This window comes from Lysobacter sp. CA196, from assembly GCF_052078695.1.
Classification (GTDB): Bacteria; Pseudomonadota; Gammaproteobacteria; order Xanthomonadales; family Xanthomonadaceae; genus Lysobacter.
The window spans coordinates 1-57671 of record NZ_JBQJIN010000034.1; the positions used below are offsets into that span (position 1 = coordinate 1).

General features: G+C 64.9%; 48 protein-coding genes and 1 pseudogene (1 of these 49 running past the window's edge). 28 read left to right on the plus strand and 21 right to left on the minus strand.

Annotation, left to right across the window (positions count from 1 at the left end):
- Window positions 1–62 precede the first annotated feature (62 nt).
- Window positions 63–839 carry an HvfC/BufC family peptide modification chaperone gene (locus ACTOWK_RS20855; protein ID WP_441332006.1) on the plus strand — a complete coding sequence of 259 codons (777 nt, stop codon included), beginning with the start codon at window positions 63–65 and terminating at the stop codon, window positions 837–839.
- Window positions 840–1230: 391 nt separating this feature from the next.
- Here ACTOWK_RS20855 and ACTOWK_RS20860 read toward each other — a convergent pair whose 3' ends face one another.
- From ACTOWK_RS20860 to ACTOWK_RS20870, 3 genes are all read right to left on the minus strand, one after another.
- Entirely contained in the window at window positions 1231–1812 is a 582-nt protein-coding gene (locus tag ACTOWK_RS20860) for a hypothetical protein (protein ID WP_441332007.1), read from the minus strand.
- Between the two features lie 299 nt (window positions 1813–2111).
- On the minus strand, window positions 2112–3974 hold the full coding sequence (locus tag ACTOWK_RS20865; RefSeq protein ID WP_441332008.1) for a S8 family peptidase: 1863 nt from the start codon (window positions 3972–3974) through the stop codon (window positions 2112–2114).
- Between the two features lie 327 nt (window positions 3975–4301).
- Window positions 4302–4664 (minus strand): HvfC/BufC family peptide modification chaperone, encoded by a 363-nt coding sequence (locus ACTOWK_RS20870; RefSeq protein WP_441332009.1) that lies wholly within the window; start codon window positions 4662–4664, stop codon window positions 4302–4304.
- A gap of 1140 nt (window positions 4665–5804) precedes the next feature.
- On the opposite strand from ACTOWK_RS20870, the gene ACTOWK_RS20875 reads away from it, so the two are divergent.
- Complete coding sequence (locus tag ACTOWK_RS20875; RefSeq protein WP_441332010.1) at window positions 5805–8366, plus strand: collagenase; 2562 nt, start codon at window positions 5805–5807, stop codon at window positions 8364–8366.
- Between the two features lie 503 nt (window positions 8367–8869).
- Here ACTOWK_RS20875 and ACTOWK_RS20880 read toward each other — a convergent pair.
- Together ACTOWK_RS20880 and ACTOWK_RS20885 are read right to left on the minus strand one after the other, a co-directional pair.
- Entirely contained in the window at window positions 8870–13612 is a 4743-nt protein-coding gene (locus tag ACTOWK_RS20880) for an ATP-binding protein (RefSeq protein WP_441332011.1), read from the minus strand.
- A 681-nt stretch (window positions 13613–14293) separates the two neighbouring features.
- Window positions 14294–16420, minus strand: coding sequence for a M13 family metallopeptidase (locus ACTOWK_RS20885; RefSeq protein ID WP_441332012.1), 2127 nt, complete (start codon window positions 16418–16420; stop codon window positions 14294–14296).
- Window positions 16421–16692: 272 nt separating this feature from the next.
- Here ACTOWK_RS20885 and ACTOWK_RS20890 point away from each other — a divergent pair, with 272 nt between their 5' ends.
- Entirely contained in the window at window positions 16693–17145 is a 453-nt protein-coding gene (locus ACTOWK_RS20890; protein WP_441332013.1) for a hypothetical protein, read from the plus strand.
- A gap of 121 nt (window positions 17146–17266) precedes the next feature.
- Here ACTOWK_RS20890 and ACTOWK_RS20895 read toward each other — a convergent pair whose 3' ends face one another.
- From ACTOWK_RS20895 to ACTOWK_RS20910, 4 genes and pseudogenes are all read right to left on the minus strand, one after another.
- A complete protein-coding gene (locus ACTOWK_RS20895) occupies window positions 17267–17647 on the minus strand; it encodes a chitin binding peritrophin-A domain-containing protein (protein ID WP_441332014.1) in 381 nt (126 codons plus the stop codon).
- Between the two features lie 321 nt (window positions 17648–17968).
- Window positions 17969–18283, minus strand: a complete 315-nt coding sequence (locus ACTOWK_RS20900; RefSeq protein ID WP_441332015.1) for a hypothetical protein — start codon at window positions 18281–18283, stop codon at window positions 17969–17971.
- Between the two features lie 216 nt (window positions 18284–18499).
- Window positions 18500–18910, minus strand: a complete 411-nt coding sequence (locus ACTOWK_RS20905) for an SRPBCC family protein (protein WP_441332016.1) — start codon at window positions 18908–18910, stop codon at window positions 18500–18502.
- Between the two features lie 435 nt (window positions 18911–19345).
- Window positions 19346–19924, minus strand: a pseudogene (locus ACTOWK_RS20910) (class I SAM-dependent methyltransferase); the annotation flags it as partial.
- Between the two features lie 246 nt (window positions 19925–20170).
- Here ACTOWK_RS20910 and ACTOWK_RS20915 point away from each other — a divergent pair.
- On the plus strand, window positions 20171–20536 hold the full coding sequence (locus tag ACTOWK_RS20915) for a hypothetical protein (protein WP_441332017.1): 366 nt from the start codon (window positions 20171–20173) through the stop codon (window positions 20534–20536).
- Window positions 20537–20674: 138 nt separating this feature from the next.
- Here ACTOWK_RS20915 and ACTOWK_RS20920 read toward each other — a convergent pair whose 3' ends face one another.
- The 4 genes from ACTOWK_RS20920 to ACTOWK_RS20935 form a co-directional block, all read right to left on the minus strand.
- The gene (locus tag ACTOWK_RS20920; protein ID WP_441332018.1) at window positions 20675–21676 is read right to left on the minus strand and encodes an NADP-dependent oxidoreductase; all 1002 of its coding nucleotides are present in this window, start codon (window positions 21674–21676) and stop codon (window positions 20675–20677) included.
- Between the two features lie 70 nt (window positions 21677–21746).
- Window positions 21747–22445: an SDR family oxidoreductase gene (locus ACTOWK_RS20925; protein WP_441332019.1), complete on the minus strand. Its 699-nt coding sequence runs from the start codon at window positions 22443–22445 to the stop codon at window positions 21747–21749.
- 135 nt (window positions 22446–22580) lie between these two features.
- Window positions 22581–23162: a TetR/AcrR family transcriptional regulator gene (locus ACTOWK_RS20930; RefSeq protein WP_441332020.1), complete on the minus strand. Its 582-nt coding sequence runs from the start codon at window positions 23160–23162 to the stop codon at window positions 22581–22583.
- 265 nt (window positions 23163–23427) lie between these two features.
- A complete protein-coding gene (locus ACTOWK_RS20935; RefSeq protein WP_441332021.1) occupies window positions 23428–23946 on the minus strand; it encodes a hypothetical protein in 519 nt (172 codons plus the stop codon).
- A gap of 405 nt (window positions 23947–24351) precedes the next feature.
- Here ACTOWK_RS20935 and ACTOWK_RS20940 point away from each other — a divergent pair, with 405 nt between their 5' ends.
- Complete coding sequence (locus tag ACTOWK_RS20940) at window positions 24352–24564, plus strand: DUF6289 family protein (protein WP_057916470.1); 213 nt, start codon at window positions 24352–24354, stop codon at window positions 24562–24564.
- A gap of 381 nt (window positions 24565–24945) precedes the next feature.
- On the opposite strand, the gene ACTOWK_RS20945 is transcribed toward ACTOWK_RS20940, so the two are convergent.
- On the minus strand, window positions 24946–25209 hold the full coding sequence (locus ACTOWK_RS20945) for a hypothetical protein (protein WP_441332022.1): 264 nt from the start codon (window positions 25207–25209) through the stop codon (window positions 24946–24948).
- A 1037-nt stretch (window positions 25210–26246) separates the two neighbouring features.
- Between ACTOWK_RS20945 and ACTOWK_RS20950 the strand changes: the two genes are divergently transcribed.
- Complete coding sequence (locus ACTOWK_RS20950) at window positions 26247–30083, plus strand: beta strand repeat-containing protein (protein WP_441332023.1); 3837 nt, start codon at window positions 26247–26249, stop codon at window positions 30081–30083.
- A gap of 127 nt (window positions 30084–30210) precedes the next feature.
- On the opposite strand, the gene ACTOWK_RS20955 is transcribed toward ACTOWK_RS20950, so the two are convergent.
- The gene (locus ACTOWK_RS20955; RefSeq protein ID WP_441332024.1) at window positions 30211–30552 is read right to left on the minus strand and encodes a hypothetical protein; all 342 of its coding nucleotides are present in this window, start codon (window positions 30550–30552) and stop codon (window positions 30211–30213) included.
- Window positions 30553–30737: 185 nt separating this feature from the next.
- Between ACTOWK_RS20955 and ACTOWK_RS20960 the strand changes: the two genes are divergently transcribed.
- From ACTOWK_RS20960 to ACTOWK_RS20975, 4 genes are all read left to right on the plus strand, one after another.
- Window positions 30738–31502 (plus strand): hypothetical protein, encoded by a 765-nt coding sequence (locus tag ACTOWK_RS20960; protein ID WP_441332025.1) that lies wholly within the window; start codon window positions 30738–30740, stop codon window positions 31500–31502.
- A gap of 240 nt (window positions 31503–31742) precedes the next feature.
- Entirely contained in the window at window positions 31743–32675 is a 933-nt protein-coding gene (locus tag ACTOWK_RS20965; RefSeq protein WP_441332026.1) for a hypothetical protein, read from the plus strand.
- Window positions 32672–33757 (plus strand): hypothetical protein, encoded by a 1086-nt coding sequence (locus ACTOWK_RS20970; RefSeq protein WP_441332027.1) that lies wholly within the window; start codon window positions 32672–32674, stop codon window positions 33755–33757. The genes ACTOWK_RS20965 and ACTOWK_RS20970 overlap by 4 nt, the downstream gene beginning before the upstream one ends.
- A 544-nt stretch (window positions 33758–34301) precedes the next feature.
- A complete protein-coding gene (locus ACTOWK_RS20975; protein ID WP_441332028.1) occupies window positions 34302–35579 on the plus strand; it encodes a clostripain-related cysteine peptidase in 1278 nt (425 codons plus the stop codon).
- A gap of 135 nt (window positions 35580–35714) precedes the next feature.
- On the opposite strand, the gene ACTOWK_RS20980 is transcribed toward ACTOWK_RS20975, so the two are convergent.
- Both ACTOWK_RS20980 and ACTOWK_RS20985 read right to left on the minus strand, forming a co-directional pair.
- A complete protein-coding gene (locus tag ACTOWK_RS20980; RefSeq protein ID WP_441332029.1) occupies window positions 35715–36512 on the minus strand; it encodes a LytR/AlgR family response regulator transcription factor in 798 nt (265 codons plus the stop codon).
- 1 nt (window position 36513) lies between these two features.
- Window positions 36514–37596, minus strand: a complete 1083-nt coding sequence (locus tag ACTOWK_RS20985) for a sensor histidine kinase (protein ID WP_441332030.1) — start codon at window positions 37594–37596, stop codon at window positions 36514–36516.
- A 178-nt stretch (window positions 37597–37774) separates the two neighbouring features.
- Here ACTOWK_RS20985 and ACTOWK_RS20990 point away from each other — a divergent pair, with 178 nt between their 5' ends.
- A complete protein-coding gene (locus tag ACTOWK_RS20990; RefSeq protein WP_441332031.1) occupies window positions 37775–38239 on the plus strand; it encodes a nuclear transport factor 2 family protein in 465 nt (154 codons plus the stop codon).
- 46 nt (window positions 38240–38285) lie between these two features.
- Window positions 38286–39362 carry a hypothetical protein gene (locus ACTOWK_RS20995; RefSeq protein ID WP_441332032.1) on the plus strand — a complete coding sequence of 359 codons (1077 nt, stop codon included), beginning with the start codon at window positions 38286–38288 and terminating at the stop codon, window positions 39360–39362.
- Window positions 39363–39391: 29 nt separating this feature from the next.
- On the opposite strand, the gene ACTOWK_RS21000 is transcribed toward ACTOWK_RS20995, so the two are convergent.
- Complete coding sequence (locus ACTOWK_RS21000) at window positions 39392–39871, minus strand: VOC family protein (protein ID WP_441332050.1); 480 nt, start codon at window positions 39869–39871, stop codon at window positions 39392–39394.
- Between the two features lie 376 nt (window positions 39872–40247).
- On the opposite strand from ACTOWK_RS21000, the gene ACTOWK_RS21005 reads away from it, so the two are divergent.
- From ACTOWK_RS21005 to ACTOWK_RS21015, 3 genes are all read left to right on the plus strand, one after another.
- Window positions 40248–40556, plus strand: a complete 309-nt coding sequence (locus tag ACTOWK_RS21005; protein WP_441332033.1) for a hypothetical protein — start codon at window positions 40248–40250, stop codon at window positions 40554–40556.
- Between the two features lie 45 nt (window positions 40557–40601).
- Window positions 40602–40898 carry a hypothetical protein gene (locus ACTOWK_RS21010; protein WP_441332034.1) on the plus strand — a complete coding sequence of 99 codons (297 nt, stop codon included), beginning with the start codon at window positions 40602–40604 and terminating at the stop codon, window positions 40896–40898.
- 173 nt (window positions 40899–41071) lie between these two features.
- Window positions 41072–41461: a VOC family protein gene (locus ACTOWK_RS21015; RefSeq protein WP_441332035.1), complete on the plus strand. Its 390-nt coding sequence runs from the start codon at window positions 41072–41074 to the stop codon at window positions 41459–41461.
- A gap of 171 nt (window positions 41462–41632) precedes the next feature.
- On the opposite strand, the gene ACTOWK_RS21020 is transcribed toward ACTOWK_RS21015, so the two are convergent.
- Together ACTOWK_RS21020 and ACTOWK_RS21025 are read right to left on the minus strand one after the other, a co-directional pair.
- Window positions 41633–42499: an NmrA family NAD(P)-binding protein gene (locus ACTOWK_RS21020; protein WP_441332036.1), complete on the minus strand. Its 867-nt coding sequence runs from the start codon at window positions 42497–42499 to the stop codon at window positions 41633–41635.
- Window positions 42500–42637: 138 nt separating this feature from the next.
- On the minus strand, window positions 42638–43024 hold the full coding sequence (locus tag ACTOWK_RS21025; RefSeq protein ID WP_441332051.1) for a nuclear transport factor 2 family protein: 387 nt from the start codon (window positions 43022–43024) through the stop codon (window positions 42638–42640).
- Between the two features lie 410 nt (window positions 43025–43434).
- On the opposite strand from ACTOWK_RS21025, the gene ACTOWK_RS21030 reads away from it, so the two are divergent.
- From ACTOWK_RS21030 to ACTOWK_RS21040, 3 genes are all read left to right on the plus strand, one after another.
- The gene (locus ACTOWK_RS21030; RefSeq protein ID WP_441332037.1) at window positions 43435–43953 is read left to right on the plus strand and encodes a lipocalin-like domain-containing protein; all 519 of its coding nucleotides are present in this window, start codon (window positions 43435–43437) and stop codon (window positions 43951–43953) included.
- A 477-nt stretch (window positions 43954–44430) separates the two neighbouring features.
- On the plus strand, window positions 44431–45081 hold the full coding sequence (locus ACTOWK_RS21035; protein WP_441332038.1) for an outer membrane beta-barrel protein: 651 nt from the start codon (window positions 44431–44433) through the stop codon (window positions 45079–45081).
- Between the two features lie 122 nt (window positions 45082–45203).
- Window positions 45204–45617 (plus strand): acyl-CoA thioesterase, encoded by a 414-nt coding sequence (locus ACTOWK_RS21040; RefSeq protein WP_441332039.1) that lies wholly within the window; start codon window positions 45204–45206, stop codon window positions 45615–45617.
- 29 nt (window positions 45618–45646) lie between these two features.
- Here ACTOWK_RS21040 and ACTOWK_RS21045 read toward each other — a convergent pair whose 3' ends face one another.
- Window positions 45647–46324, minus strand: a complete 678-nt coding sequence (locus tag ACTOWK_RS21045; RefSeq protein ID WP_441332040.1) for a class I SAM-dependent methyltransferase — start codon at window positions 46322–46324, stop codon at window positions 45647–45649.
- A 431-nt stretch (window positions 46325–46755) separates the two neighbouring features.
- On the opposite strand from ACTOWK_RS21045, the gene ACTOWK_RS21050 reads away from it, so the two are divergent.
- The 10 genes from ACTOWK_RS21050 to ACTOWK_RS21095 form a co-directional block, all read left to right on the plus strand.
- Window positions 46756–47148 (plus strand): hypothetical protein, encoded by a 393-nt coding sequence (locus ACTOWK_RS21050; protein ID WP_441332041.1) that lies wholly within the window; start codon window positions 46756–46758, stop codon window positions 47146–47148.
- A gap of 616 nt (window positions 47149–47764) precedes the next feature.
- The gene (locus tag ACTOWK_RS21055; protein ID WP_441332042.1) at window positions 47765–49927 is read left to right on the plus strand and encodes a TonB-dependent siderophore receptor; all 2163 of its coding nucleotides are present in this window, start codon (window positions 47765–47767) and stop codon (window positions 49925–49927) included.
- A 79-nt stretch (window positions 49928–50006) separates the two neighbouring features.
- Window positions 50007–50291: a hypothetical protein gene (locus ACTOWK_RS21060; protein ID WP_441332043.1), complete on the plus strand. Its 285-nt coding sequence runs from the start codon at window positions 50007–50009 to the stop codon at window positions 50289–50291.
- Window positions 50288–50602: a hypothetical protein gene (locus ACTOWK_RS21065; RefSeq protein ID WP_441332044.1), complete on the plus strand. Its 315-nt coding sequence runs from the start codon at window positions 50288–50290 to the stop codon at window positions 50600–50602. Before ACTOWK_RS21060 ends, ACTOWK_RS21065 begins: the two co-directional genes overlap by 4 nt.
- An 11-nt stretch (window positions 50603–50613) precedes the next feature.
- Entirely contained in the window at window positions 50614–52194 is a 1581-nt protein-coding gene (locus ACTOWK_RS21070; protein ID WP_441332045.1) for a PepSY-associated TM helix domain-containing protein, read from the plus strand.
- Window positions 52195–52318: 124 nt separating this feature from the next.
- Entirely contained in the window at window positions 52319–53320 is a 1002-nt protein-coding gene (locus ACTOWK_RS21075; RefSeq protein ID WP_441332052.1) for an alpha/beta hydrolase, read from the plus strand.
- A gap of 131 nt (window positions 53321–53451) precedes the next feature.
- Window positions 53452–54192 carry a DUF3348 domain-containing protein gene (locus ACTOWK_RS21080; RefSeq protein WP_441332053.1) on the plus strand — a complete coding sequence of 247 codons (741 nt, stop codon included), beginning with the start codon at window positions 53452–53454 and terminating at the stop codon, window positions 54190–54192.
- Window position 54193: 1 nt separating this feature from the next.
- Window positions 54194–56575, plus strand: coding sequence for a DUF802 domain-containing protein (locus ACTOWK_RS21085; RefSeq protein WP_441332046.1), 2382 nt, complete (start codon window positions 54194–54196; stop codon window positions 56573–56575).
- Window positions 56572–57204, plus strand: a complete 633-nt coding sequence (locus ACTOWK_RS21090) for an OmpA family protein (protein WP_441332047.1) — start codon at window positions 56572–56574, stop codon at window positions 57202–57204. Before ACTOWK_RS21085 ends, ACTOWK_RS21090 begins: the two co-directional genes overlap by 4 nt.
- A gap of 6 nt (window positions 57205–57210) precedes the next feature.
- A protein-coding gene (locus ACTOWK_RS21095) for a DUF2894 domain-containing protein (protein WP_441332048.1) crosses the window boundary here: on the plus strand, window positions 57211–57671 show its 5' portion. The gene runs 208 nt beyond the window's last position; 461 of the gene's 669 nt are visible here — the first part of the coding sequence; the start codon lies at window positions 57211–57213; its stop codon lies beyond the right edge, outside the window.

A 57671-nucleotide genomic window follows, 5' to 3' on the forward strand; every position in this document is an offset into this window, starting at 1 on the left:
CTGGCCGAGCTCGATCTCGCACGTGAGGCCTACGGCCGCGCCGAACGCCGTGAGCGGGCCGCATGAACGCGCTGGTGCAGCTGCAGAAACGATTTCTGGCGCAGATGCAGGGGCGAGGCCCAGACGCCACGCTGGGCGACGTCGCCGACGGACGCATGCCGCGAGAGATCGGGCTGGGTATTTATCGGCATGCCTATAGCGCACGTCTGGCTGAGGCGCTCGATAACGATCACCCCGTGCTCGGCACGTATCTTGGCGACGAGCTATGGCAGCGTATGTGTCTGGGGTACATAGATGCGCATCCATCGCGCTACCGATCGTTGCGCGATTTCGGTGCTTTGCTGCCGGCCTATTTGGTTCGGAGCGAGCCGTTCGCCGGGCATGCGGAACTGGCCGAGCTGGCGGTATTCGAACGAGTGTTGCTCGACAGTTTCGATGCGGCCGATGCAGAGCGCGCCGATTGGAACGGTCTGATGGCGCGCGAGCCGGAGGATTGGCCTGACTTGTCGCTGGATATGCATCCCAGCCTGCGCGTGCACCGGGTCGCCCGCAACAGCGTGGAGATCTGGCGCGCGATCAAGGACGGAAAGGCGCCGCCGGCGGCAGGTGAAGCGAGTTGCACAACGTGGGGCGTGTGGCGTAATGACGACCGGGTGAGCTTGTTCCGCTCATTAGACGCCGAGGAACACGCCGTGGTGTGCCACTTCATTGACGGCGGCGATTTTGCCGGAATGTGCGAACGCCTTGCCCAATGGCATCAGGAAGAAGCGGTTCCGACGACAGCGCTAGGTTATCTGCGTAGCTGGTGCGTCGACGGCTGGATCTCTGCCTGGCGCTGAACAGGTAGGCTGTCGCGCGTGCGGGGCGCATGGAAGGCCGCTGCGTTGATTTGTGTGGCCCAATGGATTGGATCAATCCATTTTACGGGGAATGCATCATGTCAAAATCCGCAGTCGATTACTCGCCGCGGACGCCACCGTCAACGATGGTTTCTGCTGGAAGTTAAAAATTCAGCGATTGGCTCGCATCCATTACGATCTCTATGGGTTGTTTGAGTCGCAACGGGATGAAGGCTACTTGATAAATTAGAGAGGCATCTCTTGCCACGGGCTTACGTGCATGAGATCTCTTTCTCTGATCGGTCTGATACCCGATTTTTGCCTATGGCAATGGCGGCCCAGGCCTGCGGTTTGGGTGGAACCGCCGTTCAGATCCTAGGTTTTGGTGGTATCAGTCCCGAGGCCTTCGAGCGCGTGTCAATTTGAGGCTGGCGAGCGTCTTAATTTCTTGGGCAGTCCAGTCGGCGGCAGTGCCGGAAAGCTGACGGAATACAAGGCTCGATTTCTTAGTCTGACGATCCGCTCCTGTGGACCGCCGATGACGAATCCGCGATGCCATCGCCCCTCGGTAGGTTGGTCCGCAAGGGAAAGGCGGGAAACGGAACGGAGGGATGATGTGGCTCGATCGCCGCCAGCTCAATCGAACCCGCCGGACCGGGACGCATCCGCATCGACCGGTGCGGAACCGTTCCATGAGATCTCGACAGATCGCATGACGGCTAGCGCCCGGCCCGGCCGCGCCGCGTTCGTCGTAGGCGACTCGGCACTCGGAAGGCTTGCCAGGCTGCGTTTCGACGAACCTGACATGGATGCGGTCGTGGACGAACACGGCGTTGGTTCCCAGAAATTCGTGCGGGGTGCTGAGCGCTACCGCCGCGAAGTAGCCTCCGCAGTCCTCGGCCATGAGGACCACGGTGTTCGGACGATGGTCGCCGTTGAGGTCGATCCGGAGTTCGTGGCCGATGTAACGCATGACGCTGGCCGAAGCGGCGCCGACACGGTGGTCTGCTCGCTGATCCCATTGGCCAACCGAATCGGCCGGCCGTCGACGGTGGGGGTCGAGTTCCTGGGGTTTCCCCCAGCGCCGCATGCCGATGTGGGGCGGCAGCACGGGTACCGCAGCGAGAGTGGCGGGCCGCTCCAACCCGTAAGCGGCCAAGACAGCGAGCAGCAGCGGGGCTGCGGTGAACGTACCGAATCCAATGCCTTGCCATCGGTCGTCGCGAGCGGCCACCCCCCGCGAGGGGGTGGCCTTGGAGCGAGGGCGGCCCCTTACAGCGGCTGCAGCGCCGGCCGTTCACGCGGGAACGCGTTGCACCAGTGGTTCCGATCCGTGGGCATGGGACCCCAGGCGGCAACGTAAGCCGGGCTGCCGCAAACCATTGTACGGCCCGCGGCGGTGGCGCTCCCTACCACCTGAAGCAGGTACTCCCGATCCGTGCGCGGCAGCTGATAGCAGTCCGCTGGCCTGCCCTGAGTGGTAATGCAGGTGGCCCGGCCGGCGCCATCGACGGATAACAGCGTGTTGCGGTAGAGGTACCACTGCTGCTGCTGCGGCGGCGCTACCGCATTGACGACGGCCTCGGCATTGACGATGCCCGAGCCGATGCGATTGGCCGGGACGACCGCGAAGGGCGTTGCGTTGCCCGTAATCAGGGCTTCGATCTGCGCGGGAGTCCGGGGGTTATTACCCGCGACCGATTGGGCCAGGGCCACCACGCCGGCCACGTGCGGCGCCGCCATCGAGGTCCCGTTATAGGAGGCATAACTTGCGGCCCCGGGTACGGTTAGGCCGTTGTTGAGCGTCGAATAGATGTCGACACCAGGGGCTGCAATATCCACGCCCGCGCCGAAATTGGAGAACCCGGCGGCGCCTCCGGCCTCGCCCGTGGCACCGACGGTGATGACGTTCGCACAGCTTGCGGGTTGAATGCCGGCGACATCCACCGAATCGTTGCCGGCTGCTACGACAACCGTAGTGCCGCGTCCGACCGCGCCGTCGATCGCGTCCTGGTAGACGCGAGAGCAAGCGCCGAAGCCGCGCAAGCTCATGTTGATCACTTCGGCCGGATTCTGATTGGCCGGCACGCCGGGAACATCGCCGCCCGAAGCCCAGACGATCGCATCGGCGATATCCGCGGTGGTGCCGCCGCAGCGGGCCAGTACGCGAACCGGAACGACCCTGGCATTGAACGCGGTTCCCGCAACGCCGGCCGCATTATTGGTCGTGGCCGCGACGGTGCCGGCCACGTGCGTGCCATGCCAGTCGGAGTTGCTGATGCGGCAGAGGTTCGCGTCGTCGTTCCAATTGCCTTGGTCGGCGGGATCCGCGTCGCGCCCGTTGCCGTCGCGCGCGTCCGCGGCATCGCTGACGAAGTCGTAGCCGGGAAGAACGTTGCCGTTTAGGTCCGGATGATTGGTAATGCCGGTGTCCAGAACCGCGACCACGGCGCCTTGTCCCGTCGCCCGGTCCCATGCGCGTTCGGCGCGTATGCCGTTCGCACCCGAGAATCCCCATTGGCGGCCATAGTCGGTGTCGTTCGGGACCAGCGTGGGATACGCGCGGGCGTTGACCTGCACGTACTCCACATCGGGGTTGGAGGCCAGCTCGCGCATGAGCGTTTCGGCTTGGAGCCGGTCGAGCTTGTTGGACGCTTTCAGCACGTCGGCCCCGATCGCCAGCCGGCGGCTGTGGCTTAGCGCCGGCGAAGCAGCACCGGTCGCGTTCTTGCCCGCCTGGGCGAGCGAGCTTTTGACCTTGCCGACGTCCGTCCGTTCCGGACTGCCGGCTCGATACTTGACGATGAAACTGTCGTAGCGTTCTCCGTTTTCCAGGCCCGAGGTAACTACCTGCCCTGCCAAGGTCGAGCAGGGCGCGCTGAGCAGCGCGACGGCAATGAGGGAGGACAGACGGGTGCGATCGAACTTGCTTAATCCAAGCATTTTCATCTCCTGAGTTGGGTAGTGTGTGCAGCAAGACGACGATGCTCCTGTCTCGGAGCGCAACGGAATTGGCAAAACTCTTAGCGCGCCGGTCAAATTCATCGACCGTTTACGAATGCGATGGATTCGTTCGCGCACGCCGGCGCGAAGATGCCGGTGCGATTGGCGAAATGATTTCATCGCGGCGTTCAATGCAGCAGTCCTGGCCGACGCGAAAGAGTCGCTCTAGGAAGTATTGCGATGGCGCAGCGCCGGCGGCGTTCCGATTGCTCGCATATCCAAGAAAAATCCCGCCATGGATTAAGTTAGACAAAGCGGAACACTCATCTTCATCAAGCGAAAGAAACATGCCGGCCCAATCTTCGCCGCGCCATGCCGCCCATTCATGGCCTTGGGGTTCGCTGGCTCGAGGCGTGACCTTCCCGTCTTCGGCCGCAATAGAAATCTCCACGCTGTCATGCGCGAAACGATGCGTGCTGCACGTTAGGATGGATGCCTGGCGACAGGTTCGGCCATTCGTCAGCATCGCGCGCGACCAGGTTGATCCACTAAGCACGCGCCGCATTGGAAGCTTCGAGACTGTCGATGCAGAAAACGTTCGAACTCGGCCAGCTCGTCATAAGACGAAAATGGCTCGACTTGAGCCAGATAGGTCGGCAACGATGTCCCGAAGTTGGGTAATGAGCAATATCCCGATGGGTGCGCATCGATATGGCTGGCGCGCATTCGCGGCCATAGCTCATCGCCAAGATATGCGCCGAGTACAGCATGGTCGTCGTTCAGCACTTCAGTCAGTCGCGCGACGTAAGCGTGGCGATACATGCGAAGCCGTGCCTTTCGCGATATGCGTCCGTCGACGACATCGTCCGGTTCGCCAGGCAAAGTGAATCATCGCATCTGTGATGTAAATCGCGTCTGCAGCTGTGCGAGTTCGTTCATGCGACGAGCTTGCGGCGTTCAGCGTGACCATGCGCGTATCGCGCAAAATCGAGCTCAGCAAGAAGTTCCGTCAGCGACGGGCAGTGATTTTCGCGCTCGATCCCATCACCCGCAGTAGCCCGCACATTGTCGCAATGCAAAACGTAGTTCGATGATCGTTGATAAAGCGGTACTTCATTAGGGTTCCTTGGCGAAGTGCCGGGCCGCCTATTTAGGGTGTAGCGCTGCTATCCCACGCGACGTAGTTGCGTACCTGGCCGCAAGATATCGCTCTTGGTGTCGACGAATTCGCTCGTCTGGTTTTCGGATCTATCCGGCGCGGCCGCTTTGATTAATTTGTAAAGACTGTGCCGATACGCCCGTACGGTACCGACGAATTTGCAACAGCATTGCTGTCGGGCTCGTCAGTGCAGTGGCAACGCAAGTGAAGACATTGTGCCGGCAAGATCTTGGAGAAGTCGCTTGGCTCTCTTCTGGTTCAGTCAATGCAATGTGACTGCATATCGGCGCGGTTAGGCGATCGTTATCGTGGCTATAACGATGCCTTTGGATGGAATTTTTTCTAAGTTAAATAATGTGAATACTCTTAAATCTAAGACTATTCTTAAATCCGAGGCTATATTCAGTGAATTTAGGTGGAAGTAAGAGTATTCCCCGTTTTTTTCCCGGTGCTTACGTGCCTAAATATTTCCAGGCCACAGGTTGCCTCTGTTTGTATGGGTGCTAGGGCAATTTCGGCGGGGGCATCGGTTCGACGGCGAGTCCGTTCGATGAACTTCCAGTGGCCGCAAGCGGGCAGCGAATGATCGCTGCTTCTTATTGACGTACCGGCCGCGCTTGCTGTGCCCGATCGGCATGGATGGCAACGCGCTACGCAAGGGCTAATAAAGGGAGTCTGCACTGACCAGGACCAAGTGCATCACTCTTCATCTGATGACCCGCTTTTTCCTAGGCGGACGGCAAATCAGAAATTCTCGACTGATCAAAGGCTTACTCTGAATCAAGGCCGGTTTACCAGGAAGGAGGTTTAAGCCTTTGATCCGCTTGGGTGATGCACTTGTACCTTGAGAGTGCAGTCCTATAATGTTGCAGAATTCAAGGAAAAAGGTCGGTTTCGCCGTAGTAGGAGCGGCGCTGCTCAGCTTCGTTCTGGTCGGTGTGTCCAGCGAAGGCGACGGAGCTGTCGCGTCGGATACCCGCAACGGAGCAGTCGATCCTGCCGCCGATACTTGGTTGGCGAAGCTGTTCGGCGCTGGAAAGCCGGTTCGTTCCTCGACACAAGGTGCGAATTACGCACTCATCAACTCCGGCGGCGCACCGTTGCAGGAGCGCGATGTGTATGCGGCGGCCGGACAGAGCGGCGAATATACTCGCGCGGGGTACTCGCATCATTCCGCGGGCACGCGCTCCTCACGTCCCGGTCCTGCGGCCTCGATGAGCGAATCGATGTTCGGCGGCGCCCATGTTCAGGGGCTGCCGCTGGAAGCGGCCATGGTGCCGCCAAGCCGCGATCCGCAAGCTTATCGGGTCAAGATTGGCGAGGAACAAAAAGCGATGGAGGAGTTCGATCGCAAACGTCCGTCCCAGAGAGCGCAGGCGAAGCGCGCAAGCGAGGAGAACGGCAAGCTGCTGGGTGCCGCCGGGAGCGAAGGCGCCAGCCCACAGCAAGGGGCGGCCGGACATACAGGCTGTGCATTCGCCGATGCGGTCGGCGCAGATCTGCTGGAGAAGCTGAAACATGCAGATACGGCCTGCGTGGACTCGCAGTTCAACCTGTCAAGGGACGACGCGCTGCGGACCTTCACCAACGAGAAGATGGTAACCGTCGCCGACGAAATCGCCCGACTCGCCCAGACCTACGATGGCGACAACGACCAAGACATCCTGCAGCTGATCATCTTTGTCAAAGCTGGATACTACAACCAGTTCAAGTATCGGGATCAAGGCCTCGGGGCGTTCAATGCGGCCGTCGTGCAGTCCGTGCGTGCTGGGCTCGATGCGTTCTTTAACAACAATGTGACCTTGGCCCTGGAGAACAATGTCCACGGCGAAATCCTCGCGGAAGCCGTGATCCTGATCGACTCGGCCCGAGAGAACACCCGGTTCGTCCCCAAGATCCGTAGCCTGCTCGGAAACTACGACGCTGGGTACGACAACCTGTACTTCATGGAGCGGGCGATCAATAACTGCTTCCACGTTCTGTTCAATCAAGGTGTCGAGCTGCCCGGCTTTACCAGTCAGGTCGCTTCCACTCTGGCCGATACGCTCTCGGGCTTAATCCGCAGCAATATCGGCAAGCTCGGGGGCGGGAAGGAGTATCTGGTGCTCAACGCTGCGCGCGAGCTATCCCGCCAGATGCGGTATCCGGGTAGCATCAAGACCTACGCAAGCACCAAGGTCGACGAGCTGACGGACCTGACGGCATTCAACAACGCGACCGCGCCGCTGCGTACCATCTTCGGCCAGTACGTCGAAAGCTACGATCGCGATAACTGCCAAAGGTACGGCCTGTGCAACTACAAGGACGATCTGCGTGAGGCCGTTCTGCCGGTGCAACACGCTTGCAGCCCGACCATCAGCATTCGCGCGCAGAGCATTTCGGGCGACGAACTCCGCAAGGCCTGCGATTCCGTCGCCGGCGAGCAGGCCTACTTCCACCGAGCCCTTGCCACCGGCAGCCAAGCGGTCGGGGACGACAACAACGCCTCGCTGGAAATGGTGATCTTCGATAGTTCCTCCGACTACGGGAGATACTCCAACGCGATCTACGGCAACAGTTCCAACAACGGCGGCATCTATCTCGAGGGCAATCCCGCGGTAGTGGGCAATCAGCCCCGCTTCATCGCCTACGAGGCCGAGTGGGTCCGTCCGACCTTCCAGATCTGGAATCTGGAACACGAGTTCGTGCACTACCTGGACGGCCGCTACAACCTGTACGGCGACTTCATGGCGGGCTTCAGCCAAGGCACGGTTTGGTGGACGGAAGGGCTGGCGGAGTACATCTCCTGGTCCTACCTGAATCAGGACAATGCCCGGGCTCGCGAGGAAGCCGCGCGTAAGCCGTGGACACTGAGCCAGTTGTTCCAGACCGAGTACGGCGACCAGTCGCGGGTCTATCAAGGCGGGTACTTGGCCGTACGCTACATGTTCGAGAAGCGCGCAAGCGATGTGAACACGATCCTGTCTTACCTGCGGCCTGGTCGATACGCCGATTACAAGCAACGCATCGCCGCGATCGGTACGAGCTACGATGGGGACTTCAGCAACTGGTTGACCTGTGTTGCCGACGGTACTGCCTGCCAGCCGGTTCCGGAGTGCACTGCGGCAGACACTCGTCAGATGGACAGGAATTGCGCACGCAGCAACATCTCGCAGACACGCGGTAACCACGCTCACTTCTACATCCTGGTTCCTCCCGGAACTCCCAGCATTCGGGTCACCGCGACTGGCGGCAATGGCAACGCCGACCTGTTCGCCAATACCCAGGGACGCTGGGCCTACAAGTCCGATCACAACTACTGGTCGATGAATGCAGGCAACGAAGAATCGATCGTGATGAACAACCCGCCGGGTGGGCAGTACGTCTACATCACCCTCTATGGTGAACAGGACTTCAGCGGTGTGCGTTTGACTGCCACTTATTGATTGCAGTAGCGTGGAATAAGGGGCGGGCTGTCGCCCGCCCCTTTTTTTCGATATTGAGATAAGCGTGCGTCGGCATCGATCAATATGTCCGCGCGCTGTCGTCTTTGGCGGTCGCTGAGCGCTGAGTGCGTCCAGTCTCTCAGCTCTCTTCGAGCGATGCGTCGACACATAGCAAACAGAATGGTCCCGCAGCCGCTGTACGTTCGCGACCATCATTCCGCCCCTTGGACTTCCACGCTTAGTATGTCGCCTCGGAAGCGGGTGGCCAGCGGCTTACGCTTCTGACTTGGCGAGCGCCTTCGACAGGTTTTGGCGCCGCGACGATCCGATTCTCGATGAATTTATTCTTGGGCCTTGGAAGTTCCCTGAAGCTGGTGTACTGGAACCATCCAGCGATGGCCCGAATCGGCTCATGCAGGGGGCATGGTCAAAGGCTGGAAGTGGTGGGGTACTTCGCACGAGTGCAGAGCAGATGCGCGAGGAGACCCGATGCCAGGCCAGGGCTACTGGGCCCCTGCGTGATTGCGATACGCCTGCACGCGCTCCAGACTGCGCTGCATTTCGAGCAGCGCGTAGTCGGCCCGGGCGTGGAACTCGGCGGCGGTGCCCGAATGCCGTTCCAGCGCTTCGAGAGCGGAAGCCGCCGTATCTTCGCCGAGTTGCCGGTATCCCGACTTCAGCTTGTGCGCGAGTTTGCGCAGGGTATCGAAATCGTCGATTTCTCGAGCACGGTGCCAATGCTCGAGATCCGCCAGGGTGCTGTCGGCGAAGACGCCGAGGAGGCGCTGCAATTTCGCCTCGTCGTTGCCGACCAGTTGTGCGAGTGCGGCAAAGTCCGCTGCGGCCGTGCTCGGCCGGGGTGTTTCGTCCGTCGATACGAGTGGCAGGACTTTGGGTAGCATACGTTCGAGTATCCGTTTCAGGTCCGGCATCTGCAGAGGCTTGGCGAGGTAGGCATTCATGCCCAAGGCCAGGCAGCGCTCGCCTTCACCCAGCAGGGCGTTCGCGGTGATCGCAACGATGTTCAACGGCGGACGTCCGCAAGCCGCCTCGGTGCGGCGGATGCGTTCGGTCAGGTCATAGCCGTCCAGGCGCGGCATGTGGCAGTCGGTCAGCAATAGCCGATACCGGTCCGGCTGGGCCTGCAGAAGTTCCCAGGCCTGTTCCCCGTCGGTTGCGACGTCGCAGCCGTAGCCGAGGCGCTGCAGCTGGCGGGTGATCACGTCGCGGTTGGTGGCATTGTCTTCGGCGAGGAGGATCTGCGCCTCGGCATGGCGTCCGACGGGTGGCGTCATGTCCGCGCTGGGCTCGGCCGCGACGGCAGGCACGACCGGGCTGGCCAGGCCCAACGCCACCTGCATGCCGCGCAACAACGCGCCGCTGGTCAGGGGGCTGCCGGCCACTACCGTAATCCCGGGCTCGTCGATGGGCGTCTTTCGTTGGAAATCGGCCCGCACCACGATGAGCGGGAGGCTCGCTGCCGAGGACGGCCGGCGCAGCGGGCGCAACAGGGCGTCGAGGTCTTCGACGTAGCCCTTGTCGAGCAGGATCAGGCGGCGTTGGGCGGTTCCGTCGCCGGTGTTCTCGGCCGGATCGATCCGCTCGAGCAGCGCGTCGAGCGAACCGAAGACCTCGACCCGAACGCCGATATCGGCACACAGCTCTCGCAGCAGCGCGGCGCGCTCGGCGGATTCGCAGAGTGCGAGCGCATGCACCTCCGGCAACGTCTGCTCTTTTTCTTCGGCGAAAAGAATCGATTCCATCGGAATGATGACGCTGAAGCGGCTGCCCGATGCGACCGCGCTGTCGCATTCGATCCTGCCGCCCATCAGCGTCGCCAGGTGCTGCACGATCGTCAGGCCCAGGCCGGTGCCGCCGAAGTGCCGAGTCGTGCTCGCATCGGCTTGCTGGAAGGGCTGGAACAAGCTGTCCAGCGTGCGGCGGTCCATGCCGATACCGGTGTCGATGATGTCGAAGCGGATCAGGTGGCGCCCATCGTTTTCGATGTCGGCGTGCGAGGCGCTCACATACACCCGCACGCCGCCCTTCTCGGTGAACTTCACTGCGTTGCCGATCAGGTTGGTGAGGATCTGGCGGACGCGGACCCGATCGCCGAGCACTCGGCGCGGCACGTCCGCAGCGACGAACACGTCGAGATCGGTGCCTTTCTGGGCGGCCTGGCCACGCAGAGATTCGGCCACCGATTCGGTGAGCCGGCGCAGCGACAGCGGGGTGTAGTCGAGCTTGAGCTTGTCGGCTTCGATCTTCGAGAAGTCGAGGATGTCGTTGATGATGGTCAGCAGTACATAGGCCGAATCCTTGCATACTCCAAGCAACTGTTGCTGCTCCGGGTTCAGCGGAGTTTCGAACAGCAGCTCCACCATGCCGATCACGCCGTTGATGGGCGTACGGATCTCGTGGCTCATCATTGCGAGGAATCGGCCCTTCGCCTCGGTCGCGAGTTGGGCGTCGTGCTTGGACTGCTCCAGCTCGAACAGTTCGCGCTTTCGTTGGGTCGCGTCGCGGTTCACGCCGATCACATACGCGGACTTTCCGGTGCGCCGGTACGGAACGGCATGGCCTTCTATCCAGCGCCATTGATCGTCGTTATCGGCATTGGCCAGACGGAATTCGAAAGCGACCGGGGCGTCGTCGCGCAATGCGCCGGCGATGACCTCGCGGACGTGGTTCAAATCGTCCGGGTGTATGCGCGAAAGCACGCTCTCGGCCGGTTGGGCGCCGGCCGGGACGCCCAGGATCCTCGATGCGTGCACATCCAATTCGGTGTCGTCCGTGGTTACGTCCCAGGCCCAGGTGCCGAAACCGGCGGCATGCAGCGCGACGGACAGGCGGGCATTGCTTTCCTTGAGCTGCTCGCGCAAGGCCCGGTGCCGCCATGCGATGAACGCGCGCCCGATGCCGATCAGCAGCGCGATGGCTGCGATCGAATAGAGCAGGTAGGCCCATCCCGTGCGCCAAAGCGGCGGCGTGATCTCGATCGGCAGCGAGAGTTCGGGGCGGCCCCAGCGTCCATCGCGCTGCAACTGGCGGATCTGCAATCGATACAGGCCCGGAGGCAGTCGGTGAAAGCTGATCCTCAGGTCGCTAGGCATGTCGTGCCAGCCGTCTTCGAGGCCGTCGAGGCGATAGGACAGGCGACGCGCATCGCCCAGCACCGCGATGCGGAAGGCGACGTGGCTGTCGCTGTACTTGGCCTTGATCCGCGACAGACCCTTGCCTTGAAGGTTGATGGTGGCGCGGCCGCCCACCTCGTAACTGCTGAGCACGAGCGGCACCGGGGCGGCCAGGCGGATCGTCTGCGGGTCGATCCGCCACAGGCCCGTCCAGGTGCCCAGGTACAGGCTTCCGTCCAGACTGCGCAGCATCGCCTTGGGATAGATGTCGCTGTCGGGAATGCCGTCCGCGGGCAGGTAGCTCTGAAAGCGATCGGTCTTCGGATCCCAGCGCGCGATGCCGCGATACGTGCCGACCCATAGCCCGCCTTGAGCGTCGTTGGTGACCGCAGAGGCGGTGATGTCGGGTAGCCCTTCGGCAAGGCCGTAACGTTTGAAGGTCGCGTGGCCGTCGCGGTCGGCGGTCAGCCGATTCAGGCCCGCGCGAGTGGCGACCCACAGCCGGCCGTCTTTATCGGTGTAGGTCTGCACCACATCGTTGTCGGACAGCGTGGTGGAATCGTCGGGTTGGTGCTCGTAGCGGCGTATCCGACCCGTTTCGGGTTGGAAGTTGACCAGGCCGTTGACGGTGCCGAGCCAGAGCGACCCGTTCGGCCCGCCCGAAACGTCGTTGACGATGTAGAACCGGTCGCCTCCGACGCTGCGCAGCTCTTGCGCTTCGCGATCGAGCAGCGCGAGGCCGCGCAGATGCGACACCCAGACGCGTTTGCGGTCATCGATAAAGATGCCGCTGATGAACAGGTGTCGGTTCTCCCTGCCCTTGAGAAAATACCGGCTGGTGGATCCATCGGGGCGCCAATGCAGCAATCCTTCGCGAAGGCTGCTGATCCACAAACCGCCTTCCTTGTCGCTGATGATGGCGCGCGACCGTTCGGGCAACGTGGTCGAAGCCGTCAGCGGCCGTTGCTCGCCCGTTTGCCGGTCGACTTCGACGATGCCGCCCGGGCACAGCCCCATGACCAATCTGCGCCGGTCGATCTCGCCCAACGAGCAGATTTTCAGGCCGCCCTTGATGCGGTAATGAGCGGGGGGCGTCTGGATCAGGCGCAGGCGCGCCAGTCCGGCGCCACCCATGGCCACCCACAGGTTGTTGCTCCGATCCAGGGTGATTCCGGTGATCGAGCCCGGGCGCAGGCTGCGCAGATCGTTGGGATCGTGGCGCGCGACCGACAGCGTGCCGCGCTCGGGATCGTACCGATACAGTCCGCTGTCATAGCCGCCGAACCACAGCGCGCCGTCGTTCGCGCGGACCAGACCGGTGGTAAGGGACATCGGTACCGGCATCTGCACGAACTGTGCGGAGCCCGATGCCCACCGGAAGCGCCAGATGCCCCGGTCGACCGCGACCCACAGGCCGTCCGCGTCGGCGGTCATCGCATTGATCGGGCCCTGGAATTGTTTCGGGAGCGCGAGCGACTGCACGATCTTCGAAGGGGCCGCCGTGTCGATCGCGATCGCGCGTTCGGGGTAGACCACGAACACTCGCGATCGGTCGGGACTGAGCGCCATGGCCAGGCCGGGCGGTCCGACGCGCATGGCGTCGCCGCTCCTCTCCACGCGCACCACCCCGTCCGGGTTGAGGTACCAGAATCGGCCTTGCGCGTCGGTCTCCAGCCATTCGATGTCGTTGAGCCGGGCGCCCCGCACGGCGAGCTTGGTCAGCTTGCCGGTGCTCGCATCGAGAATCTGCAGCGTGGTGTTGGGCGCGACGATCCAGACCGCATCGCTGGAGGGCGCCAACAGGTAGTTGAAGCGACTTTCGAGGGTGTCCGGACGGGTGGGGTCGCGATCGAGGTCGAAGAAGGTGTGGCCGTCGAAGCGATGGATGCCGCGATCGCCGCCGAGCCAGATGAAGCCATGCGGATCGCTGCGTATGTCGAACAGCTGGGTGCTCTGAAGACCATGGGTGCGGTCGAAGTACTCGAATTCCGGTTCGCCGGCCGACACCATCTTGACCGGAGGAAGCGGAGCGCCGTCCGACGCCAGGCAGAGGCCGGGCATTGCCGCGGCCATGCACAGCGCGATGATCGGACCGAGCAGGAGCCGTCGCATTCAACCTTCCAAGGCAACGTGGGCGACCCGCTGCACGTCGTCTGTTCGCTAGTTCGAGTGAGCCATCCCGGGCTCGCATGCCGATGCCAGATTGCGGGGTCGTTCGACTCGATGTCAAGGTTAAAAGCGCGGACAGGCCTTGATTTCCAGGTGTTTTCTGGTTGTTCGTCGCGGCTCGGGAAGGTGCCCGCGGCGGCGCTGGATCGACGCGAGGCCACGCTGAAGGTCGGCCGGACCTGGCGGCTGATCGCTCGATCCGGTACGGCACCGGCGATCCAGCCGATGAGGGGCTGGTGGAGGGGGCGGCACAGGTTTCGACGTCGATCGCGATCAAGGCTTCTGCAGGTCCATCGGTAGCGAGACCCCGGGTGATCGTCTGTTCGGGGCGCTTGAGGGGCACGGAACAATCCGATGCGGCCGCATGCGAGCTATCCGGGCGCCTATCGCGAATTCCACGAACGCTCGATGGCTTCGTATGCGCCAGATGGCACGAAAGGCGCCGCTCGTCGTTATGCCCGGCAGCGATGCGGCAAGCACGAAGCGACGTCTGCGAACTGAGGCCGGATCGGTCGCGGCTTTGCGGGAGGCTCCATGAGCGGCCGGCTTGGCCGGCCGCGTCGCGATCGGCGGCCTGGGTGCACTTCCTGAGCGCGGAAGTGCACGTCCGGCCGCAAGCGCCCGTTACCAGATCTTGATGCGCTCGGCCGGTGCCAGGTACAGCGTCTCGCCCGGCTGCGCGCCCCAGGCGTCGTACCACGCGTCGATGTTGCGCACGGTTTGCGCGCGCTGCGCTGCCGGTGCGTGGCCGTCGGTGAGGATGCGCTGGCGCAGCGCGGCGTCGCGGATCTTGCCGCGCCAGGTTTGCGCGTAGGCGAGGAAGAAGCGCTGGTCGCCGGTCAGGCCGTCGATCACCGGCGCTTGTTTGTCGCCGAGCGACTTGCGGTAGGCCATGTAGGCGATGGTCAGGCCCGATACGTCGGCGATGTTTTCGCCCGAAGTCTGCTTGCCGTTGACGTGCAGGCCCGGCAGCGGCTCGTAGGCGCTGTACTGGGCGGCGAGCTTCTTGGTCGCTTCCTGGAAATGTTGCGTGTCCGCCGGGGTCCACCAGTTGGCCAGGCGGCCCTGTCCGTCGAACTCCGCGCCGGTGTCGTCGAAGCCGTGGCTGATCTCGTGGCCGATGACCGCGCCGATCGAGCCGTAGTTCGCGGCCGGGTCCGCCTCGGGATCGAAGAACGGCTTGTCGAGGATCGCCGCGGGGAAGTTCATCGCGTTCTGCAGCGGCAACTGCACCGCGTTGACCGTCTGCGGCGTCATCCACCATTCGCCGCTGTCGACCGGCTGGCCGAGCTTGCCGAGTTGGTGCCGGTACTCGTGCAGTTCCGCGCGCAGGCGGTTGCCCAAGGCATCGTCGGGTCGGATCTCCAGCTTGCCGTAGTCGCGCCAACGCTCCGGATAACCGACGCTGACCCGCATCGACTTCGCCTTCTCGCGGGCCTTGGCCTTGGTCTGCGGCGTCATCCAGGCGAGCGAGTCGACCCGTTCGTCGAATGCGGCGAGGATGTTGTTCACCATCTCCTCGACCTTCGTCTTCGACGCCGCCGGGAAGTACTTCTCCGCGTACACCTTGCCCACCGCGTCGCCGAGCGAATGGCTGGTCGCGTCGAGCGCGCGCTTGCCGCGCTCGCGCGCCTGCGGCGTGCCTGCGAGCGTGGTGCCGTGGAAGCCGAAGGCGAGGTCGCTGTAAGCCTTGGGCAGCTCGCCGGGGCCGCGGAGGGCCTCGTTCCAGGCGGCATGGTTCAAGGCGTGGAAAGCGAGGTAGTCCTTCCACACCGGCAACGGTTCGCTGCCCACCAGGGCGGCGATGCCGGCGACGGCGCCCGGTTGCCAGGCGACGATCTTCGGCTGCGCCGCCAGTCCGGCCGCGTCGAAGAACGCATTCCAATCGATGCCGGGGGCGCGTTGCGCGAAGGCGGAGGTTGCCCAGGGATTGTTGGCTTTGTGCACGTTCTGCGAATCGAGCAGCGGCGCATGCGCCTTCGCGATCTTGGTTTCCAATGCGAGGATCGACCTCGCCTTGGTGTCGGCATCGGCGATGCCCGCCTGCTTCAGCAATGCGGCCACATAGGTTTCGTAGGCCTTGCGCGTGTCCACCATTTCCTTGTTGGCGGACAGGTAGTACTCGCGGTCGGGCATGGCCAGGCCGCCCTGCATCAGGGTGGCGATGTAAGCCCGCTCCTGCAGGCCCTGGGCGACGAACACGCCGAACAGATTGGCGGTGTGGAAGTTGGTGGCATTGAGCGGGTCGGTGTCGGCGCGCACGCTGACGCCGAGCACGCGCGACAGGTCGCTGCGCGAGGCGATCGCCGCGACCGCGTCCAACTGCGGCTGCAAAGCTTGCAGGCCGTGCTTCTCGATGCCGGCCTCGTCCAGATAGGCGGCGTGGAAATCGGCGATGCGGCGCGCGTCGCTGGCGGGCGCCGGCTTGCCGGCGGCCAGTTCCGCGATCAATGCGGCGTTGCGTCGCTCGGCGGTTTCCAGCAGCACGGTGAACGCGCCGTAGTTGGAGCGGTCCGCGGGGATCTCGAAGGTCTTGCGCCAACCGCCGTTGGCGAACGCGTCGAAGTCGTCGCCCGGCTTCACTGCCTTGTCCAGGCCGGTCAGGTCGATACCGGACATCGGCGCCGCGGCCGCGGTCGCCGTCCGGGCGGGGGCGGAAGCGGTGTCGGTCGGGGCCGGCTTGCACGCGGTGAGGCCGGCGGCCAGCGCGAGGGTCAATCCGAGGGACAAAACATTCGGTCGGTAGGGCATCGTGGTTTTCCGAGGCGGAAGCTGAGGGAATGTGGCCGATGCCTCCGCCGGAATCCGGCGATCGGCTGACGGTCGACCGGCGATCCGGGATGGACGGCCGGCGGCCTTCGAATAGCGACCCATTGTGCTTTAGCATGTCCTCGGCTTGGAAGTGCACGGGTATCGATAAGCCCTGCTGAGGCTCTCTTCGCGCGTAACTTCGGCGGCGAACCGGTCAGAGGCCTGCCGGAGGCCCCTGGCGGTTTTGACTAGGTTTCGACAGGCAGGGCTTCGTGATCCATATCGTGATTCCGGTTTTCGGATTTATGTGCGCCTTCATGGGGCTGATCTTCCTGGCCGGTTGCTTCGCCAGAGTGGATGCCCCGCGCTTCATCGAGCGCGCCTCGGGAAATCAGCAGAAGATCGACAAGCTGCGATCCCTGCAGACGGCATGGGACAAGCTCGGGAAGATCCGTCAGCTGATCGCTTCGGCTACCGGGTACTGGATCATGGCGGCGGGTCTGCTGCTGCTTTGGCATGACCCGGGACTCGCCAGGTACCGCTGGGTGGTTCCAGCGATGTATGCGATCAACCTGATTGCTCTGCTGCGAGTCAGACGTCATGCCCGGCGGGTACTCGACCAGGCTTCGGCCGGTGCGGTCGAGGTGCTGCAGGTGATCAAACAGCAAATCAGCATCTGCATTTCGTTCAGCGTCATCTACGTAATGCTCGCGACTAAAGCCTGATCGACGTTCAGGCGGATAGTGGCGCGATGATCGGCGGTCTGTTGCCGGTCGCGGAAACTCTCGCAATAGCGGTCGCAGGCGGCGCAATACGATGCCGCCTGCGCAGAGCGGCAGGCGCTGCTTATTTGTTGTCCGATGCCTGGCTTCCGGCTTGCTCCCAGCCGGTCACCCCACAGTTCTTGACGTTTCCTTTCCAATCGCAGGTTTGCTTCTCGATGTCGAAGCTAAGGCCTGCTGGGCATCTGATTGCTTCCATGCGAAAGGTGCCGTCCTCGTTGGCATGGCAGCGGACGACGTCGCGGCAGTCACTGTCCGTGGTGGGCCGAATGTATCGGCCGCTGGGCTTGTTCAGGCAAATATGATTGTCGTCGGTCGCTTCTTCGTCCGTCTGTTCCGATTCAGCGTTCGCCGACAGGCTTAGTACCAGGAGCATGAGCGGAATGATCGCGGCGAGGAGTTTATGAAAGGTGCGCCGATCGGTTTTGCGAGCTGCGAGGATCATGAAGGCCTCCAGAGGATTCGCGGGGTGAAAGAGGGGGTAGGTCCCGGAAGGGACTCCCGATCATCCAATGCCGCAGAACCTCGGTTGTGATTGAGGTCTAGATGTGGCATTCGCTCACATTCGTTCACGCCGGAATGAATGGTGCTTCACTCGGACGCGGGAGAAGTCTCGCGGCCTCTTGAATGCCCAAGGTGATCGGCATCATGTCCAGGCGCTGAGTCCGTTGGCCCGGAGGTGCGAATTCATTTCGAACCAGGTGGCTCGCAGCCAACCCGCATCGGCGAGTTCGGACGGGTGAATCCGATTCAGGTCACGACTCGACTACCACCTGGCGCTCGGCGCCGAGCTCAGGTCTTCGTATAGCCCGAAGACGTCGTTGTCGTCGACGCCCGGATCGCCGATGGCGTACAGCGTTCCGAACACCGCTTCGTAGGTGGCGCTGCGATAGAGCAGGCAGAGGTCGGCGGCCGAAACGCCGGCCGCCAGCGCCCGCTCGATGGCCGGGCCGGCCGCGGCGAAGGTGGCGTCGGGTCGACGCCTGCAGTTGGCGATGATGTTGTCGAGCCGGGAAGGATCTTCCAGCGGATTGATGAGCTCCCGCCAAAGATGCTCGACCAGTTCTTCTCTCGTAGGCATGAGGAACTCCACGCGGCGACCGGCGTCGGGATGATGGATGGAGTGCGGGTCGGAGCGCCCTCCTGCGAGCTGTGGCTAGGCTACCGAGTGGCTGGAACAGCCACTCGGAAGTCGGGGGGCGCGTCCCACTGGGGCGAGCTGCATCCGCGGCGGATAGGCAGCGTCGTCGGCGACACTGCGTTGGTCTTATCCGCGCGGCTGCACAGCCGCAGAGTTTCAGGCCTTAGCTTCGACGTAGCGCCCGAAGTTGTCGAGGATGGCCTGCCAGCCGGCGCGCTGCATTTCGGCCGGGTTCTCCGATTCCGCATCGAACGTCGACTTCACCCGGACGCCGCCGGGGCCGTCGATGAATTCCGACTGGACTTCGCGGCCGTCGTCCATGCGATAGGCGATGGCTTGGTACGGCTCGACACGGGTGTAGGTGCCCTCGAAATCGAAGCCGAAGCTGCCATCCTTGGCCTCCATGCGCGACAGGAACCGGCCGCCTTCGCGCAGGTCGACGGTGCTGCGCGTGGTATGCCAATCGTCCTGGGCGGTATTCCACTGCTTGATGTCTTCGGGGGTATTCCAGGCGCTCCAGACCTTGTCCAGCTTGGCGTTCACGACCGTCTCGATGGTGATTTTCATTGCATTCTCCTGTGGTGCCCGGGGTGGGCTTTCATTACTACGTCGAACGGGGGAGCGTCAAAACGACAGGCTCGCGAAATTTTTTTCGGCCTCGATGAGGCCAGCCCCGCCCCATCGTGCAGGGGCATGTCGGCTTGATGTTCTGAGGCGGCCGGGGGTTTATTGCTATGCGGGCCGCTGATGAATTCGGCGCCACTCGGCCGTTAATAGGTGTCGGCCCCGCGGACGTCGGCGGTCGACTCGCGCGAGCCGGCGCCAGCGCCGAGAGCGGGCCTGCGTGAGGCCGGGTAGCCGCTCTTGCGGGGGCGCAGGCGATGCAGGCATCGGAACCTCGGGTGTCCCTTGGGTCTCGATACGCTCGCTGGTCGCTCCCGATCCCACGGGAACCCGGTCACTGCCGGGGCGCATTCGAAGCCAGCTCCAGGCCAAGGGCGGCTAAGCCAATGCCCGCCATCCGCGCCACGCAAGCCCGGCATAGAACAGCTCGGCCTGGCTGAAGCCGGCGATGGCGAGCAGCGCTTCATCGCGGGCGGCGCTGACCATCTTCAGCACGTTGACCAATCGCCCGCAGGTCGTCTCGACCTGCTCGCTGTCGGCGCCCGATTGCAGGGCGAAATCCCGATAGCGATCGAGGGCGGTCGCCGCGTCCGCCGCCGCCAGGTCGATGCACAGATCCACCAACACGAACGGCGCCCCGGGCTTGAGGCGCTTGCGGATTTCCCGCAGCGTCTGTTCCTTGGCGCCGTCGTCGGCAACGAAGTGCAGGGTCAGCAGGCAGGTGGCCGCATCGAACGGCCCCGGTGGCGCGTCGAAGATGTAGCCGCGATGCCAGTCCACCCGCTCATCGGCACCCGCTTGCAACATCCGTTCCTTGGCCGCGTTGAGCATCTCTTCGGCGGGGTCCACGCCCACGAATCTCCACTGCGGGCATCGCGACGCGAAGGCCTCCAGCTCCAGGCCGCCGTCGGCGCCGAGCACGAGGACGTTTCCAATGGCGCCGATAGCCCAGCCGAGCCGAGCCGTTGCAGAGGCGGGGAGTGGCGGCGGCCGAACCCGCGGTGCGCTGGCTGGAAGGTCGGATGCTGGGGTCTTGCGATGTTTTGGCCGTGGGCTTTTCGAGCGGTTTTCCGGCGATCGAGCGGGCGCGAAGCCTTATCCTGATCCGGACCGCTACCCGACGCGGCCCGACGCGGCTCGACGCGGCTCGACGCGGCTCGATTCGGGCGCCGGTCGGCACGCCCATCTTCGAGGATGATCCGTATGCAAGTCCCGTACTTGATTGCAGCAACTATCGCGGCGGCAACCGGCCTGGCGCATTCGGTGTTGGGCGAGATCCTCATCTTTCGGCCGCTGCGCGTCGGCAGTGTGGTGCCGGCACTGGCTGCGCCACCGCTGCGCGTGCGCAACATCCGAATCCTCTGGGCCACGTGGCACCTCGCCACCTTGTTCGGCTGGGCGTTCGCGGGGGTTCTGTTCCAGTTGGCGCTTGGCCGCCCCATGTCCGCAACGCTTGCCATCGGCGCGATCGTGTTCGCCTATCTTGGCGGAGCGGAGCGGTGCTCGTGCTCGTCGGCACGAAGGGGCGTCATCCCGGCTGGGTCGCGCTGGCGGCGGTGGCGGCATTGACGGCGGCCAGTGCCGCCTGACGACTCACCACGGGTGCCTCCTGCAATACCTTCGATGGATCGCGGCCAGTGAACCGACTCGACTCAGATGCTGAAGCATCCACGTCATGCATGGGCTTCCTTGGCCGTGCCATGCCGCTTACTTCATCTTGACGACGACCTTGCCTCGCGCGCGGCCCGTCGCCAGGTAGGCCATCGCTTCGTTGGTCGACGCGAACGGGAAGACTCGATCCACGACGGGCCGGATGACGCGGGATTCCATGAGCGAGGCGATCTTGCCCAACTGATCGCCATTGGAGCGCATGAAGACGAACGAATAAGCGACGCCGTGCCGTTTGGCTTTCGTGCGGATGCCGAGGCTCAGCAGGCGCATGACTTGCTGCAAGGGCCAGCTCAGCCCACCGTCTTTGGCGAAGGCCGCATCCGGCGGACCGGAAATGGAGATGAGCTTGCCCCCGGGCTTGAGCACCTTGAGGGAGCTTTCGAGGGTGCGCGGGTCCAGGCTGTTCAAGACCACGTCGTAACCGGTCAGAACCTGGGCGAAATCCTCTTTCTTGTAGTCGACGACGACGTCCGCGCCGAGGCTTGCGACCAGCTCGACGTTATCGGTGCTGGTCGTCGTCGCGACCGTTGCGCCGAGGTGCTTCGCCAACTGGATGGCGAAGGTGCCGACGCCGCCGGAGCCGGCATGGATCAGCACCTTCTGCCCCGGCTTCAGCCCGGCACGTTCGACCAACACCTGCCAGGCGGTCAGGCCCGCCAGCGGGATCGAGGCGGCTTCTTCCATGCTGAGATGTCCGGGTTTCAGCGCCACGTCGGCCTCATCCATGGCGATGAGTTCGGCGAACGCGCCGATCCGGTCCTGGTGCGGCCGCGCATACACCTCATCGCCGGGCTTGAATCTTCGGACCTTGGGCCCGACACGTACCACCACCCCGGCCACGTCGTTGCCCGCGATCAGCGGCAAACGATAAGGCAGGATGAGTTTGAACTCGCCGTCCCGGATCTTGGCGTCCAGTTGGTTCAAACCGGCGGCGTGGATGGCGACCAGGACATCCCGGTCGCGCACTTCCGGATCCGGCATATCGCCGAAGCGCAATGCGCTGCCGGCCTTGTAGCGATCAACGATGAATGCCTTCATGACGGCGGCTCTCGGTATGGCGGGCGGGTTTGGGACGCGCTATCGATAGGAGCGGTGTCGGCCGCTGCGGCTATGCGCCGATATAGGCGCGCGGCTGGGCCACCAGCCCGGCATGCACGTGCTGAGTGGTCGGGTCGGCCAGCAGTTCGGGTTGCCCGGCTTCGAGGGCGGCGATGACCTGCCGTACGACATCGTCGGGGGCGATCTTCTGTCCCGGGATGCCGCGGCCCATGTCGGTGTCGATGACCGCCGAATGCACCGCCAACAGCTCCGTATCCTGCGCCTTCAATTCCTGCCGCAGGGCATTGCCCAGGGCCCAGCCGGCGGCCTTGGAGGCGCTGTAGGCGCCGGTTCCCGGCATCGTGAGCCAGCTCAGCACCGACAGCACGTTGACGACCGCGCCGCCGCCATTGCCGGCCAGCACCGGCGCGAACGCCTGCACCAATCGCAGCGGGCCGACCGCATTGGTCTCGAACTGACGATGCAGCGCGTCGATCGCGTTCGGATCGAGCAACGAACCGAACTCGGCGATGCCGGCGTTGTTGACGAGCAGCGTGACATCGCGCAACTCATGCGCCAGTGCCGCGATGTGTTCCGGTTGGGTGACGTCCAACCGCACCGGCATCACGCCGGGCAGGGTGATGCGGGCGGGGTCGCGTGCCGCGGCATAGACCTTGGCCGCACCGGCCGCGAGCAGGCCTCGCGCGAATGCCGCGCCTAGCCCGCGATTGGCGCCGGTGACCAGCGCGATGGAACCTTCGATCTTCATGGGGAGAGCCTTGGTGAGAAGTCACTGGGTTGCACGGAGCCGGCGCCGATGGCGGCGGTCGGCTTGGGAATGCCCTTGAATATGATGATCGTCATATTGACGGGCGAGTTAAAACGCCCTGCCGCGAGGAGGGAGTCAGGACTCAGTAGGGAGAAGCTGCTTCAGGGCCGCCTCGCGCAGCCCGTCGGAAAGCTTGGGGTCGTCGACGGCGCGCGCCAGCACCAGGGCGCCGACCATCGTCGCAACGGCGAACAGAGCGCGTTCGTGCGCGGCCGGCTGGCCCCAGTCGGGCGAATGGCGGGCGACGAGATCCACCATCTCCTTGATGCGGCGCGTGGCCGCGCGCCTGACCTCGGGCGCCTGGCGCGGCATCTCCGAGCCGAGCGCGGCCGTAGCGCAGCCCGTCTCTATCTGTTCGAGGTGTTCGTTCGAGAGATAGGCCTGCATCATGGCCGCGAGCGCTTGCTGCGAGGGCACGCTGGCGGCGATGCGCTCCATCGTCGCCACGCTTTCGCCGCCGGCACGGTCGGCGGCCTCGGCCAACATCGCCTCGCGCGACGGGAAATGGGCGTAGAAGCCGCCGTGGGTAAGTCCGGCGTCTTTCATGATGTCGGCGACGCCGGTGCCGCCATAACCGCTGCGACGGATGGCGCGCGCGGCAGCGTCGACGATGCGATCGTGCGTCGCTTCTTTGGACCGGGTGGCGGCTCTCTTCATATGACGATCATCATATTTCATCCCTGAGGGCTGGCGCAACAGGGGCGCTCGCAGGCCGCCTGTTCAGATGAAGGGGACGATGCCGCTTTGGGGCCGCCAGCGGAGCGGCGGGCGGTCGGCGAACCCGCCCGCAGCGGCCGGCAGCAGGTCCTCACAAGCGGACAACAGAGTTCGAACCGGACCGATCAGGCTCCGCGATCGACGCGGTTCGTCTGCCTGCTCGCGATGCGAGTGCTTCCGCTGCTCCATCGCGCTGGCGCCTTGCTCAAGGGCAGGCGAAGGCCACGCTGTGAATCGATGTTCGCGACGGGTCGGGTTGGATTTGTAAAAAGCAGGCATCGTCGTCGACGCCATAGTGCAAGATGCCTTCGTCGTCGCCATCGTAGATTTCGCCTTCGCCCCAACGCTTGCGCGCTTGCTCCAGAGGCTGGCCCGGGCACAGGCCCGAAGGCGTGCAATAGTCCGGCGACGTGGATTCCAGCAAGAGCACTTGGCCGGGCTGGGTCATTTCGATGCGCAAGCCACGATAGATCAGGTGGTAATCGTGATCGCCGGGCGCGCCTGTCGTGCTTTGGGGCTTGCCTAGCTTTTTGCGGACCAGGGCCAAAGAGTCGCCCAGCTTCAAGCCGGCCAGGCTCAGCTCGCCGCGGGACGGTGCGCCGGGCGGTGCGGCCCAGGCGGTTCCGGCGGACAGCAACGACATCAGAACGATGACGCGCCAGTTATGAATCTGCATGGTGTCTCCAGATCGCGGGCTCATGATCGCCCTTGCTTCGGCGTTCACTCATCGAAACCGGCTTGGCCGACTCGCCGTCGCCCGCAACTTCGAGCGCGTTGCATCCATCCTCGCCGAAAGCCATTCACTTTGCACACCGGCCAGGGAGCCTGCGCCAGGCCGGTGCGCGGCATCTCTTCGTCCATTGCCGTTACTCGGGCCCGCGCCGGCATCCTGATGATCGTCGAGGTGCTTGCGGCGGGGAGTCTGTCTTGGCGAGGCGTCGTCACGAGGCGTCGTCTTCATGGTCGTATAGCAAGAAACTTGATCGCTCCATCGCAAGGCCGCGGCCTGTTTCAGGAAAGAATCGACGGACTCGCGGTTCCGAATTCGCGATGCCGGACACGGCCCGCCATGGCCCTCGCTGTATCTTGCCCCTGCGGCAGCCTGCCGCGAGCCAGGGAGAGGATGACGATGCGCAACATCAAGTTGATCGTGTTGGGAGCTCTGTTGGCGGTCTCCGCCGGTACCGGCGCGGCTACCGCTTCCGCGGGTTGTTATTGCTCCGTCGTTTACTACGATGCAGCCGGCACCGTCGTAGGCATTCGCCAGCCGGCCGGATGCGGCGATCCGGGCTGGGGCATCATGACGATCCGGTCGAAGGCCTACGCCGGCTGCATCATGTAACGCGCAGCGCTCACGATACGGCGAAACCGCCAGCCCCTCCGAGCGGTTTCGCCTTCTTTGAGTCGAGCGCTCGCCGTCGTGCATCGAGCCGTCGTGAGCGAGCCGCCGAAGTCCACCTTCGACGGAGAAGCCGGCAGTTCGGCGCGGCCAGATCATCGGCTATGCCGGCAATGCCCGTCCTGATGCACCGCACCTGCATTTCGCGCTGTTCCTGTTGGAGCCTGAGAAGCATTGGCGGCATGGCACCGCGCTCAATCCGCATCCGGTCCCGACCGTAAGACCTGTCGGCTCGGTCCAATGACGTCGGCGACGGAAATGAAAAGGCGGGGCCCGTGCAGGGCCCCGCCTCGAATCGCATCGTCCGTCGGCCGCTGCGAATCCCTACATCTCCACGATCGGTCCACCCGGATCCGGCGCCGGTGGGCAACCCCGGTCGGGGCTGCACAGTCCGATCAAACGCCATGCGGCGCCGCGGCACTGATACAGCGAGCCGGGATCGTACGGATGATCGTACGCCACCTGAAATAACTCGCCCTCCCGTTCCACGGTGCAGGCGTAGGTCGGTTCCGCTGCCACGGGCGCGACCGAGCCGATCAGTCCTGCGAAGAGCGCGAGCGCGGCTCCTTTGGCAATCCATCCCTTCATGCGGTGTTCCTCCATTGAAAGCCGCCTCGCTTGATTGCTCTCTGGATTTGGACAGTGGCTGCAAGCACGGCCCATCGCGATGACGCGAGCTCCTCGGAAGCGGCGGCGGCCTCCGGAATTCCTTGCAAACGACGCTAGCACAGGGCGTCTCGCCAGTCGGTGCGCAGGTGTCGGTACGGGTGAGTTCGAGCAGATGCGGTAGTGCTGTCACCTGGGCGGACGCATGAAGCGACGTTGCGTATCGACTGGCCCCTTTGGGCGCGGGAGCGAACATGCGATCCCTTTGCGCTACCCGACCGTGCATGCGTTCGTGCAGGGCGCGGGAGTGGGGCGGCTTGCCGGCATGCAACGACGATGCGGGTGCCGCCGCCCTGCCGTTTCGCGATGCGAGGTTCGCGGTCGCCTGCATCAACAAGCGGTGCTCGCCGAGGCCTTAGTGCATCGGCCGCCGAGACGCTGCGGCAGCGGCACAAAACATACGGTTAGGTACTGACACATCCTGGCTAGAGAGGCCCGCTGCATCACGCGCCATATCGCCAGCATCCATGTGCCAGGAAGGGCAATTAGTGACCCAAAGGGTGGCCGAAAAGGTCACCTCGACCGCGCATTAACGGAATTTAGCGGGATTTACCCTCGTTTGGCCGTGCCGACGATTGGCGCGATTTATGTGACGTAAGTCACATAAGTTAGATTTGTCGTCCGCCGCCCCCTCCGGCCGGACGCGGCCCGGTTCTCTGCCATTACCGACGGCTGGGCGAATGCAGTTTCGCTTTGCGACCTGAGCAAAGGTCTTCAGGCACGAGTCTGAACGGGCAGGAAGCCCCGCTAGATAGCTTTAGGGGGAGGCTATGTCGATCATCCAGTCCCAGTTCCGGCGGCGCCGGTTCGGAATGCGGGTAGCGCTGTGTGCGCTATCCAGCTTTGCAGGCACATCTGTAGCGACGGTGGGCAGCGGAACGCAACCTGCCCGCTCGCCTGACGTCGCCGTCGCCCGTCGCACGCGGCGCGCGTGCCCGTTACCGCCCTGGGCAGTCGGGTTGGCGCTGATACTGGGCGCAGGCCAGGCGCTGGCGGCCACGTATACGGTCACGATGCCGTCCACCGACATCGCCGGCACCTGCACGCCGGTAGTGGCGGGCGCATCTGCCTGCACCTCGCTGCGCGCCGCCATCACCGCAGCGAACCTGACCACGACGGTGGACGACACCATCGCGTTCAGCGCAGGCGGCAGCATCGCCATCGCCTCGGCGCTGCCGCTTATCACCGATACCACCACGATCAACGGCAGCGGCATCACCTTGAACGGCGGTGGCGGGTCGTACTCGGCCATCCAGTTCAGCGGTGCCGGTGCGATCAACAGCCAACTGCAAAGCATCTCGATCGCGAACTTCAGTCAGACGGCGGTCACCATCAGCAACGCACCGAACGTCGTGCTGAACAACAACACGATCGGCATGCCGAGCGACAGCTTCGATGCCGTTCGCTGCTTCGACAGCGACAACTGCAGCATCACCGGCAACACCATCAGCAACGGCTTCTATGGCATCAGCGTGTTCAACAGCACCGCGATCGCCGGCTACAACGCCACGGTCACCGGCAACATCGTCACCGGCACGAACTACGGCGTCGGTGTGGCCAGCGCGAGCAATGTCAGCGTCGGCGGCAATACGATCAGCAACACCAATTTCGCCGGCATCCGTCTGGTGCCTCAGTTCAACCTCAGCAATACCGACAACAACACCATCACCAACAACAGCCTGACCGGAGGCGCCGGCGCAGGCATCGTGCTCCAGGGGTTCGGCGGGATGGTCGGGCTGAGCACCCTCAGCAACAACCTGATCCAGGGCAACACGATCACCGGCAATACCGGGGCAGGCATCAGCTTCCAGAGTTTGCCTGGGGTGCTGGCCATCAATGCCAATACCGTCACCGGCAACACCATCACCGGCAACGGCGGCGACGGTGTCGAGATTTCCGGCGCCAATGCCGCCAACAATGCGATCTACGCCAACCTCAATATTTCCGCCAACACCGGCTTGGGCATCGACCTCAATGCCGATGGCGTGACCCTGAACGATGCGGGCGACGGCGACACCGGTCCCAACGGTCTGCAGAATTTTCCGATGGTGACCAGCATTGCCGGCAATACGGTCGGCTTCACCCTCGACACCGCCGCCAATGCCAGCGGCTATCGCATCGACTTCTACAACAATCCCGCTGGCCTGGACCCGACCGGTTACGGCGAAGGCCAGGTCTGGCTGGGCAGTTGCATCGTCGCCAGCCCCAGCGCCATTACCCCCAGCACCTGCACGATCGCCGGGGTGAGCACCACGACCTTACGCATGACGGCGACCCGATGCCTGACCGGAGCCTGCACCTCCGGCGCGACCTCCGAGTTCAACACCATCATCCCCACGGTGACGCTGAGCAAGGGGCTGAGCGGCAATCGCGTGAGCGACACCGACCAATTCACGGTGCAGATCAAGAACGGTGCGAGCGTACTCACGACCCCGGGCAACGATACCTCCGCGGGCACCGGCAACTCGGTTACCGCCGGTACCGGCACCACCGGGGCCACTGCGGTCGCCACAGGCACCGCCTACACCCTGACCGAAATCGCTGCCGGCACGGCCAACCTGGCCAACTACGCGCAAAGCATCGTCTGCACCAACGCCAACACCGGCTCGACCACGACGCTGCCCAGCGGCACCACCCAGCCATTCACTGTCAATCCGACCAGCGCCGCCGACAGCATCAACTGCACGCTGACCAACGCATCACTGGCGAGGGTAACGGTGACGAAGATCTCCAACGGTGGCATCGGCACGTTCTCGTTCTCGGGCGGCAACGGTGTAGCGAACCACAACATCGTCACCGCCAGTCCGGGCGTGGGCGTGGCCGGTGCGACGCAAACGCTGACCACGGCCGGTATTGCGACGACGATCACCGAGGCGGCGCCGCCGGCCGGGTTCGTATTGAGCGCGATCAGTTGCAACGGTTTGGGCGCCGGCGGCACAGCGACGCCGACCATCAACGGCGCCTCTGGCGGCAATGTCGTGCTCGATGCGGCGGCGACCGCGGCGGGCAGCAACATCGCCTGCACCTTCACCAACACCAAGCTGGCGACCTTGCGCATCCAGAAGAGCCGCGTGGGTACCGTCGGCGGCCCGGTGACCTTCAACTTCGCCGGCGACGGCCCCGGCACCGGTCTGCCCAACGACGACAGCTTCGCCTTCACCCTCAGCACCACCAGCAGCGAAACCCACGATTACGGCACCGTCAACAGCACGCCCTCGCCGGGCACCAGCGCGCTGAACAACCTGGTGCCTGGCCTCTATACGGTCAGCGAGAGCTTTACCGACGGCAACAACAACGACTTCGAACTGACCAACGTCAGTTGCATCAACCAGGGCGGCGGGATCACCGGCAGCACCGTTACACCGACTTACGGAGCCAACGGCGGCAGCGCGGCGATCAATCTGGTGGCCGGCGCCAACTACCTGTGTACCTTCATCAATACCCGCGATCCGCATGTCGTGCTGACCAAGGAAGTGCAGGGCGCCGGCGCGATGTTCGGCTACAGCATCACCGCGACCGGCAACGGCTCGATCACGCCGGCCGCCCCGGCCCTGTCGCCGGCCAGCAACAGCACGGCCTCGGTCGATGTGGATGTTTCGGTACAGAACAACAACTCGCGCGACGTGACGATTACCGAGAACGCGCCGCCGGCCGGGTACGTGCTGGTCAGCGTGTCCTGCACTAAGATCAGGACTGCCGCCAACGGGACGATGACGTCCACCACCTACATCGGCAACATAGCGACCCGCGCGGTCACGATCCTGGATTTCACTCCGGACGACACCGGCTCGTGCAATTTCGTCAACGCCCAGCAGTCGACCGTGACGATCCGCAAGCTGAGCACCGGCGGCACCGGGACGTTCGCGTACACTGGCGGCACCAATGGCCTGCCCGCCAGCTTGAGCCTGAACACCGCCACCGCCAATCCGCAGACCTCGGCGGTGTTTGCGCTGACCACGCCCGGCCAGCCTGCAAGCCTGACCGAAACCGTGCCGGCCGGTTGGACCCTGACCGACGCCACCTGCGTGGATGCCAGCAACAACGGCGTGCCGGTCACGTTGACCGGCGGCACCTTGACCATTCCAGGCGGTTCGACTGGAGGCGGCGAAGCGCTCACCTGCACCTTCAGCAACAGCAAGGCGCCGCGCCTGCGCCTGCAGAAGCAGTTGCCGCTGGGCCGCTTCACGAGCACGGATCAGTTCACTCTGAACATCGGTAGCAGCGTTGTCACTACCACTGGCACGACCAACGCTCCGGCCGAAACCTCGACGGTGGACCCGGCCGCGGTCGGCACCGGTTACACGTTCGCGGAAGCCGCCGTCGCGGGTGCGGACCTGGCGAACTACGCCGTTACCTACGCCTGCAGCAACGCGCTCAGCGGAGGCCAGGCACCGAGCGGTAGCGTCGGCAGTTTCAGCCTGACTCCGGTCGCCGGCGACGACCTGCTGTGCACCTTCGTCAACACCCGCAATCCGATCGCCGACCTGAGCATCAGCAAGACCAATACGCCGGGTTCGGGTCCGAGCGACCTGGCCAACGACAGCCTGAGCCGAGGTGCGAGCACCACATACACGATCGTGGTCACCAACAACGGCCCCGATGGCGTTACCGGGGCGAACCTGCGGGACCTGGCTTCGGGCCGCAGCAACCTGGATTGCACCGCGCCCGCGACGTGCAGCGGCACGGCCTGTCCCTCGGGAACGCTTACGGCGGCGCAACTCGATGCCGGTGTCGTGCTAGGCGCGATGGCGATGGGAAGCACGGTGACGGTTGCGCTGACCTGTGTCGTGCAATGAGAGCGGCCGGCCACCGGCCCCTCTCTACCCGGTGCTCTGGGCCTTCGACACCCGGAATTGCACGATGTCCGCATGCTTCACCCTCCGGCCGATAGCGGAGGTCGGAAGGCCGAACGTGCTGAAGCCGTCATGCATTCGGATCTTCCGGTCGGCGAAGATCGAATCGGCAGTGAAGACAGAAATCGGTCCGATAGTCGGTGTGTGCGCGGTCGTCTACGGGGCCGGGCGCCACCCACTGATGCGGGATCGCCGTGCAGGACGGGCAACGGAATTGGTCGGCTTTGTCGAGCCGTTTGACCGTGTGCACTCCCAAGGCGATCAGGACCAGAACGGAAGCGGATATCGTAGCGACGGCGACGGCGGTCGAGTGCGCAAGGAAGCCGAGGAGACCGAAGGCGATGGCGCCACAGGAAAACAGCGGGGTGGTATCGGAAGGGCCCCTTAGTCGATTGTACTCATCCAGCTTCATGCTTCTAAGGCCCCGGGCCTTCGCGATCGGATGGCTAAACGATAGCAGTGTCGGTGCTTCCCGGTCGGCGGTCGGTGCCGGGCCCTCATACTGTATCGGCCCCGGCGGCGCCGCTTCGCGTTCCTGGCTCAGACCGGTGCCGGGCGACCCGGACTTCAGCGTTCGAATAACCACGGAGGAAAGCCATGCGTCACCTGATTTGTGCGGCAATAGCGGCGCTGCTGGCCGTTGGCAATGCGCAGGCGGAGCCGGTTGCAACCGACATCGTCGTCAGGGCGAAGGCCCGGGACGGAAAGTTCATCGGCTCGTCGATCGGCGGCGCCTGGGTTCGGATCAAGGACGCGGACAACGACAACGTGCTGGCGGAAGGCTTGACCGAAGGCGGCACCGGCGACACCGAGGCCATCATGAGTACGCCCCGAACGCGTTACGGCGCGATAGCGGGGAACGCAGCCGCATTCAAGGCTAGGCTGTTACTCGACAGGCCGGTGTTTGCGACCGTCGAAGTGCTGGCGCCTTACATCAAGAAGCAGGCCAGGACCGTATCGCAGACGCAACTATGGCTCGTTCCCGGAAAGCCCATCGCGGGCGACGGTTTGATCGTCGAGGTACCGGGCATGATCGTCGACATACTGAGTCCGGGTACTCACCTTTACACGCCGCTCAGCCAGGCGCCCTACGAGCTCAAGGCGAACGTGGTCATGATGTGCGGTTGCATCCTCACCGAAGGCGGCACCTGGGACGGCAAGAATATGGAAGTGGCCGCTATCGTCGAGAAGGACGGTCGCCGCTATAAGACGATACCGCTGCAGATGCAGGCAACGATGAATACCTTTCAGGCGCTGTTGAAGCCCGATGCTCCCGGCAACTATCGCATCACGGTGTATGCCTACGACCCGAAGACCGGCAATACGGGCGTCGATCAAACCAGTTTCGTGGTGACGAAGTGAGCGGAGTCGGCCTCGCTCCCGCTGTCGACCGCATCGCGCGGTCCGTTCGGTAGCGACGCATCCGGCGACGCGCGACCTGCCGGCCAGTCCCGGTGTCGCGCGAAGCCCCTCACCTGCCATCCCGGTTTGCAGATGTGGCAAACTCGGCCGGCTTCGGCGCCGGGCGCTCGCAGGCGACGGGTGCACGGCAAGGGACTCGGTTGCGGCTAACGCCGCGGGTTACGGAAGGCAGGGGTGGCTATGGAGCGGCGCGCAAAGGATGGCGGGAGCGGCAAGGTCCTGATGGGGGCCTTGATATTGCTCGCGATCGCAGTGGCGGCCTGGTGGGGGCTGAGTCGCGACCGACCGACGAACGAAGAGCAGCGATCGGTTTCGCAAGTCGCACAGGCCGCACAGGCCGATATGCCGCGGCCGGGTTCCGCGCCGAGCGGGACGCCATTGCCGCGCGGCTCGTTTCTGCAGACCCACCAAGCGCTCGAAATCCGCGCACGCGCAGGCGACGCGGGGGCCGCCTATCGCCTGGGCCAGGTCATCAGCCGGTGCCGTGAGTACCGGCCGATTCCCGGCGGCGATTTTACCGAGATGCTGGCGCAAGCGATCGCCAAGGCCGACAGCAGCACGAGCTTGGGCGGACGCAGAATGAACGATCCGGACCTTCTGGATGCCTTGCTGTACGGCAAAGACAGAATGGACGCGATCTGCGGCGAGGTAGGGGATTTGCCGGCCTCGGTACGCAAGGGCGATGCGCGCGCGTGGTTCGAACTGGCGGCGGAGGGCGGCCATGCGAAAGCCATGGTCGACTATGCCGCTTTCGCGTTCGAGGAGTTTCCCTCCGATGCGGACCTGCTGGACAATGCTGCGGAGGTGATTGCACGGCGTGAGCGCGCCCGAGGCTATCTGCGCCGTGCGTTCGAGGCCGGCGAGCCCCAGTCGCTGCTGGCATTGGCCGCTACCCATGGGCACAAGCCTTATCTGGGTCGCAACATGACCGACGCACTCGCTTACTGGAAGGCGTATCGACGGACGGGCGAGGGCAGCAAGCTGCCGCAAGCGCTCGCGAGGATGATGGACGCACAATTGCTGGAACTCGCGAGCCCCCAGCAAGTGCGCGATTCCGAGCGGCGCTCGCGCGAAATCCTGCAGGCATTTCAGCAAAGGAAGGCACCGTTATGAAACGATGGATCGGATGGGGAGCGGTGACGTTGGCCTTGGGCGGCTTGGCCGTGTGGTTCTATACGGGCCGAACCGCATCGACGCAGAGCGGCGCTGCAGCGCAGGTCGCGACCGCCGAGGCGAAGATTTCGCAGAAGCGCCCAGCGCCGGCCGGGCAAGATGCCGCCGACGCACTTCGGCAACGCCTGTCGCAACTTCCGCAAGAGTCGGCCGCGAATCGCGCCGCCAGCAAGCGATTCCTGGAGCAGCTGTGGAGCAAGCATCCATCCGGTAAGTGGTTGCTCCCGCCGCTCGACGAGGTCTATGGCGAACTACGCGCCGCGGCGGAACGGGGCGACGTCGACGCCGCCTACGTCTTGGGAAACCGATCGGCCCAATGTCGCAAGACGGTCGTAGAAGGCACGCCGGACAAATTGCTGATCCGGTTGGAGCAGGAGCTGGAGCTGCAGGATCCAACGCCTCAGTCGCGGGGCCGCATGGCGAGCGTCCACGAACGAATCGCCGGGAATCTTGCGCAGTACGAAGCCTGTTCGCGGGTCGGCCAGGCCGCTCTGGACGAGTCTTTGCTGTGGCTGGAGCGCGCAGGTCGGGGGGACGCCAAGGACGCCAGGCTCGCCTATGTGGCGACGTGGTCCGAACAGGCGGGCCGCGACCGCGATGGATTGATCGCCGACATCGAGCGCGCGGCGAAGCAGCGGACGTTGGCGCACGAATGGCTGGCCGAAGGCCTGGCTGCCGGCGAGGACCGCGCTTTGGATATCTACATCGATGCGTACTCCGGAAACGGCGGACTATTTCCGCGCGACCGCGTGCAGGAACTGGCGTATGGCTATGCCCGCGATCTGGTGCAGGGCCGACGCGGTTCCGGGTTCGAGGCGCTATGGGCCAATGGCCCGATTCGCTTCGGCGACTTGTCGTCGCAGCAATGGGATGCGATCGAGGCGCAGGGGCGGGCGATTTTCAAGACTCACTACGAATCGCGCCCGATACGGCCGAATAGCGCGCCACCGGCGTCGCCGTCGTCGAAGCTGCAGCAGCAGGCGCAGAACAGCGCCGGGACTGTCGATAGCGGGCGCAGATAGGCTTGGCGGCCGCTGGCTCGCGACCGCCGGCCGTTGCCGGGAACACAGGCCTTCGATCAGCGGCAGAGCCGTCTATGGAAGGCCTACCGCCATTGTCGTGCTTATGGGTGGAGGCAAGGCATGAGCAACCCTTGCCGGAATAATTCCGCTGGAACGACGCCATCTCCCACGCTGGCCGTCCAGTTCGAGGCATGAAGCGGTGCCATGGTGACGCAGCGCACATAACCAAGGCTCGCACGGCACAGTCGTACGAGTACGGCGCAACCGAACAATGCGCCCATTAGCTCGATGCCTGCATTGCTTCCGCGTGTGAGGAGCGCGCGCATCGCTTCGACACGCAGCGCGGTTGCGTCGCCATCGCGACGACTGGCGTCGCGTTCCTCAAACGAGATCACATAAATCGTCATGCACTCGGCTGGGGTGGCCGGGGGGACGATGCGCCTGTCTGCGCTTTTACCTTTAGCGAATGTGCATTCGCTGTTTCGCCGCGCGAACGAAGCGCGCCGTGCGCGCGGCTTACCCTGCCCACATAGGAATCAAATCGATGAAACTGTTGAACAAATCACTGTTGGCCGCGGCATTGCTCGCGTGCGGCGGCGCGGCGACTGCTGCGAAGGCTCCGAGCAAGCCCGTTGCGAAAGTCGCCGAGGCCGAATGGAACGTGCTGGTGTTCATGAACGGCAAGAACAATCTCGAGCCCTTCACGGTCCACAACTGGAACCAGATGGCCAAGGTCGGCAGCTCCGACAAGGTCAATATCCTGGTCGAGTACGGCCGCATCGCCGGCTACGACAGCAGCAACGGCAACTGGACCGGGGTCAAGCGCTTCCGGGTCAAGAAGGGCGACAAGCCGACCGCGGCAGGCGCCTTGATGGACTTGGGCAAATCCAAGTTGAACACCGACATGGGCGATAAGGAAACGCTCGCCAACTTCATCGAATGGGGCACGCAGAAGTACCCGGCCAAGCGCACGATGCTGGTGATCTGGAACCATGGCCAGGGCTTCCGCGCCGCGCCGGGCATGAAGGACACCCACCGTTCGGTGTCGTCGGACGACGAAACCGGCAACATCATCTTCAACTCCGACGTCGCCGCCGCGATCAAGACCGCATTGGGCGACAAGAAGCTCGACATCGTGTCCTTCGACGCCTGCCTGATGGCAATGATCGAACCGGCGTACGAGCTGCGCGACCGCGCCAAGTTCCTGGTCGGCAGCGAAGAACTCGAGCCGGGCGACGGCTGGGACTACGGTTTCCTGGCCAACCTGGCCAAGCAGCCGGCGACGACCGAGGCGCAGGCGTTGGGCAAGTGGGTGGTCGACAGCTACAAGGCTTACTACACCAACAACCCGTCCGGCCACACCACGCTGTCCTCGATCGACCTGAGCAAGACCGGCCTGGTCGCCGATGCGCTGGACGCGGTGACTGAAAGCCTGACCACCACCGCCGAGAAGCAGGCCGCGCGCGATGCGCGCAAGGCGATGAGCCCCTACGAGCAATCGCTCGGCGTCGACATCGGTGCGTGGCTGGCCACCCTCAAGACCAAGGCCATCGATGCCGACAGCAAGGCCGCGGTGCAGGACGCTCAGGATGCGCTGGCGCTGGCGATCAAGGCCAACTACAGCAGCGGCAACAAGATCGGCACCAAGTTCTACGGCGACACCGGCCTGGCGGTGTTCTTCCCGCAGAGTGCGAAGGAGTTCAACTCCGACTACTCCAGAGACGGTTACAAGGTCAGCAACACCGACCGCCCGATCCGTTACGTGCAGGAATCGGCGTGGCCGGGCTTTTTGAAGACGGTGTTCTCGGTGCCGACCGAATGAGCGCGATCGCTTTGCGATAGCGGCCAAGCGACGACGGAAGCGAGCGATCGCTTCCGTCGTCGAGCGAAGGCCGGCAGCCGGGCTCTCCGGGAAGGCCGACGGTTTGCCGTCTTTCCGAAACCGGACCAACGCGGATCAGCCGAAAAGCTTGATCTTGTCGCGATAGCTGCGCGACAGCTTCAGCTCGTGTCCCGAATCGAGCAGGAGAAAATACTCGCCATTGAGATGAGGGCGCATTTCCTTGACGCGTTCCAGGTTGACGATGGTGGAGCGGTGGATACGCGCGAACTTGTGCGGGTCGAGGCGTCGTTCGAGGTGCTGCATCGTGCCGCGCAGGACGTGAGTTTCGTCGTTGGCGTGGATGCACATGTAGTCGCCGGCGGCGTCGATCCAGCGGATCGAGTCGGCGTCGATGCGCAGCAGGCGGTGGCCGTCCTTGATCGTCAGCTTATTGCCGGCGCGCGGGTCCGCATCGCCAAGCAGGCTGTCGAGCTTCGAGCGCTGCGTTCCCGGCAGGGTTGCGATGAATTTGAGCAGGCGCTCGTAGTGATCTTCGGTCTTGCGCGCGGTCAGGCGCGAGCGTGCGCGCTCGACCGACTCGTCCAGGCGCGCGTCGTCGACCGGTTTGAGCAGGTAGTCGAGCGCGCTCGCGGCGAACGCGGCGAGCGCATAGTGATCGTAGGCGGTGACGAATACCGTCAGCGGCACCTGGATCGCCGGCAGCATGCGCAGCAACTCGAAGCCGTCGATCCCAGGCATTTGCACGTCGAGAAACATCAGTTGCGGGCGCAGGGCGGAAATGGCGTGGAAGGCTTCGCGACCGTTGCCCGCTTCGCCGACGATTTCGATATCGTCGTGCCGGCCCAGGCGCAGTTCCAGGCCCCGGCGCGCCAGGGGTTCGTCGTCGACGATGAGGGTGCGGATCGTCTTCATCTCAGGGGTTCCGCGCGAGGCTGAACGGCAGTCGGATATGCACGTCCACGCCGCTCGGCTCGCGATTGCGGATGCTCAGTTGCTGGCGCTCGCCGTACAGCACGCGCAGCCGTTCGCGCGTGTTGGCCAGGCCGACAGGCGCATGCCCCTGCGTCGTTGCGTCGTCCTCGACGAAACCGGGGCCGTCGTCGCGCAGATGCAGGTCGAGCATGTCGCCGTCGAGTCGCGCGATGAGTTCGATGCGTCCGCCTTCTTCGCGCCTGGACACCGCGTACTTGATCGCGTTCTCGATCAACGGTTGCAGGATCAGACTCGGCACCAGCGCATTGCGCGCCGCGGGTTCGATGTCCACGACCATCTGCAGACGCTCGCCGAAGCGCATCTGTTCGATACCCAGGTAGAGATTGAGCGCTTCGACCTCCTGGATCAGCGCGACCGGCTGCTCGGGGTCGGAATCGAGCGAGCGACGCAGGAATGCCGAAAGGCTTGCGACCATGCGGTAGGCCGTGTCGCGCTGGTCGTCGAGTACCAGGGTGGAGATGGCATTGAGGGTGTTGAACAGAAAGTGCGGGTTGAGCTGGTACCGCAGCATCTTGATCTGCGCGGCGTGGGCGGCGTTCTGCGCGCGTAGCGCTGCCTCTTTCTGCTGTTGCAGCTGCAACGCGAACTTGATTCCGAAGTACAGCCCGCTCCACGACAGAAGAATGTAGAGCGTCGAGGTGAAGTACCACAGATAACCGAAGATGCTGCGTATCTGGCAATCGTCGCAATAGCGGAAGGCGATGGTCACGTAAAGCTTCATCTGCACCAGCGTGGCCAGCACGAGCAACGCGACCGCGGCGGCGGTCATCCGCGGCACCGACAAGCCCCACAGGCGCCGATATCCCAGGCGCAGCAGGCTGGTGACGGCGAAGCCGCAGGCGGCCACCGACAGCGAGGCGGACGCATAGTGCAGCGGCTTGCCGTCGCCCATCGCGGTGGTGAAGTGGAGGATGAAATAGCCGAACCAGCCGATGCTCTGCAAGGGCCAGAACAAACGCTTCGAGGCTGCCGGGATCGAATCGGGCAAGGCGATGGAACTCATGGGGGGATTCTTCATGGCAGGCGGCCACTATGAATTACCCGATGTCCAGTGTGAAGGCAGCCGTTGCGGCTCAACGCTTCGTCGCGCCCCAGCAACGTCCTGCCGCACGGCCTGCAGACTTCCGTTGGCCCGTCCTGCCTAATGACTGGATCGTTCCGACTCGGCGGCAGAGACAACCATGTTGACGTTTTCCTGGATTATTGCAGCGGCAACGGCAACGGCAACGGCAACGGCAACGGCAACGGCGTCGGTTCCCGGCCCGGCGAACGTCGACCCGGCGACGGTCGCCGCTGTCGAGGCCACCTGTTTCGACTATGTGGACGGCCAGTTGGAGGCCGACCCGGAGCGCGTTGCCCGCGCATTGCACCCGGACCTGGCCAAACGCGCGGTGATCGGGGACACGCCTTACGAACGGCTCGGCTTGCGGCGCATGTCGAAGGAAGAACTGGTGGCGCTGACCAAGAAAGGAGTCTTGAAGACGCCGAAGGAACAATGGGACCGCAGCTGCCGCGTGCTCGACGTGGTCGGCAACGCGGCGTCGGTCCGCCTGGAAACCCAGTGGTTCGTCGACTATTTCCACATGGGGAAGTTCGACGGTCGGTGGATCATCGTCAATGCCCTGTGGTACAGCAAACCCAAGTGATCCGGGCGCCGTTCGATAGTCCATATCAGTCCATGCGGGGTAGGCGATGAGAAGTACGAAACTGATGGCGCTTTGCGTGCTCGTGTCGGCCTGTACGCCGATGAATCCCGCCGAACCTCCGAATGCCGCGGCCGAGCCGGTGGCATCCGTGCAGCAGTCGGGTACTGCGACCGGCAGCGGGCGCCAACTGGCTTCGCCGCAGGCCGATGTCGCCCGTTTGCTCGGTGCGGACTGGTTGTCGGGCACACGCAACGATTACAACCTCAGCACCGATTCCGGGCAGCGTTTGATGGTGTTCGCGCGTTCGGAGGCGAACTTCAAGGACAGCCGGATCTGGTTCGCGCGGAAGGACGGCGCCGGTTGGGGCGAAGCGGCCGAAGCGCCGTTCACCGATCCGCGCTATCGCGACTCCGATCCCTGGTTGACCCCCGACGGCCGGACGCTCTACTTCGTTTCCAATCGTCCGGTCAGCGGCGAGTCGCCGAATACCAGTCTGGATATCTGGCGCGTCGGCGTGGAGGAAGGGCGTTTCGGCGTGCCCGAGCGCCTTGGGGCGGTCGCCAGCGATGGCGAGGAGCTCGGCCCTGAGCTGCACGATGGCTGGTTGTATTTCAACAGCTCGCGCAAGGGAGGGCCGGCGAAGATGGCGATCTATCGGGCGCGCATGAGCCGAGGCGGCTTCGATGCGCCGCAGCCATTGGGTGCGCCGTTCAACGACGGCGCGATTCAAGGCGACTTCACCCTCGCGCCGGATGGCGGCATGGCGGTGTTCTGGAGCCAGCGCAGCGGCTCGGCGGATCTGGACCTGTTCGCGGCCTGTCGCACGAGCGATGGCTGGTCCGCGGCGGTGCGCCTGCCGTCGCCGATCAACGCACCCGGCATGGACTTCACGCCGTCCTTGACCGCCGACGGCAGGCAGTTGCGCTTCGCCAGCATGCGTACCTCGGCGCATGCGGACGATGCCGCGCATGTGTTGAACGGGCAAGCCAATCTCTATGTGGTGCCGACCGCCGTGGCGGTCCGGGCGGTCGCCGAAGAACTGGGTCGGGAAGGCTGCGGCCCGGCGACCGCGCGCGATGCTTCTGCAGCGGCGCGGCCGGCTGGAGCCGGGAACGACTCATAAGGCGAGCAGGCTGACCCTGTCGCGGAACCTCAACCGCGCCGAGCGGCTTCGATCGCGGCGATGTCGATCTTCGCCATTTCCATCATGGCGTCGAAAGCGCGCTTGGCGGCGGCCGGGTCGGGGTCGGTGATTGCCTCGGTCAAGGCGCGCGGCGTGATCTGCCACGACAGCCCCCACTTGTCCTTGCACCAGCCGCAGGCGCTGGTTTGGCCGCCGTTGTCGACGATCGCGTTCCATAAGCGGTCGGTTTCGGCCTGGTCGTCGGTCGCGACCTGAAACGAAAACGCTTCGTTGTGCTTGAACGTCGGCCCGCCGTTCAAGCCGAGGCAGGGGATGCCCATGACGGTGAATTCGACGGTCAGGACATCGCCCTGCTTGCCGGAGGGATAGTCGCCGGGGGCGTGATGGACGGCTCCCACCGTACTGTCGGGAAACGTCTCGGCATAGAACTTCGCGGCGTCCAGTGCGGCGTCGTCGTACCACAGACAAATCGTGTTCTTGCTGATCATTCCGAATCTCCTGGGGTCAGCGGCGTAGAGCGGCCGCGCGGGAAGTCGAACTGCGTTGGAGTCTTGCAAGCAAACGGCCTGCGCGATCATCGCGCGGCACCGCTTATGGCATCGCATCTGCGTTGCGCCGGGGGCATGGTCGATACGCGCTCCAGGGCTCCCAGGGCAGGGACCGGCCCGCAGGCCGTTCGAGGATCGTACTCCGGTAGGGGCGCATCCGCTGGCAGGGCGCCAATGATCGATCCCGGGATATTCCGGCGCTCTGAAGCGCTCGTTAAGAAAGTATGCAGCCGTCGAGGGAATGCCCGAGGCACTGGCATGAGCGCCTCACTCGCTGTCCTTTGCATTACCCTGTCGCCCTTCAAGGAGGAGTGCGATGAAGCTTTATCACCGGATCAGCCTGCTCATCAGCCTGTTGTCCCTGGGAGCCTGGGTCTACTTCCATCTGGGCTATCGCTCGCCCGGCGCTCACGACGGTCAAGGGCCGGATCCGCTCGGCGTGATGCTGTACCTCGCGGTGTGGCTGGTGGGCGCTTTGCTCCTGCATTCGAGCCTGATCTCGATCTGGCTGGCGTCCAGCAAGCGCAACGCCGAGCGGAACCGCGAGGGCCGCCGTGGCTTGTGGGTCCACGCGGCGGCGTGGGCGGTGTTGGCGGTCTGCGTCTGGCCATGGCTATCGCTGTAGCTCGGGTGCCGTCGACTCGTCTCGATCCTGCTCAGGCCCCCGATCATGCGTGCCAAGACCGCGTTCTTCTCGGCGTTCATCGCAACGCTCGTCGTCGCCTTCCTGGCCAATGCGATGCCGTACTTTCTGACGCGTCATGCGTATCAGCGCGATGGGCAAGAGGCGGCCGGTTTTCCCTTCGTGTTTCGCAAGGTCGGCGGAGACTGCGGAGAACTCGCCTGCGACACCTATGGCTTTCATGCGGCTTACTTCGCCGCCGACTTGGCACTGGCATGGTCTTGCGCCATTCTTGCCGGGTACATCGCGGTCAGATGGTCCAGATGCGGTCGAGACCTGGCCTAGCCGCAGCGAAGTCGACCGCGATTCCGCTCAACTCTGGGCAGGCGCTGGTTTGCGGGCGGCGATGATGTTGAAATCTCGGTCATCGGGCCGGATGCTCAGCGGTCGCGATGGTTTACACGAGCCGGAGCCGGTTTTCGGTTCGCTCAGTCAGGCGTCAGCCGTAGGAGCATCCTATGAAACGCACCTGGACCATCATCGGCGTCGCCGATGTCGCTCGCAGCTTCGGCTGGTATCAGTCCTTGTTCGGTCAAGCCAAGACTGCTCCCGCTCACGATTTCTTCGGGCAAATCCTGGATACGGACGGAACGGTGTTGATCTGCTTCCATCAATGGGGCGCGCACGACCATCCATCCCTGGTCGGCCCCGAGCACGCTGAGCCCGGCAATGGCCTGCTCCTGTTCTTCCGTGTGGACGATTTCGACCAGGCCTTGATCAGGGCGCGCACGCTCGTGGCGAAGCTGGAGGAAGAGCCCGCGCTCAATCCCAGCACCGGAACGTTGGAGTTCGCGCTACGCGACCCCGACGGCTACTACGTCATGGTCAGCGCGCTCGATGCGGCCTGAGCGCTCGCCAGAACCCCGAGGCGAACTGCAACCTGCGATTTCGAAGTCGTCGTGACGGGTTTGAGTGGAGCCCATGTCGCCTCTGCCCATGCCAGGCGATGGGCCCGGAGGCCGAGCGTGAGCCTCAAGCGCGAGACATCGAACCCTAGGTGTTGAAAAGACGTTGAAACGCTAGACGTCCTGATTGGCCACCAGTTCGCTGACGTAGTCTTCCAGCGTCGTCTTGCCGCGCAGCGGGTCGTCGGCGATGTCGAAGCCGCCGTCGATGCTCACGGCGGTCATCCGCGCATAGGATTCGGCGGCGGCGTCGGAGAAACCGAGACTCAGGAAAGCCTGCTTCCACTGATCGCGCGGGGTGACCTTTACTTTCACCCGCTGACCGAGCGCCTTCGCAAAGGCCTCGGCGACATCGTTCGATGAGTACAGGCGCGGGCCTTCGACGTAGCGGACGCCGGTGTCGTCCAGTGGCGACAGCAACCTGGCAGCGGCCATTTCGCCCAGGTCGCGCGGCGCGACCATCGGAATGGCGAGGTCGGCGGGAAACAGGGTGGACAACTCGCCGGTGCTGCGGATGCTGTCGAGTTGTGCGTCCCAGTTGCTCATGTAGTAGGCGGCACGGTTGATCGCCGCAGGGATCGCCCGCTCGCGCAGGCCTTGCTCGAGTTCCCACAAGACATTGAGGTCGCCGATGCGGTCGCCCGCCTGGGCGCCGCCGGTGGATTCCGCCACCACTTTTTCCAGCCCGGACCCATCGAGTGCGTCGAGGATCTTGGCCACCGTGCGCCGTTCGACCAGATCGGTGTCGGTCGCGGTATCCGCGGGCGGGTTGAGCAGAAAGGCGCGGCGTCCGAGACGGAACGCCGAGCGCAACGATGCCACGTCTTCCACGTCCGCTTCGGCAATCGAGACGCCCTTGGCGCGCCATTCGTCGGCGTGCGCGGCGGAGCGGGTCACGATGGCGACCGGTTCTTTTCGCGCAAGCAGGCTCTGCGCAGTCGCCGACCCGACATGGCCGGTGCCGCCCATGATTACGTACACGTGTCGTCTCCCTGATGGCTGCGGAAGAGCTTCGGCCGCAAGGCGCGCGGGCCGGCAGGCCGGGGTTGCCCGCGACGAAGTACGGCCGCGCCGGTGTCGGTTCGCGGCAGGCCGAAGCTCATCCGCAAGACGGCGGCCTCAATGCTTCGATGCGGCCGGGCTTTCGGTGTGCATCACGCAGCGCCATTGGCCGTCGACCTTGACCCAGGTCGAGGTGTCGTAGACGTCCATCTCGGTGGCCTTGCCCTCCGTCTCGACCTTCTGCACCACGCGATAGCTGGCGACCGCCACATCCTCCGTCGGAAGCAGAACGTCCATCGCGGATATCTTGTAGTCGAGCAGCTTGAACCGGTCGTCGTTCGCCATCTTGGTGTAGGCGGCATGGTCGAACTTGTTCGCGCCATGTCCGCTGACCATGAGCGCGGGCTCGGTCAGCATTTCGGTGGCCACTTGCGGCGATCCTTCGAGGATCGACTGCCAGAACGCTTTTTCCAGTCGCTCGATTTCGTTTTTCTGTTTCGACATGCTCACGGTGTGGATCCTTTGTCGGCCCAGGAGTGCACAGGGATAAGTGCTGAGGCGTTATCCGATCGTGAGAAGAATGCAGGCGTCGTCTAACAATTCGTTCAAGTCGGATTGGTTTCGCCGCTGAATGCGGGGGACGAGTGCGATAAAGTTGAAGGTCATCGCGTTTTGGATCGTCCTGGCGCCGCAAGGATCGTTTCGCGCGCCGCTCGTCGCCCGGGTCGATCCCGATCGAGCCGCTGCGCCGCCCATCATGCGACGGGCATGACAGATGAAACTTGCGCGGCCGCCCACGGTTGCCGATGGTGGCCGCGGCGGCGCGGGCTGCCGCTGGGACGGTCTTTGTTTGCTCATGGCTCGCCATAAGGTAGTCGGCCGTGAGATCCAACCCAAACGTTCGAGGTCGATCAATGAAGAGCGTCATCAAAACCGGTGTCTTCGTCTCGGCGGTGGCCGGCCTGTTGCTTGGCTGCGCTACCCGCTCGGCAGTGGCCAAGGGCGACACCGGGTCGCTGAGTTCCCGGCTCGTCGGCACCTGGCAAGTCATGGACGTGGTCGATACCGATCCCGCCGGAAAGATTCAGCATCCTTATGGCGAACACCCGACCGGGTACATCGTCTACGACGCGACCGGCCACCTGCACGTGCAGCTGATGCGAACGCCGGCGACGCCGCCCTTCGCCGAGGGCGATCAGAAGGGCAGCGAGCGGGAAGTCCGGGCCGCTTACGACGGCTATGTCGCCTACTTCGGCACCTACCGGGTCGACGAAGCGCAGAACAAGGTGATCCATGTGGTGCAGGGCAGCTTGATGCCGAGCTATACCGGCACCGACCAACCCCGCCCGTTCAAACTGCGCGGCGATGAGTTGATCATCGAAGGACGCACATCGGAAGGCGGCTTCTATCGGCGGTTCAAGAGAGTGAAGTAAGCCGCAGGTCGATCGGCTCCGCGCCAAGGAGCCGTGCTAAGCCAGGAAACCGCGCTAACGCGATACGGACCCGACCCGATCGGGCCTGCGTTCTTCGGCATGCTCGCCATCCTCGATCGGTGCCGGAACGGGCTCGGATGGGCCGGGCCGGCCTGTGCGCAATGCCGGCAGCCATCTCGACAGACCGTTGCGGAACCCCTTGCGCGTATGCGCGCAGCCTGCAGGCAGTTCCTCCGACAACGGAGAATGCGCCGCTCGACCGGACGGGCGACGGCGCGGGCCCCGTGCTGAACCGTGACTCGTTTCGCGCTTTTTCGGGTGCGTGGACGGCTCATGAGGTAGGGGCACGGCGAGGTGGAGCGCTTTGTTGCCAAAGCCGGAGGCACGCGTCAACTTATGCCCGCTCGTATCTGCGGGCTCGTGCACGAGCGCAGTGCGTTCCCATCCACTCTTATGCAGTCAAGTGCAGTAGGCACCATGAAAAAATATTGTTTTGCAATGCTCCTTGCGGCAGCGGCGCTGCCGCCCGCCACCGCACTCGCCGCCTCGCGCAGTTATACCTATCTGGACGCGGGCTACGCAAAGCAGTCGATCGAATCGGCCGATTCGGATCCGTTGCTGCGTCTGGACGACATCGAGGCGGACGGCGGCTACGTCGGCGGATCGGTGGAGCTGGGCCGCGGAATGTTTCTGACCGGCGGCTTTCACCGGGGCAATGGCGATGTCGACGTGAGCTCCGGACCGCAGCTGCTGACCCGGTTGGACGTGGACGTGCAGCAAGTCGCCGTCGGCCTTGGCTACCATTACGAGATCAACGATCGACTCGATTGGACCGCGGAGCTGGGGTATCTCAATACCCGGTTCGAGTACGAGAACCGCGCTTTGCTGTTCACGGAAAAACAGGACGGCGACGATCTGCGCGCGTCGATCGGTCTGCGCGGCAACGTGAGCGATCGCCTGGAGGCATGGGGCAAGCTCAGGTACACCGACGGCGATACCTATGACGGAGAGGCCAGCGGCGCGGTAGGCGCACTGCTGAAGTTCAACGAGATGTGGGGCCTGGCCGCCGAAGCCGGGGCCGGTGCGGGCAACCGCCAATACACGGTCGGCGTTCGCGCCTCGTTCTGAGTCGGCGCCCGGGTGGCGGGCGGGTATCGAAGCGGGGCTCAGACACGGTCTGCTTTCGAAGGTAGGATCGAGGCCGCTTCCCAGCTGAAGCGGCCTCATCCTCCATCAGCACAGGACCAGCGATGCCCTTCCGAACCAGGCGAGTCATTCTGTTCGGCGACTGCGATCCGGGGGGCGTGGTCTACACGCCCCGAGTGGCCCACTTCGTGGTCGAAGCGGGGCTCGACTTTCTGTCGCATGCGCTAGGCGGGCCCGCGGCGAGGCAGCTGTTCGCCCTGGGCATCCTGCCTCCCGCGCGGGCGCTCTCGATCGAGTTCCTCCACCCCATGGCCTGGGACGATGCGATCGACATCGAGGTCTCGGTGGAGAAAATCGGGGAGCACTCGTTCACCCTCTTGGTCAATGCCAGCAACGCCGAGGGGAAACCCAGCTTCCGCGCCACGATCACCCAGGTCGCCGTTTCGCCCGAGACGAAACGGCCGGTGCCGTTGCCGCCTGAACTGAGAGCCGCGCTCGACGCTACCCGGGCCGGCTGATTCTGCGGGTCGCTGCGAAGACGAGGCCGTCAGGAAGGGGTGTAGGCAACCCAGCCCTTGAATGTAAAACCGGCGTAGAACAGCTCGACATCGTCGAACCCCGCCTCGTGCAGCAAGGCGAGGTCCTGTTCCGGCGACAGCAGCGGAAGCCGGCTGGCGATCGCGGTGATCGCGTTGTTTGCGTCCGCTGCGGGAATGCCCGAGGCCACTGCGAATGCCGCATAGCGATTGAGCCAGCGCGCCTTCTGCTGTTCGCCTTGGGCAAAGCTGTGGTGCGCCACGACGAGTGGGGCGCCGGGTTTCAGGCGACGCCTGAGTTCGATCAAGGCATGCAAACGTTGTTCGGCGGAAAGAAAGTGCAGGGTCAGCAGGCAGGCCGCGCCGTCGAAAGGCCGCTGCGGCGCGCTGTCGATATAGCCCTCGATGAGCTCGACCCGTGCTGCGAGCGGACCCAGGGTGGCGCTCGCCAGTTTCAGCATCTCGGCCGACGGGTCGACACCGACGAAGCGCCACTGCGGCTGCGCTTCGGCAAAGACTTTCAACTCCAGGCCGCCACCGGCGCCGAGGACGAGGACGGCGCCGTCGTGAGGAACGGTTTCGGCCAGCAGCAAGGCGGCCATCTGTTGCAACGCATGAAAGCCCGGCACCTGCCGGACGGGGCCGAGAGCGTAGCGAGCGACCGCTTGAGGATCGGAGAACGACGACAAGGCAAGGGCTCCGGCGCGGACGATGGCGATTCATGCTACTGCAGACGCCCCTTACCGACCCGACCCGACCCGACCCGGCTGCAGGCCGGGCAGACGCCGTCGATGAGGCCGCGTCCCTTCTGGTCACGTCCCAAAGCAGTGATCGTCCGACCTCGAGGCATGGCGAGCCGGATGCCGCACCGCTGCGGCGGACGGAATCGGTGCGACAGGGCTTGTCCGGACCTTCGGGCTTGCCTGTGCAGTGAGGGGAGCCGCCATGGTTCCGGTCTGAAGCGCCGGTCATCGCCCGGCGGCCTGTGCGACGGGTAGACTACGTCGTCCGGTCGCAAGGGAATGCGTGTCATGAGGCGGGAAATCGCAACCGAGGTCGCGCGGCTTGGCGGCGATCCGTTCGATGGCGCTTCGCGGCGTGAAGCGACCCGGCGCTTGGCATGACGACTTCGAAACTCGGCAGCATCGCAGCAGCCATCGCACTGCGTATCCTTCTTGCCAGCGCCCCGCTGGTCGCCCTGTCTGTCTACGCTCAATACGCTTTCGAGCAGGCCCGGGCGCAGGAGCATCATGGCGATACCGGGCTCGGCATCGCGATCCTGCTCGCGTTCGTCTGCGTTGGCTTGATCCTTTCGTTCCTGGTCGACCTCATCGTCCAGATCGCCAGGAAACGGGTCGCGGCGTCGATAACCAGTCTGCTGATTCTGGCGGTGCTCTGCGTCCCGTTCGGCTGGTTCGCCTGCAACTGGTTCGACCTGCGCGGCAGTATGGCCTGCGAGCAGGTCGGCCATGCGTTCGGGGCGTTTCTCGCTCTGTTCGAGAAAGCGGCCTGACGGCTGATTCGAGTCGGACGCTTTCGCGCTGCCAGCGACTTCCCCGCTAAAGCACCGGGCAACGACGCGTCGGCGTCACCGCATCGCCGTTCGCATGGGCCCGGCGGCACACTGGCACGCCCCGTCAGGAGCAACCTGGTCCGACCCGAGCGCCCTTAAAAGCAGACGTCCGCTTTCGTCTTCCTTTCCTTCGTCTTCCGGTCCTTCCGTTCGCTGAAGAATGCCTCGGCTCGGGAGTACGCCGAACGGCCGATCCAGGATTCGCGCCCCCGCTCGCTGGGTCAGTGCGCGTCCAAATGCTTGTCAGGTAAGTTATTGATTGATCGTGACTTAAACGCGTATTGAGCGCGGGCTCCGCGGGCCTTCGCAGCCTGGCTGGCCTGCGCGGTCAGGGCCGCGCGATCAAGCAACGAAGCCCGCGGCCTGCCGTTCCGCATCCATGCCGCAAAACGGATCGCCGGCACACTGGGTATTGCGACTCGTTCTCATTTGATACGATGGCCGCAGTTAGCCGCTGCACCAGCAGTCAGCCAGTACTTCTTCCCAGGCCGACTCCGTGTTTGCGAACCGATGCATCCGTGTGCCCGCGCGTTCCGCGCTCTCTGTTTCCCTTGCCATGATCCTGGCCTCGTCGTTCGCGGCGCAGGCGCAGACGGCAGCGCCCGGTCCGCTGGACGAAGCCCGGACGCTCGATACCGTCCAGGTCAACGCCTACCGCACGACCTCGCATGCTCAGGGCGCGACCAAGACCGATACCTCGATCGCCGAGATCGCGCAGTCGATCTCGGTGATTGCGCGTGAAGAACTCGATGCGCGCGGCGTGCAGAACCTCAACGAGGCGATGCGCTACGTGGCCGGCGTGTCGCTGGAAAGCGGCGGCATCGACAATCGGGTCGACGATTTCCGCATCCGCGGCTACGACGCCGGCAGTTGGAGCAATAACGTCACCGTGGACGGCATGCGCGCGCCGCAAGGCAGCCAGTGGAACCGGACCATGTTCGACAGCTGGAACCTGGAGCGGGTGGAAGTGCTGAAGGGCCCGTCGGCGGTGATGTACGGCCAGGTCGCCCCGGGCGGCATGGTCAACCAGGTCAGCAAGACGCCCACGCCGGGTCAGCAGCAGATCCTGCGCTTGGGCCTGGACGGGCACGGCCAGTACAGCGCCGCCTTCGACCTCGGCGCCGGCAGCGACGACGACGCGCATCTGCTGCGCCTGGTCGGCCTGTACCGCGACGGCGACACCCAGGTCGATCGCACCGAACAGCAGCATGGGTTCCTCGCGCCGAGCTACAGCTGGCAGATCGGCGAAGGCACGCGCCTGACCTTGTTGGGGATATACCAACAGGACAAGGGCGGCTCGACCTATCAGTTCCTGCCCATGGACGGCACCTTGCGGGCCACCCGCTATGGACGGATGAAGAACGCCACCTTCATCGGCGAACCGAACTGGAACACCTACGACCGCACCGTGTGGACCGCGGGCTGGTTGTTCGAGCACGAGTTCAGCGACCGCTGGACGCTGAGCCAGAGCGCGCGCCGCACCCATGTCGATTCGCTGTTCCGCACGGTGGTCACCAGCGGCGCCTTGAATGCCGACGGCCGCACCCAGAACCGGCGCGCGACCTGGGGCGACGGCGTTTCCGACGGCGATACCATCGATACCCGGGTGCAAGGCAAGTTCGAGACCGGCGCGCTGACGCATACGCTGATCTTCGGCGTCGACTGGCAGAAGGCCGACTGGCACGGCCGCCGCGGCGCGATGAGCAACCCGGGGCCGATCGACATCTTCCATCCGGTCTATACCGGCTACGCGCCGGTGACGCGCGGCATCGGTCTGTCGCGCGGCGTCAACGAGCAGACCGGCGCCTATCTGCAGGATCAGGTCGCGCTGGGCAATTGGCGTTTCCTGCTCGGCGGTCGTTACGACTGGACCGACGACGATACCGCGACGGCGACCCGCACCGTCGCCACCGGCGCGACCACGCCGTGGTTGCGCACGCAGCTCAAGAACGAGGCCTTCACCGGTCGCGCCGGCGTGCTGTACGCCGCGCCGAACGGGTGGTCGCCGTACTTGAGCTACGCCGAATCGTTCCAGCCGCCGACCACCGATATCAACCAGAGCCACTCGCGCACGCCGTTCGAACCGATCACCGGGGAGCAGTGGGAAGGCGGAGTGAAATATCAGCCGAGCGGTTTCGACGGTCTGATCACGCTGTCGGCCTACGACCTGCGCCAACAGAACATCCTCACCGACGATCCAGACCCCACTCACGTCACCTGCGGCGCGACCGGCGCCGGGCGCTGCCAGGTGCAAAGCGGCGAAGGGCGCGTGCGCGGCCTCGAACTGGAAGGGCGCATCACTCCGCTCGACGGTTTCAGCGTGATCGGCGCCTTGTCGCGCATGGACTCGGAAATCACCCGCGGCGCGCCCGACGTGCGGGGCAAGCAACTGGTGATGGTGCCCGAGCGCACCGCCACTCTGTGGGCCGACTACACCTTCGGCGGCGGCGCGTTGCAAGGCCTGGGCATCGCCGCGGGCGTGCGCTACAACGGCGAGAGCTACGGCGACAGCGCCAACCAATACCGGATCCCGGACTACACGGTGTTCGACGCCGCGATCCGCTACAGCCTCGACCGCGACACCGGCGTGGCGACTCAGTTCGCGCTCAACATCGGCAACCTGACCGACAAAACCTACGTGTCGACCTGCAGCGGCGTGTCCTCGTGCTTCTACGGCACCGGCCGCACCGTGGTCGCGACCGTTCGCTTCGGTTGGTGAGCGCCATGCAACGCTCTGTGATCGTTGCAGCGCCGCGTTGGCTCAACCGCAGGTGCGATACAGCGGCGGAACCAACGGCATGAATATCGGCTTGCTCGTGCCCGCGCTGGTGCTTGGCATCGTCGGCGGCTGGCTGCTGTACCTCGCCTCGCCGCAGCAGCAATGGCGGGCGCAGGGGCCGTGGCCGTCGCGCCGCCGCGCATGGCCGGGCCTGGTCTGCGCGCTGCTGTCGCTGGCGTTGTTGTGGCCGACGATGGGCGCGGCCGCGGCCGTCGCCCTGTGGCTCACGGTGTTGATACTGATCGCCACGCTGGCGCCGTTCCTCGGCGCGTGGCGTGCGCGCCGCCAGGAAACTCGTCGGTGAGCGCGCCGGCGAGCGGGAACCGCGCACGCTTGGAGAGCCGGCATTGGTTCGGCAAGGCCTCGGCCGGCTTGATCCTGGGCTTCGGTCTGGCCCTGGCGCTATCGGGCCTGTTCGCCTGGTTGGGGCCGGGCGGCATCGACGGCGGTGGCGGAAAGGTTCAATTCAACATGTGGCTGATCGCGCCGATCTGGTGCGGCGTGCTGTCGTTCGTGTTCCTGTTCCGCAGCAGCGTGCGTGCGTGGTCGTGGTTGGGGCTCGCGAACGCGGCGGCGTTCGCGCTGTTGTGGCTGGTTCGCTCGACGATGGCGTGACGGGGGATGGCATGAAGCTGCGCAACGACATCGTCAAGGTCTACAAGGACGTCCACATCTGGGTCGGCATCGTCGCCGGCCTGATGCTGTTCGTCGCCTTCTACGGCGGGGCCATCAGCATGTTCGAGAAGCCGCTGGAGCGCTGGGCCACGCCGCCTTCGTCGCTGGCCGCACCGGTGCCGCTGCAGCGTTCTGCGGAACTGGTGAAGGCGGTGCTGGCCGCGCACCCCGAAGCGGCCCAGAATTACTTCGTGCTGGTGGAGACCGCGCCGGACACGCCCGCACGGGTGCTTTGGCGCATCCGCGGCGAACGTCGCGGCGACTTCACCGAATACGGCGCCAGCTTCGCAGCCGATGGACGCCTGCAGGTCGAACGGATCCGCAAGGCGCCGGTCGCGCAGTTGATCGACACCTTGCACCAGAACGTCGGGCTGCCGTTTGCCGAGGCGGTGTCGCGCCCGATCATGGGCGCGGTGGCGTTGTTGTACGCACTGGCCCTGGTTTCTGGCCTGATCATCCTGCTGCCGACCCTGGTCAAGGACGTGTTCGCCCTGCGCATCGGCAAGAACATCAAGCGCATGTGGCTGGACGTGCACAACGCCCTCGGCCTGGTCAGCCTGCCGTTCCATTTGGTCATGGCGCTGACCTGCGTGGTGTTCGCCTTCCACGACCAGTTCTACGACGTGCAGGACAAGGTCGTGTATCCCGGCGGGATCGACTGGGGCCGCGAAGCGCCGGAGCCGCCCGCGCCCGGGGCGCAGCCGCTGCCGGCGCAGGAACTGTTGCGCCGGGTCAATGCGCAGTTGCCCGAGTTCCGCGTCTACGGCTTCAGTTTCGAACAGACCGCCGAGCGGCTGGAAGGGCATGTCACCGGGCTGGACACGCGTTACGGCACGCGTGCGCGCACTTACTCGTCGACCCACCTCGATGCCTACACCGGCGCGGTGGACACGCACGATCTGCCCGGCCATCTGGGGCCTTGGGATGCGGCGGTCAATACCTTCTTCATGCTGCACTTCGGCAGTTTCGGCGGCGATACGGTGCGCTGGATGTATCTGCTGCTGGGTTTGGCCGGGGCGATGCTGTTCTACACCGGCAATCTGCTGTGGGTGGAGTCGCGCAGGAAGAAAGAGCGCGGCGGCGGGCCGGTCGTGCAGAAGCGAGCTGTGCGTGTGTTGGGTTGCCTGACGGTGGGAGTATCGCTGGGCTGCGTGGCCGGTATCTCGGCCACCCTCGCCGCGACCAAGTGGTTGCCGGCGCGGGTGGACGATCTGGCCGCCTGGCACGAGGGCATCTACTTCGCGGTGTTCGTCGCCGCGGTGGCATGGGCCTTCCTGCGCGGCGCTGCGCGCAGCGCGGTCGAGCTGTCGTGCTTGAGCGCGGGGCTGACCGTGTTGATTCCCGTGTCGAGTCTGGCCGGGGTCTGGGGCATTGGCGGCGCCTGGAACCATCCGGGGCCCGGCCTGACGATCGACCTCGTCGCCCTGGCGGCGGTGCCGGTGCTTCTGCTGATCGCGAGCCGCACCCGGCGACGCATCGAGCATGGGCATGCCGACAGTGTCTGGTCGGCGGCGACAGCGAAACCGGCTTAGGAGCGCGACGGTGGGTCTTTCTATTAGCTTACCGCCGGTCGCGAAGCGCTTTGGCGGGGCGCACATCGGCTGCGTGCGTGCTGCGCTTGGAGCAGCGCGGCGGCTCGCCGCAAGTCTCGCCGTGATGGGCCTGTGCCTGATCGTCGCGCCCGCGGCCTCGCAGCCGCGCGACCCGATGCAGACCGTCGGTGCGACCGTCGCCGATACGGAGTCGCCGCACTACCGCTTCGAACGTTTCATCGTCGCCAGCGAAGACGGGCAGCGTCGTTGGCGGATCGCCCTCGGCATTCCGAAACGACCAGCGCCGCGCGGCGGTTTCTCTTCGCTGTACATGCTGGACGGCAACGCCGCACTGATGGCGTTCGATGCAGACCTGCTCGCGCAGCTGTCGCAGGCCGCGCCGCCGGTGTTGGTGTTCATCGGTTACGACAACGAGTTGCGTATCGACGGCCCCGCACGCACACGCGACTACACGCCTACTGCGACCGCGGATGAGGCCGGTGGCCCGGCGCGTGGCGGCGGTGCACAGGTCTTCGCCGATGTCATCCATCACCGCATCCAGCCGGAGGTCCGCCGGCGCGTGCGCCTGAACCCGACCGCGAGCGCCTTGTGGGGGCACTCCTTCGGCGGTCTGTTCGTGCTCGACATGCTCTACACCCACACCGATGCATTCCGCATCTGGCTGCCGGCCAGCCCGTCGTTGTGGTGGGACCGCGGCGTCATGCTGGGCTCCCCGGAGAAACACTTCTTGCAGCGCGCGAACGCTCCCGCTGCGGACGTGTTGCTCATGCAGGGCACGCGCGAACGCGAACGCAGCGGCCGCAAGGACCCGAAGGCGGCCGCGCATCTGGCGCGCGTCGGCGCGGTTCCCGAGGATGCGGCGCAGCGTCTGTCCGAGCGTTTGCACGCGAAAGACGGCGTGCGCGCCTGTTTTCGCGCCTTCGACGGCCTGGGCCACGGCGCCATGCTGCCTGCCTCGCTGCGGGCGGCTGCGTTGACGATGGCGAACCACGCGGCGGATGTGTGCGCCGCGGCTGCCGCATCGAGAGGCGCGCCGATCGACGGCGCGGCGATAGCTCATCCCCGGCGCCGCCAGGCCCCAAGGGCATGGCACACATCATTCTGAACCGGCTGAACCGGCTGTATAGGTTGAATTGGCTGCCGAGCCGCTCCGGGCCTGCCGTTCTTCGCGGCTTGTCAAGCGGTGGGGTATTTCCAATTACGTGTAAAATGGCGATCTTTTAGCCAGTAGTAATGATGGAAGCACCTCGACGGGCGACGGTACGTGGCCCGACGTTCATCCGCTCGCTCGCTCGCCTGACGGCTGCAGACCTTCCCCAGCCCACGCGATCGTTGTCGGATCAACTGAGTCTATGGATCGATTGGACTCACGCGGTGGCGTTGTCCACTGCACTGGATAGCCAGCCGCCCGCGGCGGTCCTCGACCCACGGACGCTGAGCAGCCTCGACGAGAACGAGTGCGCGCGCGTGCGCAGTGCGCTGGCCGATGCCATCGCCGGCGACCGAGCGTTTTCGGCCAGGCCGAGCGGGCCCGGGTGGTCCGCGGCCGAGCAGGCGTTCGCCGACGAGAGTCTGGATTACCCGTTCTATCGCCAGCGCTATCTGGCGATGCAGCAGGGGATGGAGGCCGGCGTCGGCCGCTTGCGCGAGCGGCTGCGCGCGCGGCTCGCGCTGCGCAGCGATGGACTGGAACGGCTCGCGGCAGTGGATACGGTCATGGAGCGGGCGCTGAGCCGGCGCGAGCGGACGCTGTGGTCCGCCGCACCGGTGTTGCTCGGCCAGCACTTCGAACGTCTGCGCCAAGCGGCGCAGCAGACGGACGAGGCGCAGGTCTCCGAGGCACCGTCGATACCTTCCACGGCCTGGCTGGACGCGTTCCGCAAGCACATGCACGAGGTTCTGCTCGCCGAACTGGATGTTCGCCTACAGCCGGCACAGGGCCTGCTGGCGGCCCTTCGCACTAATTCACTTGGATAACATGTTCAGAAATCTGCTCTATCCCGCGGTCTTTCTCGCAGGTCTGCTCGCCGTCGCCTGGGTCGGCGCGGGCTATGTCGGCTCGAACGCCCTGGCGCTGTCGGTCGCGTTGGTGATCGCGGCCTGTTATCTCGCCGGCGGCTTCGAGCTGTACCGCTACCGGCAAGCCACCGCCACGCTGACGCAGGCTGTCGCCGAATTGTCCGCGCCGCCGGCCAGCCTCAACGACTGGCTTGGGCGCCTGCATCCCTCGCTGCGCAACGCCGCGCGTGCGCGCATCGAAGGCGAGCGCGCGGCCTTGCCGGCGCCGGCGTTGACGCCGTACCTGGTCGGTTTGCTGGTGTTGCTGGGCATGCTGGGCACGCTGCTCGGCATGATGACGACCCTGCGCGGCACCGGCATGGCGTTGGAAGGCGCCACCGACCTGCAAGCCATCCGCGAATCGATCGCCGCGCCGGTCACCGGCCTGGCGTTCGCGTTCGGCACCTCGATCGCGGGCGTCGCCGCCTCGGCGATGCTCGGCCTGCTGTCGGCGCTGTGCCGGCGCGAACGCGGCCAGGCGGTGCAAGGCCTGGACCTCGCCATCGCGACGACACTGCGCAGCCATTCGCAGGTCCATCAGCGCGAGGAGGCCTTCAAGTTGCTGCAGCGCCAGACCGAGGCCATGCCGGCCTTGATCGATCGCCTGCAGGCGATGATGGCGGCGATCGAGCAACACAGCGTGAGCGCGCACGAGCGTCAACTCGCCGGCCAGGACGCGTTCCATGCCAAGACCGAAACGGCCTATGTCCGACTCGCCGCTTCGGTCGAGCAGTCGCTGCAGCAGAGCATCGGCGAGAGCGTGCGCGTCAACGGCGCGGCGCTGCAGCCGATCGTCGACACCGCGATGGCGGCGATCGCGCGCGAGACCGCGGCGATGGCGGCCATCGAGCAGCACAGCCTGAGCGCGCACGAGCGCCAGGTCGCGGCGCAGGACGGGTTCCATGCCCGGGCCGAGGCGGCCTATGCGCGACTGGCGGCGTCGGTCGAACAATCCTTGAAGGACAGCATCGGCGAAAGCCTGCGCGCCACCAGCGCGGCGTTGCAGCCGGTGGTGGAAACCGCGATGGCGGCGATAACGCAGGAGACGCGCGCGCTGCACGAAACCGTCTCGCGCGAAACCGGCGCGTTGCAGCAGAATTTGACGCGCGAGAGCGGCGCCTTGCACGAAACCGTCGCCCAGGCCGTGCACCAGCAGATGCAGGGGCTGTCGGCGGGGTTCGCCACGGTCACCGCCACGGTGACGGACACCTGGAACCAGGGCTTGGCCGAGCAGCGTCGCAGCAACGAAGGGCTGGTCGAGGATCTGGGCAAGGCCCTGGACCGATTCAACCGCAGCTTCGAACAAGGCGCCGCCGGCCTCCTCGACAGCGTCTCGGCGCGTTTCGAGGCCAGCACCGGCCAGGCCGCGGACGCATGGGCCCAGGCCTTGTCGCAGCAAGTCGGCGCCAACGACGAGATGGCGGCGCGCAACCAGCAGGCGCTGGTCGCCGCGGCGGCGACGTTCGAAGGCCATGCCGGCGCCCTGGTCGGTGCGGTGCAGGACTCGCATGCGCAGTTGCAGGAGACGCTGGAGTCGCGCGACCAGCAACGTCTGGCGAGCTGGGCGGAACACCTCGCTTCGATCGGCAACGCGCTCGGCGAGCGTTGGCAGCAGGCCGGCGAGCAGGTCGAGGGCCGGCAGCAGGCGATCTGCGACACCCTCGCGCGCACCGCGCAGGAGATCTCGGCGCAGACCCAGGCACAGACCCGGGACACGATCGCCGAGATCGCTCGCCTCGTCGACGCCGCTTCGGAGGCGCCGAAAGCGGCGGCCGAGGTCATCGCGGAACTGCGCCAGAAGCTGTCCGACAGTATGGTTCGCGACACCGCCATGCTCGACGAGCGCAACCGTCTGTTGGCGACGTTGGAAACGCTGCTCGATGCGGTCAATCACGCATCGACCGAGCAACGCACCGCAGTCGACGCGCTGGTATCGACTTCGGCGGATCTGCTCGACCGGGTCGGTACCCGCTTCACCGACCACATCGAGGCCGAGACCGGCAAGCTCGGCACGGTCGGTGCGCAGATCGCCGCCGGTGCGGTCGAGGTGGCGAGCCTCGGCGAAGCCTTCGGCGCGGCCGTGCAGCAATTCGGCGAATCGAACGACAAGCTCGCCGAACGCCTGCAAGGCATCGAGACCGCGCTCGACAAATCGCTCGCGCGCAGCGATGAGCAACTGGCCTATTACGTCGCCCAGGCCAGGGAAGTCGTCGACCTGAGCATGCTGGCGCAGAAACAGATCATCGACGATCTGCAGCAGTTGGCCGAGCGCCAGGCATCGCTCGGAGCGCAGGCGGCATGAGCGTGGAGATCGACGGCGACGCCGAATCCGGCGCGCCGATCTGGGCCGCGTTCGGCGACCTGATGTCGGTGCTGGTCGGTGTGTTCGTGCTGATCCTGGTCGGGGTCATCGGCGTGCAACTGCAGCTTTCCAACCAGCTCGGCGAAGAAGTGAAGCAACGCCGGCTCGAAGCGCAGCGCCGCAAGACCCTCGAGCAGGCTTTGGCGGTGCCGCTGGCGGCGGGTCGGGTGACCTTGATCGACGGCCGTATCGGCATCAGCGGCAGCGTGTTGTTCGCGCTCAACTCCGAGCACCTGCAGCCGGAAGGCCGCGAACTGCTGAAGACTCTCGCCGGACCGTTGTCCGAGTATCTGCAATCGCGCGACGAGATCCTGATGGTGAGCGGCTTCACCGACGACCGCCAGGTGCGCGACGGCAATCGCCAGTTCGCCGACAACTGGGAGCTGTCGGCGCGGCGCGCGCTGACCGTGACCCGCACCTTGATCGCCGAAGGCGTGCCCGCTTCGTCGGTGTTCGCCGCTGCGTTCGGTTCCGAGCAGCCGGTGAGTTCGAACGCGCAGGAAGAAGGGCGGGCCAAGAACCGGCGCGTGGAAATCGCGCCTATTCCGAAGCCGTCCAAGGCGACGTGACACGCCGTGAGCCGTAATCCTCCATTGCAGGTCCAGGCGATGCTCGACGCCTGGCGCGAGCAGGGCGCCGATCGCATGAGCCCGATGCGCTTTCATCGCATCGACGCCCTGGCGCGCCGCGCCGCCGAGCACGACGGCGAAGTACGCCGTCTGCTCGATGGCCGTCTGGCCGGGCTGGTGGGCGCCTATGCCGGCGATCTGGAAAAGACCGCGGCTCAGGCCGGAAGCGACGGCCGTGCCGCAGCGCACGACGCATCCACCGGCATCGGCACCGGCACCGGCACCGGCTTGGGCGGCCTGGTCGAATATCTCGCCGATCGGGCGACGATCCGAGATACGGACAGCGCGAGCGCCGCGTCGTTTCCGGTGCTCGGCGCGCTCGATGAGTTCCGCCGGCTGTGGTCGAAGATCCGCGTTGACAGTCAGCTGCGACAGTCGCTGGAGCAGTCGTCCGAGCATGCCGGCCC

Excerpts from the sequence above, each read along its gene's own strand:
- ACTOWK_RS21025 (WP_441332051.1), bottom strand. The coding sequence starts at position 43,024 with ATGTCGAAACAGAAAAACGAAATCGAGCGACTGGAAAAAGCGTTCTGG.
- ACTOWK_RS21005 (WP_441332033.1), top strand. The coding sequence starts at position 40,248 with ATGAAGCTTTATCACCGGATCAGCCTGCTCATCAGCCTGTTGTCCCTG.
- ACTOWK_RS21080 (WP_441332053.1), top strand. The coding sequence starts at position 53,452 with ATGGAAGCACCTCGACGGGCGACGGTACGTGGCCCGACGTTCATCCGC.
- ACTOWK_RS20945 (WP_441332022.1), bottom strand. The coding sequence starts at position 25,209 with ATGAAGGGATGGATTGCCAAAGGAGCCGCGCTCGCGCTCTTCGCAGGA.
- ACTOWK_RS20880 (WP_441332011.1), bottom strand. The coding sequence starts at position 13,612 with ATGCGACGGCTCCTGCTCGGTCCGATCATCGCGCTGTGCATGGCCGCG.
- ACTOWK_RS21000 (WP_441332050.1), bottom strand. The coding sequence starts at position 39,871 with ATGATCAGCAAGAACACGATTTGTCTGTGGTACGACGACGCCGCACTG.
- ACTOWK_RS21085 (WP_441332046.1), top strand. The coding sequence starts at position 54,194 with ATGTTCAGAAATCTGCTCTATCCCGCGGTCTTTCTCGCAGGTCTGCTC.
- ACTOWK_RS21050 (WP_441332041.1), top strand. The coding sequence starts at position 46,756 with ATGACGACTTCGAAACTCGGCAGCATCGCAGCAGCCATCGCACTGCGT.
- ACTOWK_RS20915 (WP_441332017.1), top strand. The coding sequence starts at position 20,171 with ATGCAAGTCCCGTACTTGATTGCAGCAACTATCGCGGCGGCAACCGGC.
- ACTOWK_RS20990 (WP_441332031.1), top strand. The coding sequence starts at position 37,775 with ATGTTGACGTTTTCCTGGATTATTGCAGCGGCAACGGCAACGGCAACG.
- ACTOWK_RS20905 (WP_441332016.1), bottom strand. The coding sequence starts at position 18,910 with ATGAAAATCACCATCGAGACGGTCGTGAACGCCAAGCTGGACAAGGTC.
- ACTOWK_RS20900 (WP_441332015.1), bottom strand. The coding sequence starts at position 18,283 with ATGCCTACGAGAGAAGAACTGGTCGAGCATCTTTGGCGGGAGCTCATC.
- ACTOWK_RS20920 (WP_441332018.1), bottom strand. The coding sequence starts at position 21,676 with ATGAAGGCATTCATCGTTGATCGCTACAAGGCCGGCAGCGCATTGCGC.
- ACTOWK_RS20985 (WP_441332030.1), bottom strand. The coding sequence starts at position 37,596 with ATGAGTTCCATCGCCTTGCCCGATTCGATCCCGGCAGCCTCGAAGCGT.
- ACTOWK_RS20875 (WP_441332010.1), top strand. The coding sequence starts at position 5,805 with ATGTTGCAGAATTCAAGGAAAAAGGTCGGTTTCGCCGTAGTAGGAGCG.
- ACTOWK_RS21035 (WP_441332038.1), top strand. The coding sequence starts at position 44,431 with ATGAAAAAATATTGTTTTGCAATGCTCCTTGCGGCAGCGGCGCTGCCG.
- ACTOWK_RS21010 (WP_441332034.1), top strand. The coding sequence starts at position 40,602 with ATGCGTGCCAAGACCGCGTTCTTCTCGGCGTTCATCGCAACGCTCGTC.
- ACTOWK_RS20965 (WP_441332026.1), top strand. The coding sequence starts at position 31,743 with ATGGAGCGGCGCGCAAAGGATGGCGGGAGCGGCAAGGTCCTGATGGGG.
- ACTOWK_RS20980 (WP_441332029.1), bottom strand. The coding sequence starts at position 36,512 with ATGAAGACGATCCGCACCCTCATCGTCGACGACGAACCCCTGGCGCGC.
- ACTOWK_RS20970 (WP_441332027.1), top strand. The coding sequence starts at position 32,672 with ATGAAACGATGGATCGGATGGGGAGCGGTGACGTTGGCCTTGGGCGGC.
- ACTOWK_RS20895 (WP_441332014.1), bottom strand. The coding sequence starts at position 17,647 with ATGATCCTCGCAGCTCGCAAAACCGATCGGCGCACCTTTCATAAACTC.
- ACTOWK_RS21060 (WP_441332043.1), top strand. The coding sequence starts at position 50,007 with ATGAATATCGGCTTGCTCGTGCCCGCGCTGGTGCTTGGCATCGTCGGC.
- ACTOWK_RS20855 (WP_441332006.1), top strand. The coding sequence starts at position 63 with ATGAACGCGCTGGTGCAGCTGCAGAAACGATTTCTGGCGCAGATGCAG.
- ACTOWK_RS20925 (WP_441332019.1), bottom strand. The coding sequence starts at position 22,445 with ATGAAGATCGAAGGTTCCATCGCGCTGGTCACCGGCGCCAATCGCGGG.
- ACTOWK_RS20940 (WP_057916470.1), top strand. The coding sequence starts at position 24,352 with ATGCGCAACATCAAGTTGATCGTGTTGGGAGCTCTGTTGGCGGTCTCC.
- ACTOWK_RS21040 (WP_441332039.1), top strand. The coding sequence starts at position 45,204 with ATGCCCTTCCGAACCAGGCGAGTCATTCTGTTCGGCGACTGCGATCCG.
- ACTOWK_RS21075 (WP_441332052.1), top strand. The coding sequence starts at position 52,319 with ATGGGCCTGTGCCTGATCGTCGCGCCCGCGGCCTCGCAGCCGCGCGAC.
- ACTOWK_RS20960 (WP_441332025.1), top strand. The coding sequence starts at position 30,738 with ATGCGTCACCTGATTTGTGCGGCAATAGCGGCGCTGCTGGCCGTTGGC.
- ACTOWK_RS20860 (WP_441332007.1), bottom strand. The coding sequence starts at position 1,812 with ATGCGTTACATCGGCCACGAACTCCGGATCGACCTCAACGGCGACCAT.
- ACTOWK_RS21090 (WP_441332047.1), top strand. The coding sequence starts at position 56,572 with ATGAGCGTGGAGATCGACGGCGACGCCGAATCCGGCGCGCCGATCTGG.
- ACTOWK_RS21015 (WP_441332035.1), top strand. The coding sequence starts at position 41,072 with ATGAAACGCACCTGGACCATCATCGGCGTCGCCGATGTCGCTCGCAGC.
- ACTOWK_RS21055 (WP_441332042.1), top strand. The coding sequence starts at position 47,765 with ATGATCCTGGCCTCGTCGTTCGCGGCGCAGGCGCAGACGGCAGCGCCC.
- ACTOWK_RS21030 (WP_441332037.1), top strand. The coding sequence starts at position 43,435 with ATGAAGAGCGTCATCAAAACCGGTGTCTTCGTCTCGGCGGTGGCCGGC.
- ACTOWK_RS21070 (WP_441332045.1), top strand. The coding sequence starts at position 50,614 with ATGAAGCTGCGCAACGACATCGTCAAGGTCTACAAGGACGTCCACATC.
- ACTOWK_RS20930 (WP_441332020.1), bottom strand. The coding sequence starts at position 23,162 with ATGAAGAGAGCCGCCACCCGGTCCAAAGAAGCGACGCACGATCGCATC.
- ACTOWK_RS20885 (WP_441332012.1), bottom strand. The coding sequence starts at position 16,420 with ATGCCCTACCGACCGAATGTTTTGTCCCTCGGATTGACCCTCGCGCTG.
- ACTOWK_RS20995 (WP_441332032.1), top strand. The coding sequence starts at position 38,286 with ATGAGAAGTACGAAACTGATGGCGCTTTGCGTGCTCGTGTCGGCCTGT.
- ACTOWK_RS20955 (WP_441332024.1), bottom strand. The coding sequence starts at position 30,552 with ATGAAGCTGGATGAGTACAATCGACTAAGGGGCCCTTCCGATACCACC.
- ACTOWK_RS20975 (WP_441332028.1), top strand. The coding sequence starts at position 34,302 with ATGAAACTGTTGAACAAATCACTGTTGGCCGCGGCATTGCTCGCGTGC.